This window comes from Brucella intermedia LMG 3301 (assembly GCF_000182645.1).
Lineage (GTDB): Bacteria > Pseudomonadota > Alphaproteobacteria > Rhizobiales > Rhizobiaceae > Brucella > Brucella intermedia.
Map to the genome: position 1 here is coordinate 1 of NZ_ACQA01000001.1, position 57671 is coordinate 57671.

Below are 57671 nucleotides of genomic sequence, written 5' to 3' on the forward strand. Positions count from 1 at the left end.
AAGAGAGGCATTTATGGCCAATACTCCTTCGGCCAAGAAGGCAGTGCGCAAGATCGCTGCCCGCACCGAAATCAACAAGTCCCGCCGTTCGCGCGTTCGCACCTTTGTGCGCAAGCTCGAAGACGCTCTCCTGAGCGGCGACAAGCAGGCTGCAGAACTCGCATTCAAGGCTGCTGAGCCTGAGCTGATGCGCGCAGCTTCCAAGGGCGTGATGCACAAGAACACCGCTTCGCGTAAGGTCTCGCGCCTTGCCCATCGCGTTAAGGCTCTCAACGCCTAATATTCATCCATTCTTATGGATCAGTTTCGAAACCCGGCTCATTGTTAGCCGGGTTTTCTTTTTTGAGCGTTTTTTGGACAACCGGCGTTCTTTCTTTCCATCTCCAATTGAAGAGATATTTCAATGACTAGCTGGAATTTTTGAGAGGGGCGTCAATCCTGTGAGTGTTGATTTGATTAGTATTTTCAAATGGTTGTAGATTCTTATCCACTGTTATCCACAGGTGGGTTTAGGGACTCGGAAGTGGGTTTGAGTCAAGAATTTTTTTTAAATTTATTTTTCGGACGGAACATATCAGGACCACCTAAAAATTGTCCTATGAAAACGCATTGAATCCAAAGGTGTTATTTCGCTGGCATCCGATTCCCCCCTGTTGTGGGGAGGCCCTGCAAGAGCTTTCAGTAAAAAAATGTGGTTTTCTGAGGCTTGCCCTTTGCTGCGAGGCTTCGCTAAAGTCAGGACATAAGAGGGGTGGGCCATCGGCCCGGAGTTAGCATCAAATAACGAGTTTGTCGGCGTGGGTGTCACAGCCCGCGGGTGTTATATTCTGGTCGTAAGGTCCTGATCCTCATGGTTGATTGCTTACCATTCATTAACCGGAATGCCGTTTTAGGCATGTCCCCGACAATTGAATGGTTGTGGCGGATTTCTTTCCGGGCAATCAGCCTCCGATAAAAGTGTTGTGAGTCGTAAAAAGGTCGCCGGGAAGGAGTATCCGGGTGTTGGTCCTGATGGGACCGTTTGAGTTTGTGTTTGGCCCAGAGCTTTCGAGCCGGGCTTTGTGAGTGAGTACCTGCTGGCCAGACGGATGATAATCCGCGGCGCGGACAGGAAAAAATGACAAGCGCCAGAAAACGGCGCGTACGAATGTGAAGGCAGGCGAGACGATGGCAATGATGACCGGCAAATCGACGGCAACGATGGGTGATGCACATGCGAACCGTATCCACGGATCTTCTGCTACCGGAAATGACAAGAGCCTGGTCGAGTTGAGCGGCAACGCTGGTGATGAGGTTTTCGAGCGCCTTACGGCAAAGCTGAAAGCCCGCGTCGGCACCGAGATTTATTCCAGCTGGTTCGGTCGTCTGAAGCTCGACGACATCTCCAAGAGCATTGTCCGCCTGTCGGTTCCGACGGCCTTCCTGCGCTCCTGGATCAACAATCACTATTCCGAACTGCTGACCGAGCTGTGGCAGGAAGAAAACCCGCAGATTCTGAAGGTTGAAGTCGTGGTTCGTGGCGTAAGCCGCGTGGTGCGCAGCGCCGCTCCGGTCGAAGCCTGCGAAGCTTCCGAGAACAAGCCGGTCGTCGCCCCGCGCGAAAAGATGGTGTTCCCGCTCGGCCAGTCCTTTGGTGGCCAGCCGGTGGGCGACAAGCGCGGTTCCGCCGTTGTCGCAGAATCGGCGGCGGCTTCGGGTGCCGTGCTCGGCTCGCCGCTCGATCCCCGTTATACGTTCGACAGCTTTGTCGATGGCGCATCGAATCGCGTGGCGCTCGCCGCAGCCCGCACCATTGCGGAGGCCGGTTCCAGCGCCGTTCGCTTCAATCCGCTTTTCATCCATGCTTCCGTCGGTCTCGGCAAGACTCACCTTCTGCAGGCGATCGCCGCCGCCGCGCTCCAGCGCCAGGAAAAGGCCCGCGTCGTCTATCTGACGGCAGAATATTTCATGTGGCGCTTCGCCACCGCCATCCGCGACAACAATGCGCTGTCCTTCAAGGAACAGCTTCGCGATATCGACCTTCTCGTTATCGACGACATGCAGTTCCTGCAGGGCAAGTCGATCCAGCACGAGTTCTGTCATCTCCTGAACACGCTGCTCGACAGCGCAAAGCAGGTCGTTGTTGCCGCCGACCGTGCGCCTTCCGAACTGGAATCGCTCGATGTGCGTGTCCGTTCGCGACTTCAGGGCGGCGTTGCACTTGAAGTGGCCGCGCCCGACTATGAAATGCGCGTCGAAATGCTGCGCCGCCGTCTGGCCGCAGCGCAGGCGGAAGATCCGAGCCTCACGATTGGCGAAGAGATTCTTTCCCATGTTGCCCGCACCGTCACCGGATCGGGCCGTGAACTGGAAGGCGCTTTCAACCAGCTTCTGTTCCGCCAGTCCTTCGAGCCGAACATCTCCATCGACCGCGTCGATGAACTGCTCGGTCACCTGACCCGCGTCGGTGAACCGAAGCGTATCCGCATCGAGGAAATCCAGCGCATCGTCGCGCGGCATTACAATGTCTCGAAGCAGGACCTGCTGTCGAACCGCCGCACGCGCACCATCGTCAAGCCGCGTCAGGTGGCAATGTATCTTGCCAAGATGATGACGCCGCGTTCCCTGCCGGAAATCGGTCGCCGCTTCGGCGGTCGCGATCACACCACGGTCCTTCACGCCGTGCGCAAGATCGAGGATCTGGTCGGCGCCGATACCAAGCTTGCCCAGGAACTGGAGCTTCTCAAGCGCCTTATCAACGATCAGGCCGCCTGACCGGCCCCGGCATCGGCCCGAGCATCGATCTCGGCATCGGCCCGAAAATCAGAATCGATTTTCGGAATGCTCGATGCGGCGATCCGACCTTCCCCGCTATCAACGGCGGTTATCAACAAAAAGCCCGGGCCCTGTCGCTTTCCGACACGGCGCGGGCTTGCTTTTCTCCTTAAAAATCTGCCACTTTAACGGACCTTCTGGCGCCCTGGGCGCCTTATCGACAGGGGCCGCCTGCCTGCCCGTCAGATGCAGTTGCCCTGTCCCAGCGAGCGAGTGCGTTTGAACATGCGTGTTACCCTAGAGCGATCGAACCTTCTCAAATCTCTCAATCACGTCCACCGCGTCGTGGAACGCCGCAACACGATACCGATTCTGTCGAACGTGCTTTTGCAGGCTGAGGGCGCAAGCCTCGCGCTCAAGGCCACCGATCTTGATCTTGAGGTCAATGAAGCGACGGCCGCCATGGTGGAGCAGGCTGGCGCCACGACGGTTCCGGCGCATCTCCTCTACGACATCGTCCGCAAGCTGCCCGACGGCGCCGAAGTCATGCTCTCGACCAACCCGGATGGCGGCTCCATGTCGGTCATTTCCGGCAAGTCGTCCTTCCGCCTGCAGTGCCTGCCGCAGTCCGATTTCCCGGAACTGACCGCTGGCGCCTTCACCCACTCCTTCCGCATCGAGGCGCAGGCGCTGAAGCGCCTCATCGACCGCACCCAGTTTGCGATTTCGACGGAAGAAACCCGCTATTACCTCAACGGCATTTTCTTCCACGCCATCGAAAGCGATGGCGCGCTGAAGCTGCGCGCTGTCGCGACCGACGGCCACCGGCTGGCGCGCGCCGAACTGGAAGCGCCGTCCGGCACCGAAGGCATGCCGGGCATCATCATTCCGCGCAAGACGGTCGCCGAGCTGCAGAAGCTGGTCGATGTGCCGGAAGTGGTCGTTACGGTTGAACTGTCGGACGCCAAGATCCGCTTCACGGTCGGCTCTGTGGTGCTCACCTCGAAACTGATCGACGGTACCTTCCCGGATTACCAGCGCGTGATTCCGTCCGGCAACGACAAGAAGCTCACCATCGGCCGCCAGGAATTCGCAGCCTCCGTCGACCGCGTCTCGACCATTTCCAGCGAGCGTGGCCGCGCAGTGAAGCTCTCCATCGCCGATGGCCAGTTGACGCTTACCGTCAACAACCCCGATTCCGGCAGCGCAACCGACGAGCTTGCTGCCGATTACGATGCCGATCCGCTCGATATCGGTTTCAACTCGAAATACCTGCTCGATATCACCAGCCAGCTTTCGGGTTCCGATGCGGTCTTCATGCTGGCCGATGCCGGTTCACCGACACTGGTGCGCGATACGGGCGATGAAGATGTGCTGTACGTTCTCATGCCTATGCGTGTTTAAAGAACAGAAAAGTGAATAGGCCCGAGCCTGATCAAAGCCGCCCGGATCGCGTTTCGATCCGGCGGCTTAAGCTTGTCAATTTCCGCAACTATGCGGAACTGTCGTTGCCGCTTGGCCCCGGCCACGTGGTGCTGACCGGCGAAAACGGCTCCGGCAAGACCAATCTGATCGAAGCGGTTTCCTTTCTGTCGCCGGGGCGCGGCCTGCGCCGCGCTGCTTATGACGATGTCGCACGCACCAGTTCGCTCGATGGCTTTGCCATTCATGCCGCGCTTGATTGCATGATCTATGGCGAGGCCGAGATCGGCACCGGCACCGCTGGCGGCGGCGAGGGTGGCCGCAAGGTCCGCATCAACGGTATTGCCGCTTCCGGCGACGATCTGCTCGATTATGCGCGCATTCTCTGGGTGGTGCCGTCGATGGATGGGCTGTTCACGGGAGGCGCTTCCGACCGGCGGCGTTTTCTGGACCGTATGGTGCTCGCCATCGATACCGCGCACGGCAAGCGCGTGCTCGATTATGAACGGGCGATGCGCAGCCGCAACCGGTTGCTGAGCGACGGCAACGGTGACGACCAATGGCTGGATGCGATAGAAAGCCAGATGGCTGAACTGGGCACGGCCATCGCAGCCGCCCGCGCCGAAGCCATGCGCCTGATCGCGGCGATGATCGAACGGCTGCCCGCCGAAGGACCGTTTCCCAAGGCTGACTGCTTTCTGGAAGGAACGTTGGAGCAGAGAATCAGTGTCGAGGCGGCGCTCGATCTTGAAGAGGATTTCCGACGCACCCTGCGCGATGGGCGCGCACGCGACCGGGCGGCGGGCCGCACGCTGGAAGGTCCACATCGCACCGATCTGATCGTCCAGCATCGCCCCAAGGCGATGCCTGCCGCCCTTTGTTCCACCGGCGAGCAGAAGGCCCTGCTGATCGGTCTGGTGCTTGCTCATGCGCGGCTGACGGCGGAGCTTTCCGGCATGGCCCCCATACTCCTGCTCGATGAAATCGCCGCGCATCTCGATACGGGACGCCGCGCCGCACTTTTCGGCATCCTTAATGAGCTTGGCGGGCAGGCCTTCATGACCGGCACCGATCGGGCGCTTTTTGAGGCGCTTGAAGGGGAAGCGCAATTTTTCAATGTGGCCGCTGGCACGCTTACCCCGCTCTGAGGCAAAATATCCGCTGACAGCGGGTCGGCAGAGGCATATGTTTGCCGACCATGAACGCACCATCGAAGCCCTTTTCATCCGAAGAACTCGAACGCTACGCGCGCCATATCGTGCTGCCGGAAATTGGCGGGCCGGGCCAGCAGAAGCTGAAGGCGGCCCGCATATTGATCGTCGGCGCAGGCGGGCTTGGCGCGCCTGTGCTGCAATATCTGGCGGCGGCGGGTGTCGGCACGCTCGGCATCATCGACGATGACACGGTTTCGCTGTCCAACCTGCAGCGGCAGGTCATCCACGATACGCAAAGCGTCGGCCAGCCGAAGGTGGAAAGCGCGCTCGCCGCCATTGCCCGCATCAACCCGCATGTGAGGGTAGAAGGGCATCAGCTCCGCCTCGATGCGGACAATGCCGAAGCCCTGATCGGCAATTACGACGTTGTGGTGGATGGTTCGGACAATTTCACCACGCGTTATATTCTGGCCGATGCCGCTGCCAAAGTCGGTCGCCCGCTGGTGACCGGCGCCATGGGCCGTTTCGACGGTACGGTCACGGTGCTGATGCCCTACGCGACCGGCCCCGACGGCACGCCCAACCCGTCCTATCGTGATCTTTTCCCGGAAGCGCCGCCGCCCGGAACGGTGCCGACCTGTGCGGAAGCCGGAGTGCTGGGCGTCCTGCCGGGTGTGATCGGCAGCCTGCAGGCAATGGAAGTCATCAAGCTCATCACCGGGATCGGCGAGCCGCTGGTCGGTCGGCTGCTGCTCTATAATGCCTTGAATGTCCGCTTCGAAACCATTCGCTACAAGGCGCGCAAACCGAAATGACGGCTCTGCGTGTCGAAGTTATTGGCGGGAATTTCGAGCAGTGGGAAGAATTGGTCGGCATGATCCGCGACAGCTTCGCCTATATGGACGGCGTGATCGATCCGCCCTCATCAGCAGGTTTGCTGACGGCAGAAAATTTGCGGCAGAAGGCCGAGGAAGAAACCGGCTTTGCAGCCTTCCTTGATGGCAGACTTGTCGGCTGTGTCTTCATACGGGAAAAGGCCGAGGGCTTTTATCTCGGCAAGCTTGCCGTCGCATCCGCTTTTGAGGGAAGAGGCATTGGGCGATTGCTGATGCAAAAGGCGGAAGATGTTGCGGTTGCAAAAGGCAAGCCCTCGATTGAGTTGCAGGTGCGTATCGAGCTTGCGCGTAATCGGGCGGTGTTTGAGAAGCTCGGATATCGCAAGATCGCGGAAACCGCGCATCCGGGCTATAGCCGCCCCACATCCATAACCATGCGCAAGGAGATCACGCGTGGCACTGACATTAACCGATGAAGAGCGGTCGATAGCCGCAGGCGATCAGGGGGAAGGCGCTGCGATGGCGATGCGCATCGTGGCCGACACTGCGCGGCTTATGGGTGCGCCGCGTCTTATCCCTGTCGCATCAGCGCATATCGACGGTGCGCTCTATCACGGCGATAGCGGAACGCTTTTTGCTGAGAAGCTTGTAGAGGGCGGCGCGAAGGTCAGGGTGCGCGCCACACTCAATGTCGGTTCCATCGATCTGACCGGCTGTTCGCATAATCTTTTGCCGGCTCACGAGGCGGATATGGCCAGGCGCATGATGCGCGCCTACATCAAGCTCGGCTGCGAGCCGACATGGACCTGCGCGCCTTATCAGGCAGGCCACAGACCGGCACAGGGAACCGATGTCGCATGGGGCGAATCCAATGCGGTCGTGTTCTGCAATTCGGTTCTGGGCGCGCGCACCAATCGCTATGGCGATTTCCTGGATATCGCCTGCGCCATTGCAGGACGCGCGCCCGATTATGGTCTTCATCGCACCGAAAACCGCCGCGCTACGGTGGTGTTCGATATTTCGGCGCTCGATCCTGGCTTCCTGTCGTCGGAGGTGGCCTGGCCCATTCTCGGCAATCTGTTCGGTCGCAGCGTGGGAACGAATATCGGTGTCGTCGCGGGCAGTCCCGTCCACCCCGATGAAGATGATCTCAAGGCCTTCGGTGCGGCCTCGGCATCGGTGGGCGCGGTCGGATTGTTCCATATTGCGGGCGTGACGCCGGAAGCCCCCGATCTTGAAACGGCCTTGCAGCATCAGGAACCGGAAAGCGTCATCCGCGTCACGCGAGACATGGTCGAGGCGACGCGCAAGCGGCTTTCGACTGTCGAGCGGGTGGACCATATCGATGCGGTCGCCATTGGCAGTCCGCATCTCTCGATAACGGAATTCGACCGTCTGGAGCGCGCCATAGCGCAGCGCAAGCTCGCTGTCCCGCTCTATGCCTGTACGGGCCGCCATGCGCTGGCCGAGCTGGAGAAAGACGGGCGCAGGCAAGCACTGGAAAGGGCAGGCGTTGTCATCGTCGCCGATACTTGCGTCGTCGTCACACCTATTTTGCCAGCTAAGGGTGACGCCATCCTGATGACCAATTCCGGCAAATTCGCCCATTATGCCCCCGGCAATACCGGCTATGGCGTGCTTTACGGTTCGCTGGAGGAATGTGTGGAAAGCGCTGTCGCAGGCAGGCCGGTTTTCGGGAGGCAGGCAGCATGAGCATCGGGAAAACTTCTATACTCGTTGCTGGCAAGGCCGCTGATGCCGAGGCGCTGGTTCTCTCCGCGCCGATCAGCTTCTGGGGCGGTGTCGATCCGAAAAGCGGGCGGATTGCCGATGTGCGCCATCCGGAACATGGGCAAAGCATCGCCGGGCGCGTGCTTTGCCTGCCGGGAACCATCGGCTCGTCGTCAGCCGCTGCCGTCCTGCTGGAACTGGTCCATAGCGGCCACGCGCCCGCAGCCATTGTCCTGCACGAGCCTGATGCGATCCTGCTGCTTGGCCTCATCGTTGCCCGTGAAATGGGCCATGACGTGCCCGTCGCCGTTGAACTCGACCGCGAGGCGCAAAAGCAACTCGCCGGCCATCGGGTGACGGTCGGCGAGGATGGAACGATTGGGATTACTGCTTAACTAGATCGGACTTGTGCGTCTTTGTCGCCATTACCATCCTGAGCCGGTCGAAGGGACGGCGGGCGTTGTGCGTTTTCCCTCAGCCCTTCGAGACGCCTCCTTCGACAGGCTCAGGAGGCTCCTCAGGATGAGGGAAAAGAGACTACAAAGGCGGCTCTAGAGCATTTCCAGCAAAAGAAACGTTTATGCGGGGAAATCAGTTCACTGGACTGATTTCTTATCCCGCTTCGATGCGTTGGATAATGCGATAAAACAAATAGTTAGAGCGGTCCCGGCGATTCTGTCAGAACAGGAACCGCTCTAATATTGCGTGTTGCGGTCCACGACGTGCTCCAGTGTCCCGTCGCGCTCGAAGGCTTCGATCTGCCGGATGATCTGCGGCACAAGGGCGGTTGCGGATGAGCTTGCCGCCGCATGCGGGGTGATCGTCACGCGCGGATGGTCCCAGAGCGGGCTGCTGGCCGGCAACGGTTCCTGCGTGAACACGTCGAGGGAAGCTGCCGAAAGAAGTCCGCGATCAAGTGCTGCCAGAATATCCGCCTCGTTCTGCAATCCGCCGCGTCCGGCATTGATCAGCACCGGAGCGCCGAGCGGCCCGTCGCTCTTCAGTTGCGCGAACATCGACATGGAGAGGATGCCCTTCGTGTCGGGCGTCAGCGGCAGCAGGCAGACGAAGATGTCGGCGGTCTTGAGGAATTTCGTAAAGCCGTCCTTGCCATGATAGGTCTGAATGCCGTCGATTTCCTGCGGACGGCGGCTCCAGCCGGTGACATTGAAGCCAAGGGTTTTGAGCTTTTCAGCGGCATCGCGGCCGAGCACGCCAAGACCCATGATTCCGACCGTCACCTCATGCGCGGCTGGCTGGCGGCGATCTTCGTGCCAGACATGATTCTGCTGCTGCTTGCGATAGCGTTGTCCGAGACGATGATGATCCAGCACCTGCCAGACGACATATTCCGTCATGCGCATGGTGAGATCGTCGGAGATGATGCGCACCAGCGGCACATCGGGAATCCGGTCGTCGCGGAAGACGTGATCGACGCCGGCACCCAGCGAGAAGATGACCTTCAGATTGGGCAGGTTGGCAAGCGAGCCGGGCTTCTGCTTCCACACGAGTGCATATTTGATGGAGGGATCGTTTTCCGCGCGATCCGTCACCACCGGACGGTCCGGCGCGTGATCGCGAAACGTCTTCAGCCAGATTTCCGGGTCCCAGTCTGTGATCGCCAGAAGGATATTGCCTTTGGTATCGGTCATTGCCTTACTCCCCCTTCGGTCGCCTCCATATGGAAAGCTGCTGCCATCAGTGTCTTGGTGTACTCGGTCTGCGGATTGGCAAACACATCTTTCGCCGCGCCATATTCCACCGCCTTGCCGTTGCGCATCACCAGCACGTCATTTGCCAGCGCCCGCACCACTTTCAGGTCGTGGCTTATGAAAAGATAGGCGAGATCATGCTTCTTCTGCAATGCGCGCAGCAGATCGACCACCTGCGCCTGCACGCTCATATCGAGCGCCGAGGTCGGTTCGTCCAGCATGACGAATTTCGGGTTCAGCACCATGGCGCGTGCAATGGCGATGCGCTGGCGCTGTCCGCCGGAAAATTCGTGCGGGTAGCGGAAGCGTGTTTCCGGGTCGAGGTTCACCTCGTTGAGCGCGGCAACCACGCGCGCATCGCGGTCGTCCGCTGAAAGCTTCGGCTCGTGCACCAGAAGCCCTTCGGCGATGATGTCGGCGATGGTCATGCGCGGAGACAGCGACCCGAACGGGTCCTGAAACACGATCTGCAATTCGCGGCGCAGCGGGCGCATGTCCTTGAAGCTGAACTTCGCGATGTCGCGACCGTCGAAATTGATCTCGCCTCTGGATGAGATCATGCGAGAAAGCGCGAGGCCAAGCGTCGTCTTGCCGGAACCCGATTCGCCAACGACGCCGAGCGTCTGGCCGGCCCGCAGGTTCACGTCGATGCCGTCCACCGCCTTCACATGGTCGACGGTCTTGCGCAAAAACCCCTTCTTGATCGGGAACCAGACGCGAATATCCTTGCCTTCCATCACCGTTCTGGCAGCAGGATCAGCGGCGGGCGGTTCGCCCTTCGGTTCGGCGGCAAGCAGGTGCCTGGTGTAAGGATGCTGCGGGTTCTCGAAAATATCCCTGGTCGGCCCGGTCTCAACGATCTTGCCTTTGCTCATCACGCAGACCCTGTCGGCGATCTTGCGCACGATGCCGAGATCGTGGGTGATGAAGAGCATCGACATGCCCTGTGCGGCTTTCAGTTCGGCAAGCAGCTTCAATATCTGCGCCTGCACGGTAACATCGAGCGCGGTGGTGGGCTCGTCGGCGATCAGCAGCTTCGGCTTGTTGGCAAGCGCCATTGCGATCATGACGCGCTGGCGTTGCCCGCCGGAAAGCTGGTGCGGGAAAGCGGACAGACGCTTCTCCGGTTCGCGAATGCCGACTTCGTGAAGAAGTTCCAGCGTTCGCGCCCGCGCTGCCTCGAAACCCATGCCCTGATGCATTTTCAGGATTTCGCCGATCTGACGCTCCACGCTGTGCAGCGGATTGAGCGAGGTCATCGGTTCCTGAAAGATCATCGTGATGTCGTTGCCGCGCACACGGCGCAGTTCCGGTTCCGAGGCCTTCATCAGGTCGCGGCCATTGAAGAGAATTTCCCCGGAAGGATGGCTCGCGGACGGATAGGGCAGCAATTTCAGGATCGACAGGGCCGAGACGGACTTGCCCGATCCCGATTCGCCAACAAGCGCTACCGTTTCGCCTTCGGCAATGTCAAAGGATACCCGGTCGACGGAAATGCGTCCCTCGCCATTCTGGCGGAATGCGACGGACAGATCGCGGACGGAAAGCAGCGTTTTATTTCCAGAATCGTTCATTGATCCGCTCATCGGCTCGCTCATTGAAATGCCTTTCGCGGATCGAAGGCGTCGCGTGTTGCTTCACCGATGAAGATCAGGAGCGACAGCATCAGCGAGATGACCACGAAGCCGGTAATGCCGAGCCAGGGGGCCTGGAGATTGTTCTTGCCCTGGGCGAGGAGTTCGCCGAGCGAAGCCGAGCCGGGCGGCAGGCCGAAGCCGAGGAAGTCGAGCGAGGTAAGCGTGGTGATCGAGCCGTTCAGGATGAAAGGCAGGAAGGTCAGTGTCGCCACCATGGCGTTTGGCAGGAGATGCCGCCACATGATCGTGCCGTTCTTCACGCCGAGCGCGCGTGCTGCATTCACATATTCAAAATTTCGCGCCCGCAAAAATTCCGCGCGCACCACGCCGACGAAGGCGACCCATGAGAACAGGAGCATGATGCCGAGCAGCACCCAGAAGCCGGGCGGCAATATCGCCGCGATGATCAGCAACAGGTAGAGAACCGGGATCGACGACCAGATTTCAATGAAGCGCTGGAACAGAAGATCGACCCAGCCGCCGAAATAGCCCTGAACCGCACCTGCCGTCACGCCGATAATGGCGGAGAAGAAGGTAAGGATCAGGCCGAAAAGCACGGAAATGCGGAAGCCGTAGAGCGCGCGCGCAAAGACGTCACGCGCCTGATCGTCGGTGCCGAGGAGGTTGAAATTGCCGAAGCGGCAATTCGGGTCTTCCACGCCCTGCGGGTAACGCTGGCAGCGCTCTTCCGCCGAATAAAGCCAGAACGGCCTTGACGGAGCCGCTTCCGGTATTTCGTTGTTTACGGTGTTGTAGGAATAGCGGATCGGTGGCCAGATGGCCCAGCCATGGGCATTGATCTCGTCCTGTATCACCGGGTCGCGATAATCGGTGACGGCGTAAAAACCGCCGAATCTTTCTTCCGGATAATCGACGAAAACCGGCATCAGCAGCTCGCCCTTGTAGGAAACGAGGATGGGCCGGTCGTTGGCGATGAACTCGGAACAAAGCGCTGCAATGAGCAGGAACAGGAATATCCAAAGTGACCAGTAACCGCGCTTGTTCGCCTTGAAATTCTGCCAGCGGCGCTTGTTGAGCGGCGACAGAAACGGGCGTTTCACGGGAACGGCGGGCGACAAGGGGGTGTCGGTCATCAGACGTCCCTCCGGTCAAAGTCGATGCGCGGATCGATCCACGTATAGGTGAGGTCGGACAGGAGGCCGACCAGAAGGCCGATCAGCGAGAAGATGAAGAGATTGGCGAACACCACCGGATAATCGCGGTTGATGACCGACTGGTAGCCAAGCAGGCCAAGCCCGTCGAGCGAGAAGATCGTTTCGATCAGAAGCGAGCCGGTAAAGAAGGCCGATATGAAGGCGCCCGGAAAACCGGCAATCACGATCAGCATCGCATTGCGGAAGACGTGGCGATAGAGAACCTGATTCTCGGTCAGCCCCTTGGCGCGTGCCGTGGTCACGTACTGCTTGCGGATTTCTTCCAGAAACGAATTCTTGGTCAAAAGCGTGGTGGTGGCGAAGGCGGAAAGCACGAGTGCGGTCACCGGCAGCACCATGTGCCACAGATAGTCGCCGATCTTGCCCCAGAACGACATCTGCGCGAAATCCGGTGAGGTAAGGCCGCGCAGCGGGAACCAGTCGAAGAAAGAGCCGCCCGCAAAAAGCACGATCAGCAGGATGGCGAAAAGGAAGCTCGGGATCGCATAACCGACGATGATGACCGCGCTTGTCCAGGTGTCGAAACGCGAACCGTCCTTGATCGCCTTGCGGATGCCGAGCGGAATCGAAATTATGTAGGACAGAAAGGTCAGCCACAGGCCGAGCGAGATCGAAACCGGCATCTTCTCCTTGATGAGGTCGATCACGCTGATATCGCGGAAATAGCTGCGACCGAAATCGAATCGCAGATAGTTCCATAGCATCTGGCCGAAACGCTCCAGCGGCGGTTTGTCGAAACCGAACTGCTTTTCCAGATCGGCGATGAATTGCGGGTCCAGCCCCTGCGCGCCGCGATATTTGGAATTGACCGAGCCGCTGTCGACAGCGCTTTGCCCGAAATCGCCGCCACCGCCCGAAAGGCGGTCGAGAGCGTCGCCGCCCTGTCCGGAAAGCTGCGCGATCACCCGCTCGACCGGACCGCCGGGGGCGAACTGAACGACGGCGAAGGAAATGGCCATGATGCCGAAAATCGTCGGGATCATCAGAAGCAGACGGCGGAGAATGTAAGCGCCCATCAGCCAGTTTTTCTCCGCAGGTTCGATTCAGTCTTGTGGCTTGCCAACAGCTTCTGCCTTTTTGTCATTCACAATCATTGCTTTATCCACCACAGCGTCTCGACGGGAAAGCCGTAATCGGGCTTCGGCTCCTTGAAACCGAACCGGTCCCAATAGGCCACGAGATGATTCGCTGTCGTCCAATTTGGAATCCAGTCGCGCCGGATACGCAAGTACCGATCGAGCACCCGCATCGTCGCGACGAGTTCTTCACGCGTCGAAACCTTGCCGATATCCGCAATCAGCGCATCGATCAACGGATCTTCCGTGCCGGGAAGATTATAGCTGCCCGGCACCTTGGCCGATTCGGAGCCGAATATGCCGGCAAGCGATTCCTGTGTCGGCGTGGGGCTGAACTGCAGCGCCATGCCCACCATGTCGAACTGGAAGTTCTGCATCCGCGCTTGATACTGGCTTGCATCGACAAGCCGGTTGCTTGCATCGATGCCGATGGCGCGCAATTTCTGCACATAGGGATTGTATACGCGAGAAAACCCCTCCGAATTACTTAGGATTTCGAGCGCGAACTTCGATCCGTCCTTGTCATGGAACTGGCCGTTCCTGCGCTCGAAACCGGCTTCCTCCAGCAACTTGATGGCCTGCGCGAACTGTTTCCGGTCCCGTCCCGTTCCGTCGGAAACCGGCATCAGCATGGCCTCCCCGAAAACCGCGTCCGGCAGTTTGCCGCGATAGCGTTCAAGCACCTTCAGCTCATCGGGCGTCGGCAGGCCGCTCGCCTGAAAATCCGATCCGTTGAAGCAGGATTGCGAGCGGGCATAGACATTGTAGAAAAGATGCTCGTTGGTCCATTCGAAGTCGAAGCAGAGCGCGATTGCTTCACGCACGCGCGGATCGCGGAACCGTTCGCGGCGCTGGTTCAGCGCCCAGGCCTGCATCAGCGGGCGCTTTTCCGGCGGAAAGGTACGCTTGACGACCTTTCCCTGCTGGATGGCCGGGAAATCATAGGCCGTCGCCCAGTTCTTGGAGACGGTTTCCTCGCGATACTCGATGCTGCCTTTCTTGAAGGCTTCGAATTGCGGCTGGCGGTCGCGGAAAAACTCGATGCGAATACGGTCGAAATGGTTGAAGCCCTTCTGCACCGGCAGGTCCTTCGCCCAGTAATCCTCGACGCGCTCATACTCGATGAACTGGCCGGCGGCGAAATTTCCGACCTTGTAGGCACCGGAACCAAGCACCGGCTCCATGGTCGTGGCTTCAAAGTCGCGATCCTTGAACCAGCTTTCCGACAGGATCGGCACGGTCACGGCGTCGAGGATGGCATTGGGTCCGCGCCCTTCGACGAAGCGCATGCGCACTTCCCGATTGCCGGTTGCTTCCACCTTTTCCACGCCGGTCAGAGACTGGCGCAACTTCGGATGGCCCTTCTGCTTGATGATCGTATAGGTGAACAGCACGTCCTTCGCCGTGATCGGCGAGCCATCGTGAAAGCGCGCTTCCTTGCGAAGCTTGAAAGTGCAACTGCGGTGGTCTTTCGAAAGCGTCGCACTTTCCGCGACGAGGCCATAGACAGAATCCGGCTCATCCAGCGCCGAAGCCATCAGCGTATCGAAGGTCAGTTCCATGCGCGGCGGCGCATCGCCCTTGAACGTGAAGGTGTTGAGCGTGTTGAACGTGTCGGTATTCTGGTTCCAGACCCAGTATGACGGCGCGAAATTGAAGGTGCCGCCCTTCGGCGCTTCGGGGCTGGCATAGTCGAAATGGGTGAAATCAGGACCGTATTTCAGGTCGCCGAAAGCCGAAAGTCCGTGCAGGGCCTTTCCCGTCGGTATGTCGGCAAAGGCCCTTGGTGGCAGGAACGCCGCAAAAGCGGCACTTCCCGAAAGCCCCAGAAAATGGCGGCGATTCATGCGAAGGATTGTCATTCTCGTCGGCCCTCATTCACTGCCGGTCTTGAGCTTGGCTTCCTTCGCAGGGTCAATCCACCAGGAGAACGGGTCAATCCCCATATAATCGGGCTGCTTTTCAGGCATTCCGAACTTGTTCCAATAGGCCACGTTGATCTTGTCGGAATACCATTGCGGAATGACGTAATAGTTCCACAGCAAAGCCCGGTCGAGCGCGTGGGTCGAGGCGACGAGTTCGTCACGGTCCTTGGCATAGATGACGCGGTCGATCAGCTTGTCGATCGCCGGATTCTTGATGCCTGCATAATTGCGGCTGCCTTTGAAGTCGGCAGCTTTGGAGCCCCACATGTCGCGCTGTTCATTGCCGGGCGAGGCGGTTTGCGGGATGACGGAGGTGATGACATCATAGTCGAAGTCGTTGACGCGGGCCTGAAATTGCGCCGTATCGACGATGCGCACCGTCGCGTTGATGCCGATCTTGCGCAGGCTTGCGGCGAACGGGTTGTAGATGCGCTCGTCGGTCGGGTCCTTGCCGAGAAATTCGATCGTGAACGGATTGCCCTTGGCATCGACGAGCTTGTTGCCCTGCAATGTCCAGCCCGCTTCCGAAAAGAGTTTCAGGGCGGTGCGCAGGTTATCGCGCGTTGCCTGCGGCGTGTCATAGACCGGCAGCTTGAATTCCTTGGTCAGCGCCTCGGCGGGAAGCGAATCCTTCACCGTTTCCAGTATCGCCTGCTCTGCCGGTGTCGGCGGGCCGCTCAGTTCCAGTTCATTGCCCGCGAAATAGCTGTTGATGCGCTGGTACTGGTTGAAGAACAGCAGGCGGTTCATCGATTCGAAATCGAAGGCATAGGTCAGGGCCTGACGCACCTTCGGGTCCTTGAACTTGTCGCGGCGCATATTGAGGAAATAGCCCTGCATGCGCCCGACGGCATGGTAGGGGAAAGAGGCCTTCACGACATCGCCGCGCTGTACTGCCGGGAAATTATACTGCTCAGCCCAGCGCTGGGCGCGATTCTCGTTGCGATAATCATACTGACCGCCCTTCTTGAAGGCTTCCCAGGTCGCGTCCTCGTTGAAATAATATTCGTAGCGCAGCCGGTCGAAATTGTTGCGCCCGACATTGACGGCCAGATCCTTGCCCCAATAGTCGTCGACGCGCGCCCAGGTGATGGAGCGTCCGGGCGTCATGCTCTCGATCTTGTAGGCGGCGGAGCCGAGCGGGATTTCGAGCGTCGGGCGGGTGATGTCGCGCTGCTTGCCCTGCGCGTCCTTGCCCTCCCACCAGTGCTTGGGCAGAACGGCAAGCTGCCCCATGATCTGCGGCAATTCGCGGTTGCCCTTTTGGCTGAAGGTGAATTTCACCTCATGTTCGCCGGTCTTTTCAGCCTTCTCCACGTCGCCATAATATTTGTTGTACATCGGCGACTGCTTCTTCAGCACATCGAACGACCAGATCACGTCATCGACCGTGATGGGCTGGCCGTCATGCCATTTCGCCTTGGGATTGAGCTTGAACTTCACCCATGAAAAGTCGTCGGGATATTGCAGGGCTTCGGCGATCACGGGATATTGGGTCGAGGCCTGATCGGCCGAATCCGTCATCAGCGTGTCGTAAAGCATCCCGCCGCCGAAGTCCGACAGGCCCGCGGCAGGAACCCCTTGCACCACGAACGGATTGAGACTGTCGAAGGTGCCGACGGCAACCATGTTGAGCGTGCCGCCCTTCGGCGCATCCGGGTTCACATAGTCGTAATGCTTGAAATCGGCTGGATATTTGGGCTCGCCAAGCAGGCTGGAGGAATAGCGCCATTGGGGTTCCGCGTCATTTGCGTGAACCATAGAAACCGTGCTCGCAAGCATGGCTACCGCGAACGCACCCGCCCAAAAAGCTCTCATCCAGCCTCTCCGTTCCTGTTTCGGATATATTAGGAGAAGTCTTATGGGATTTTGCGGAGGAAGAAAGGCATGCGGGCAAGAAATTTAATGCGGGCAAGAAAAAAGCCCGGCGAGCCGGGCTTTGATCATTTTGTCTCGTTGGCTTAATTCGCCGGAGCCGGTTCCGCAGGCTTCTGTTCGCCGCCTGCCGGTGCGCCAGACGGTGCGCTGCCTTCGGCCGGCTTTTCGCCTTCGGCCGGCTTGGCATCGCCGCCAGCGGCAGGTGCGGCATCGGCGGTCGGCAGCGGGGCAGGGTTGTCGGACAGCGTGCGCAGATAAGCGATCAGGTCGGCGCGTTCATTGTCCTTCTTGTCGCCGGCAAAGCCCATGGCCGTGCCCTTGATGAAGCCCTTCGGCGAGGTCAGGAACTTGTTGAGATGTTCAAAGTCCCACTTGTTGCCCGCAGCGCCGAATTCCTTCATCGCAGCCGAATAGCCGAAACCTTCAACGGAGGCAGCCGGACGGTTCACGACATCCCACAGATGCGGACCCACCTTGTTGGCGCCACCCTTTTCACCGGTATGGCATGCAGCGCAACGCTTGAAGACGGTTTCACCGCGCGCCGGATCGGCAGACTGCAGCAAGGTCGCAATCGAAACTTCTTCCTTGGCCGGTGCAGCTCCCCCTTCGCCGGTCGAGGCTTCCGCCGCTTCGATGGCAAAGCCCGGCTTTTCAGGCGCAGGCGAGTGAAACAGCGAATCGGACAGGATGCCCGTCGTCATGACAACGAAAACCGTTGCCAGAAAAGCCATGATAAACTTGTTAGTCCGGGTTGAATTCATCGCCGGTCAGCGCTCCCTCTACCAAAACGCTCTCCCCGAGAACGCTCTCCTAGCCGGCATGCAAACCTTTAATAAAGGTCACAATTCTCTCCCCGGCATCGGGCGGAAACTAGGTCTTTTGCCAGGGCGATGCAACACCTATAAGGGTGACCGGACCCGTGACTTTTTGACACTTTTGATGCATTTCCAGCACCGGCGAAGCGCGTTACAAGGCGTTCGCGACCTTATTATTATCAAGAGGCGATCATGCTGCAGACCTTAAAGACCCTCACGCTGATTCCCGCACGGATGGCCTCCACGCGCCTGCCGAACAAGCCGCTTGCCGATATTTGCGGCAAGCCGATGATCGTCCATGTGGCCGATCGCGCGGCGGCTGCGAAGCTGGGCCGGACGGTGGTTGCTACCGACAGCGAGGAGATTTTTTCGGTCGTGATCGCGCATGGCCACGAAGCGATCATGACGCGCGAGGATCACGAATCCGGTTCCGACCGCATTTATGAAGCGCTTTTGAAAGTCGATCCCGCGGGCGAGGTCGATGCGGTGGTCAATGTTCAGGGCGACCTGCCGACCATCGATCCGGACATCATCCGCCGCGCGCTTCTGCCGCTGGAAGACGGACCTGCCGACATTGCGACGCTTGGCGTCGAAATCGAGGAAGAATCAGAAAAGACCAATCCGAGCGTGGTGAAGATCGTGGGCTCGCCGCTGGCAGGCAACAGCCGCCTGCGCGCGCTCTATTTCACTCGCGCAACCGCGCCCTATGGCGAAGGTCCGCTCTATCATCATATCGGCCTTTACGCCTATCGCCGCCCGGCGCTCGAACGCTTTGTGAAGCTTGGGCCGTCGCCTTTGGAAAAGCGGGAAAAACTGGAACAATTGCGGGCTCTCGAAGCCGGAATGCGCATCGATGTCGAACTGGTGAAGACCGTGCCGCTCGGCGTGGACACGCAGGCTGATCTTGACCGAGCGCGCCTTCTTGTCGCAAAGGGTATCTGACGACCGCCGTCGAGCGGCAATTGAGAAAGCATGGACACGATGAAGACCAACAGGATTTCCTTCCAGGGTGAAGCGGGCGCAAATTCCGATACGGCGTGCCGCAACATGTTTCCCGACATGGAGCCTTTGCCGTGCCCGACTTTCGAGGATGCCTTCAACGCGGTTGAAACCGGCGCCGCCGACCTTGCGATGATCCCCATCGAGAACACGCTGGCCGGTCGCGTCGCGGATATTCATTATCTGCTGCCGCTTGCCGACATGCACATCATTGGCGAATATTTCCTGCCGATCCATTTCCAGCTCATGGTGCTTCCGGGCGTCAAGCGCGAGGAAATCAAGACCGTTCACAGCCACGTCCATGCGCTCGGCCAATGCCGCAACGTCATCCGCCAGAATGGCTGGAAAGGCGTCATCGCGGGCGATACGGCAGGGGCTGCGCGTCTCGTCGCCGACATGAAGGACCGTTCGATGGCGGCGCTTGCGCCAAGCCTTGCTGCCGATCTCTACGGCCTCGATATTCTGGAAGAAAATGTCGAGGATTCGGAAGACAACGTGACCCGCTTCGTGGTCCTGTCCAAGAACAAGCAATGGGCGCCGCGTCCGGAAAACGGCGAGCGCATCGTGACGACTTTTGTCTTCCGCGTGCGCAACGTCCCGGCTGCGCTCTACAAGGCGCTGGGCGGCTTTGCCACCAATGGCATCAACATGACCAAACTCGAAAGCTACCAGATCGGCGGGCGTTTCATCGCCACGCAGTTCTATGCCGATGTCGAGGGACACCCGGAAGACCCCAATCTCCAGCTCGCGCTGGAGGAACTGCGCTTCTTCACCAAGGAAGTACGCATTCTCGGCGTCTATCAAGGCAGCGATATTCGCGGCACGCAGTTGCTCGCCGCCGAGTAATTCAGAGAATATCGGGCGGGATCAGTTTTCCGCCCAGGCTTTTATCAGATGGGTTGCGATGGCGCCGGACGGCGGCACCCGCAACCCGTTTTCATGTGTACCCGCCAGCATGGTGCGCACTTCGGCCCTGGAGAACCAGCGGCCGTCTTCCAGCTCCGAGCGGTCGATGGTGAAATCGTCGCTCAAGACCTCGGCATGACAGCCGATCATCAGCGAATAGGGAAACGGCCAGGGCTGGCTCGCGTGATAGGCGACGCGGCCGATGGAGAGCCCCATTTCCTCCACACTTTCACGGCGCACGGCGGCCTCGATCGTTTCGCCATGCTCGATAAAGCCTGCAAGACAGGAATAGGAGCCGGGCGCGAAATGCGGCCCACGCGCCAGAATGCATTTCTCGCCGCGCACCGGCAGCATGATGGCTACCGGATCGGTGCGTGGAAAATGTTCGGCGCCACAGTTCGGGCATTGCCGCTTGGCCCCGCCGGCACGCATGTCGGTTTTTGTGCCGCAGCGCCCGCAGTATCGATGATTGGTGTGCCACGCGGTGAGCGCCGCCGCCTGCGCCAGCGCGCCGAGCAGGTCGGCTGAAACCAGCCCTTCCGTATAGATGCTGCGATAATCCTGCAGCCGGAACGGCGCTTCCATCGTTTCCGGATCAAGCGGGGTCGTCAGCGCCACGATAGGCACGCCGTCCTGAAGGCCGAGCAGGATGGGCTCATGAAGCTCCGCCGCAAATTCCTTCGCCTCGCCGAGGCGGAACAGCGCGCGCGGCGCTTTCTCATCGGCATAGTCGAGAAGCAGCCTGTTGCCGCCCAGCAGCATGATTCGCGTTTCGGGAAGTTCCAGCGCCGTGAAGGCAGAATCATCCTGCCGCTTTTCGGACTGGCGGTCGATCCGGTTGCCGGAAAACCCCGACAGATCGACTCGGTTCTATTTCCGGCAGGTCGTAGAGACGGAAAGCCATGGTGTTCTCGAATATTGTTCAGGGGGATCAGAAGCCTGTCCCGAAGCTGTGAATGGTTTTCGGGAAGTGGCGTGTTCAACCGGATCTACAGCGCCGCGAGAATATCGGCGATCAGCCGGTGGGCGTCCTTTTCGTCATAGGTCTCGCGGGTGCCGAAGCCCCAGACGGGGCCGGGCCAGCCCGCATCGCCCTCGCTGCGGGCGATCACATGCAGATGCAGCTGGCGCACGATATTGCCGAGCGCGCCGGTATTGATCTTGTGGCACGCCGTCACGGACTTGAGCGCCTGCGCCACGATGCCGGTCTCGAACGTCAGCATGGTCTGGTCCAGCGGCGTCATGTCGTGAATTTCAGTGAGGTCAGGGCGGCGCGGCACCAGGATCAGCCACGGCCAGCGCCGGTCGTTCATCAGCCGAAGCTCGCACAGGCCGAGCTTGGCGACAAAAAACGTGTCGGCATTGAGCCGTTTATCGAGTTCGAATTGTTCCATAAGCGGTTTCTATCAGTTTTTTTCGCCCGGCGCTTGCTTTTTGCACGGTGCCCTTCTTGCATTTTGCTTCACAATTGACGATATGCAAGCCGGGAGGTTGGTGGTGGACGAGCCACTCGCCAACCGGGTCAGGTCCGGAAGGAAGCAGCCCTAACGAGCCACGGCACGGGTCATCGTGCCAGCCTCCCACCCTTTCTCACGACGCCGACGACTGTTGATGGGTAGCCTCTTTGGTTGACGTCGCTCATGCGTCCGGTCCAAACTGGCGACTGGGAAAAAAGCGGAACAGGAAGAACGGAAGGGCAGCTCATGGACACAAAATCCGCCGGCTTTGCTGCCGATGGGGCCTATCGCGTTCTCGCCCGCAAATATCGCCCCCAGAATTTCAACGATCTCATCGGCCAGGAGCCGATGGTCCGCACGCTCAAGAACGCGTTCGAGACAGGCCGCATCGCGCAGGCCTGGATGCTCACCGGCGTTCGCGGGGTCGGTAAGACCACGACGGCGCGCATTCTGGCGCGCGCGCTCAACTACAAGACCGATACGGTTGACCAGCCGACCATCGACCTTTCCGTGCCGGGCGAAAACTGCCAGGCGATCATGGAAGGCCGCCATGTCGACGTGATCGAGATGGACGCCGCCTCGCATACCGGCATCGACGACATTCGCGAGATCATCGAGCAGGTGCGTTACCGCCCGGTCTCCGCGCGCTACAAGGTCTATATCATCGACGAAGTGCACATGCTTTCCACTGCCGCCTTCAACGGCTTGTTGAAGACGCTAGAAGAGCCGCCCCCGCACGTCAAGTTCATCTTCGCCACCACGGAAATCCGAAAAGTGCCGATCACGGTCCTGTCGCGCTGCCAGCGCTTCGACCTGCGCCGCATCGAATCGGGCACGCTAGCCGCACATCTGCGCCGCATCGCGGAAGCGGAAGAGATCGCGGTGGACGACGCGTCGCTCGCCATGATCGCCCGCGCAGGCGAAGGCTCGGCCCGCGATTCGCTGTCGATCTTCGATCAGGCCATTGCGCATGGCGCTGGCGCCGTCACGGCGGAAGCCGTGCGCTCCATGCTGGGCCTTGCCGACCGCGCCCGTATCATCGACCTGTTCGAGATGCTGATGCGCGGCGATGTCGCTGGCGCGCTGACCGAGTTTCGCGCGCAATATGATGTGGGCGCCGATCCGTCGGTCGTGCTGACCGATCTTGCCGATTTCAACCATCTGGTGACGCGCCTGCGCTTTACGCCGGATGTGGCGGAAGACGTGTCGCTGTCGGAAGACGAGCGTGTGCGCGGCCGCGAATTCGCGCAGAAGCTTTCCGTCCGCGTGCTGTCGCGCACCTGGCAGATGCTGCTCAAGGGCATTGCGGAAGTCGACACGGCGACGAGGCCGGTACAGGCTGCCGAAATGCTTTTGATCCGGCTTGCCCATGCAGCCGATCTGCCGACGCTGGACGAAGCGATCCGCGGTCTCGACAATGGTTCGGTTGCAGCGCCGCGCCCGCAGCCGGGCAGCCCGCGCCCGAATGGCGGCGGCGGTCAGCCTGAAGCGCGCTTTGCCGCCGATGCGGTTGGCTCGTCTTCGATGGCTCCCGCCTCCGGCGGTCCGGCCACGGCCATGCGTATCGTGGAAACGCCGCCGCAGCCGGTTGAGCCATCGGTCGCGCCGCAGCAATTCGTGGAGCCGACGCCACAACCTTCAGTTCCGATCAACAGCCTGCACGATGTCGTCGCGCTTGCCGACAAGCACCGCGACATGCAGTTCAAGATTCTGGTCAAGAGCTGTGTGCGCCTTGCATCCATTGCACCCGGCCGGCTCGAAATCGGCCTGACCGACGACGCGCCAAAATCGCTGCCGAGCGACATCTCACAGCGCCTCCTGAACTGGACCGGCATTCGCTGGATCGTTACCGTCGCCCGCGACGTGGCGGGGCAGACCATTTCGGAGGCGGAGACCGAGCGCCGCGACAATCTGGTGACCGACGCCCGCGCCGATCCCGATGTTGCCGCCATTCTCGCGGCCTTTCCGGGCGCGAAGATCACCGACGTGCGCATCGCCGTGCCGGAACAGAATGACGACGAGGACATTGACCTCGATGCAATACCGGAAACACCCGGTGCGCTGTCTGAAGACGACTGAATTACGGAATGATGGAGTAAACCCATGCGTGACATGATGGGCATGATGAAGCAGGCGAAGGAATTGCAGGCCAAGATGAAGGCCATGCAGGACGAGATCGCCAATCTGGAGGCCTCGGCCTCTTCCGGCGGCGGGCTGGTGACGATCACGCTGTCCGGCAAGGGCACCCTGTCGGCTTTGAAGATCGACCCGACTTTGATGAAGGAAGAAGAGGTGGAAATCCTCGAAGACCTGATCATCGCGGCGCATAACGACGCCAAGGCCAAGCTGGAAGCGGCCATGGCCGAAAAGACGCAGTCGCTCACCGCCGGCCTGCCGATCCCTCCGGGGTTTAAGCTGCCGTTTTAAGGCAGTAGGGGAATAAGGGAGTAGGGGAGTATGTTTTGGTGGGCTGACTGCCGCCATACCGCATATTCCCTTGATCCCGTTCCCTACTCCCTTATTCCCCTATTCCCTTACTCCCTTAAGCCAATGTCCAAACGAATAGCCGGTCCAGAAATCGAACGTCTCATCCAACTCCTGGCCCGTGTGCCGGGGCTTGGACCGCGTTCGGCCCGTCGCGCGGCGCTGCATCTCATCAAGAAGAAGGAAGCGCTTCTGGTGCCGCTTGGCGGCGCCATGCAGGAGGCCGCCGAAAAGGTGCGCATCTGTTCGTGCTGCGGCAATGTCGACACAAGCGATCCGTGCACGATCTGCACCGATGAGCGCCGCGACCCCGCCACCCTCATCGTGGTGGAGGATGTTTCCGATCTCTGGGCATTAGAGCGCGCCGGTACGATGAATGTGCGCTATCATGTTCTGGGCGGTCGCCTGTCGCCGCTCGATGGCATCGGCCCGGACGATCTCAACATCAAGGGACTGGTGGAGCGCGTCGCCGCCGGTGAAATCAGGGAAGTGATTCTGGCAGTCAACGCCACCGTCGAAGGCCAGACCACCGCGCATTACATCACCGACCAGCTTTCGAGCTTCGACGTGCGCGTGACACGGCTGGCCCACGGCGTTCCGGTCGGGGGCGAACTCGATTATCTGGATGAAGGCACGCTTGCTGCCGCCTTGCGGGCAAGAACCACCCTTTAGAACTAATGGAGAAGGCATGGCAGCGGGAAATTGGAAGCATAGCCTGAAGATTGGTCTTGCACTGGTTGCCAGCCTTGCCATTTCTCCCGCCATCGCCGCGCCGTCCAAAGCGCAGGTTGAAAACCAGTATCGCAGCTGGCTGGAAAAGGACCTCTGGCCGGAAGCGAAGGCGGCAGGCGTATCCCGCGCCGTCTTCGATCAGGCCTTCACCGGTGTCTCGATCAACTGGAAACTGCCCGATCTCGTCATTCCCGGCGAAAAGCCCTCGACGCCGAAAGAGCAGAAACAGGCTGAATTCGGTGCGCCCGGCAAATATTTCAATGCCAGGACGATGAGCGCCGTCACAAGCGGCGGACAGGCGCGCTATGGCCAATATGCCAGCCTCCTCAAGCGCATCGAACAGAAATACGGCGTTCCGGGGCCGATCCTGCTTGCCGTCTGGGGCCGTGAATCCGGCTTCGGCACGGTCAAGATTCCCTACAATGCCTACGAGGTTCTCGGCACCAAGGCGTTTATGGCGACCAGGAAGGACATGTTCCGCAAGGAACTGATTGCCGCTCTCGAAATCGCTTCCAGGGGCTATATTGATGAAAGCGCCATGAAAAGCTCATGGGCGGGCGCGCTCGGCCAGCCGCAATTCATGCCGACTTCCTATCTGAAGCACGCCGTCGATTTCGACGGTGACGGCAAGCGCGACATCTGGAATTCGGTCCCCGATACGCTCGCCTCCATCGCCAATTATCTGAAACTGCATGGCTGGCAGAAGGGGCGCGACTGGGGCTTTGAGGTCAGCGTTCCGCAGAACGTGTCCTGTTCGCTGGAAGGACCTGATCAGGGCAAGACGATTGCCGAATGGGCAAAGCTCGGCATTACGCGGGTGAATGGCAAACCATTTCCGGCCAATGAAATGAAGGGCGAGGGCTTCCTGCTCATGCCCGCCGGTCGCTATGGCCCGGCCTTCGTGGTGAGCCCGAACTTCTACGTGCTCAAGGACTATAATATGAGCGATCTTTATGCGCTCTTCATCGGCCATGTCGGTGATCGCATCGCCTATGGCGCGGGCGATTTCAGTCGCGCATGGGGCGATGTCGGCTCCATGTATCGCTCCGATATCGGCGCGATGCAGAAGCGCATGCAGGCGCTGGGCTATGATGTCGGCAAGCCGGATGGCCTCCCCGGCTTCAAGACCCGCCGCTCCATTGGCCTGTGGCAGGCGAAGAACGGCATGGCCTCCACCTGCTTCCCGCAGCCGGAATTGTTGCGTCAGATCCGCTGATCTCCGCCGCTTAGCAAATTGGCGAAAGACTGAAGCGCTTTCGTCCTGTAGCGGTCATTGTGCTGCAGCATGAGAAACTGGCGTTGCGGCAGGGCAAAGTCTGCCTTCACCAGCGTTCCGGCTTTCAGATGCGGGGCGGCGACAAGTTCCGATATGGCGGTTACATAATCGCCGGAGCGCACCGCCGAACAGATGGCCTCGTTCGAGGGCAGTTCCAGCGCCACATGCAGCCGCGCCGGATTGTAGCCGGAAGCGCGCATGGCATCCTCGAAAACGCTGCGCGTTCCCGATCCCTGCTCTCGCAATATCCATTTCCCCTCGAAAAGCCGGTCCCAGGTCAGTTTCCCACCCGCGGCCCAGTCATGGTCGGGACGCGCCACCAGAATAAGCTGGTCGCTTGCAACCTTGGTGATCGACAGCGACGGAGCCTGCACCGCGCCTTCCACAAGGCCGATATCGGCAACGCCTTCCTCCGTCGCCTGGGTCACACTTTCCGTATTTCCGAGTGTCAGCCGCACATCGATCAGCGGAAACTCGCTGTGAAACCGTGCCAGAAAAGACGGCAGCCAATAGCTGGCAATGGTCTGGCTGGCATGGATGGCAAGAATGCCGCGCTTGCCGCCGCCAAGTTCGGAAAGCATCCGCTCGGCGGAACGGGCGCGGGCGAGCGTCGCGCGCGCCTCGTCCAGAAACAGGCGTCCGTCGCCGGTCAGTTCGATCCGCCGGCCGATGCGGTTGAAAAGCGTTGCGCCGTAGCGATCCTCCATGGTCCGGATGGCCGAACTGACCGCCGATGGGGTCAGATGCAGGGCTTCCGAGGCCCGCGTCAGGTGTTCGCGTTCGGCAACTTCAATGAAAATTCGCAGCTGTTCCAGTGTCATAGCAATGATCATTCGATTTTTCTGAATGAAATATGACATATAATGAAATGGATTGAACAGGTAAAATCGGGCATCTGATCGGAAAATATTTCTTTTCAGTGCAGTATTCACAAAATGACCTACTCAAAGATCCAGAACATCCTCCCGGGACTTGGCCTGAGCGTCGCCGTTGCAATCGCGGCGATCGGAATTGAGAGGGTCGAGGAACATTATGCGGGTCGCGCCTGGCTCGAAGCGCTGGTGATCGCCATTCTCCTCGGCACGCTCGTGCGGACGTTCCTGCGTCCGGGTCCGCAGTTCAACAAGGGTATCGGCTTCTCGGCCAAGCTGCTTCTGGAGATCGCCGTGGTGCTGCTCGGCGCGTCCATCAGCGCGAGCGCTGTCGTGGCTGCGGGTTCGGGGCTCATTTTCGGCATTGCCGGCGTTGTGGTGCTGGCCATTACGCTCAGCTACGGGATCGGGCGTCTGCTGAAACTTCCGCACCGCATGGCCGTGCTGGTCGCCTGCGGCAATTCCATTTGCGGTAATTCCGCCATCGCCGCAACCGCACCGGTCATCGGTGCGGAAAGCGAGGACGTGGCGGCTTCCATCGCCTTCACTGCAATTCTGGGCGTGGCCGTCGTGCTGCTTCTGCCGCTGCTGGTGCCGCTTCTGGGGCTGTCGCACACGCAATATGGCGTGCTGGCTGGCCTGACCGTCTATGCCGTGCCGCAGGTTCTGGCCGCCACCGCCCCGGTCGCCACGATCAGCGTGCAGCTTGGCACGCTGGTGAAGCTCGTGCGCGTGCTGATGCTGGGACCGGTCATCCTGGCTCTGGCGCTACTTGCCGGAAACAAGGACGCGAATGCCAAGCCTGGCTTCTTCCAGCTTGTTCCTTGGTTCATCCTCGGCTTCCTCGGCATGATGGCGCTGCATTCGCTGCATCTGATACCGGAATCGATCCTGCCCGGTATCCAGTCTGCTTCGACGATCCTCACCATCGTTTCCATGGCGGCCCTTGGCCTCGGCGTGGATATCCGTTCGGTGGCTTCCGCCGGTGGCCGCGTCACGCTGACGGCAGTGCTTTCGCTGGTGGCTCTCGGCGCCATCAGCCTTGGCCTGATCCATATGCTCAGTGTTGCCTAGCTCGATCGGACAATAAAAAGGCTTTAGTGAAATGTGTGAAAGGCCGGGATGGTGATATCCCGGCCGTTCTTCTGCGAGCATTGCGCTTCGATTTGCATTGGCAGCGTTCTCTATGACGTGGTGCTGCAAGATCGTTTACCCGCCAATGTGCGTGTCCCCATTCAATAAAAAAAAGCCCGCCATAAGGCGGGCTTTTCCATGTTCGGTCGAAGAGGGAAAGATTAGTTCTTTTCCTGCTTCTTCAGAGCGGCACCGAGGATGTCGCCGAGCGAAGCGCCGGAGTCGGACGAACCGTACTGAGCGACAGCTTCCTTTTCTTCGGCGATTTCGAGCGCCTTGATCGAGACCTGCAGCTTGCGGGTCTTCTTGTCGAAGGCGATGACGCGGGCGTCAACCTTCTGACCGACCGTGAAGCGTTCCGGACGCTGTTCGTCGCGGTCACGCGACAGATCCGAACGCTTGATGAAGCTTTCCAGATCGTGGTCGACGAGACGGACTTCGAGGCCACCGTCGGTAACGGCGGTCACTTCGCAGGTCACAACGGCGTTCTTGCGCAGTTCGCCCGAAGCTGCTGCTTCGCCGACCTTGTCGCCGGAAAGCTGCTTGATGCCGAGCGAGATGCGTTCCTTCTCGACGTCAACGTCGAGAACGACAGCCTTGACGACTTCACCCTTGTTGTACTCTTCGATGACCTGTTCGCCCGGACGGTTCCAGTCGAGGTCGGAGAGGTGAACCATGCCGTCAACGTCGCCGTCGAGGCCGATGAACAGGCCGAATTCGGTCTTGTTCTTGACTTCGCCTTCAACAACGGTGCCGACAGGGTACTTCTGGGCAAAGGTCGTCCACGGATTGTCGAGGGTCTGCTTGAGGCCGAGCGAGATACGGCGCTTGACCGGATCAACTTCGAGCACAACGACTTCGACTTCCTGCGTGGTGGAAAGAATCTTGCCCGGATGGACATTCTTCTTGGTCCACGACATTTCGGAAACGTGGATGAGGCCTTCGATGCCCGGCTCGATTTCGACGAACGCACCGTAGTCGGTGATGTTCGTGACGGTGCCGGTGATCTTCTTGCCGATCGGGTACTTCGCGCCGATGCCATCCCAAGGATCGTTCTCGAGCTGCTTCATGCCGAGCGAGATACGATGGGTTTCCTGGTTGATGCGGATGATCTGCACCTTGACCGTCTGGCCGATGGTGAGGATTTCCGACGGATGGTTGACGCGGCGCCATGCCATGTCGGTCACGTGCAGCAGACCGTCGATGCCGCCGAGGTCGACGAACGCACCGTAATCGGTGATGTTCTTGACGACGCCTTCAACGACCTGACCTTCTTCAAGGTTCTGGACGATTTCCGAACGCTGTTCCGCACGGCTTTCTTCAAGAACGGTACGGCGCGAGACAACGATGTTGCCGCGACGCTTGTCCATCTTGAGGATTTCGAACGGTTGCGGGACGTGCATGAGCGGGGTGACGTCGCGGATCGGACGGATGTCGACCTGCGAACGCGGCAGGAAGGCAACAGCGCCGTCGAGGTCGACGGTGAAACCACCCTTGACCTGATTGAAGATCACGCCATCGACGCGCTCGCCATTGGCGAACTTCTGCTCGAGCTTGACCCAGCTTTCTTCACGGCGTGCTTTTTCGCGCGACAGGACTGCTTCGCCCAGAGCGTTTTCGATGCGCTCGACGTAGACTTCCACTTCGTCGCCCGGCTTCAGCGAGCCGTCTTTGCCCTTTGCGCCGAATTCCTTCAGCGGCACGCGGCCTTCGACCTTCAGACCGGCGTCGATGATCGCCATGTCCTTTTCAATGGCCACGATGCGGCCCTTGACGACATAACCTTCAGCAAGGTCGTTCGTGGCAAAGGATTCCGCCAGCAGCGACTCGAAGTCTGCGAGGGATGGATTGAATTCTGACATGAATACTCCTGGTGCATCCGGAAAATTCATCGGATGCAGCGCCGGGGGTTAGTGTTGCGTTATGCCCGACCTCGGCCCCGTCTTTGCAGACAACCGGCGCGTGGAACGCGAAGTCAGGCTTTTCAGTATGAGTGCAGCCTATATAGGTCCGAACTCAGGATAATCCAGCGTTTCGAGGCACAATGATATCCGAAAGGCCTTAAAACCTGCCGGATTTCATCCCCGATGCTGCGCCAAAGCGTGATCGATCAGCTTTTTTGCGGCCAGAAATGCCGCTTCTATACTCATTTCGCTCGTATCAAGCAAGTGCGCGTCTTCCGCGGGCTTCAAGGGAGAATCGATCCGGTTCGTGTCACGCTCGTCGCGCTTCCTGAGATCGGCAAGGATTTCCGCAAGATCGGCCTTCTCGCCGCGCGCCACGATCTCCTCATGGCGGCGCTCCGCACGCACTTCGGGCGACGCCGTGACGAAGAGCTTTATCGCCGCATCGGGACAGACGACGGTGCCGATGTCGCGCCCGTCAAGCACGCTCGAGGGCAGGGCATTGGCAAAATTGCGCTGCGCTTCGACGAGCGCCCGCCTGACCTTCGGCATGACCGCGACCTTGGAGGCCGCCTCCCCGATGGTGTGGGCGGAAAGGACGGCCTTGTCCATCTCGCGCAGGTCGAGATTGCGTGCTGCCTCAGCCGCCACCGCCTCGTCATCGAGCGGCAGGCCCTTGTCGAGAAGCGCCTTGGCGACGGCGCGATAGGTCAGCCCCGTATCCAGATGCGGCATGCCGTAGTGAATGGCGATGCGCCGGGCAAGGGTTCCCTTGCCCGAAGCGGCCGGTCCGTCGATGGCGACGATAAACGGCGTCATTGCGCGTTGCTCAACTCGATCTTCGCGCCCAGTCCCGGCATCATGTCCATGAATTCGGGGAAGGACGTGGCGATCATGTTGCTGTCGTCAACCGTCACCGGCTTTTCCGCCGCAAGGCCCATCACGAGGAAGCTCATTGCGATACGATGATCGAGATGGGTTGCAACCGTGCCGCCGCCCAGTCCCTTGCCGTCGGGACGACCGCGAACCGTCAGCGACATCTCGCCTTCGGTGCAATCGACGCCATTGGCTTCAAGGCCGCGGGCAACCGCTGCCAGACGATCCGATTCCTTGACGCGCAGTTCGTCGAGCCCGTCCATCACGGTTTCGCCTTCCGCGAAGGAGGCGGCAATCGCCAGGACCGGATATTCGTCGATCATCGACGGCGCACGTTCCGGCGGAACGACGACGCCCTTGAGCTTCGAAGCCCTGACGCGCAGATCGGCGACGTCTTCGCCGCCTGCAAGACGGGCATTGAGCACTTCGATATCGGCGCCCATTTCCTGCAAGGTGAGGATGAGGCCGGTACGGGTCGGGTTCATCAGCACGTTGCGGATGGTGACGTCGGAACCTTCCACCAGAAGGGCGGCAACGAGCGGGAAGGCGGTCGACGACGGATCGCCCGGCACGTCGATGGTCTGGCCGACAAGCTTGCCCTGGCCGGTGATGCGGATATGACGCACGCCATCCTTGTCGGTCTCGACCGTGAGGTCGGCGCCAAAGCCCTGCAGCATCTTTTCGGTGTGGTCGCGGGTCATGACCGGCTCGATGACCGTGGTGACGCCCGGCGTATTGAGACCGGCGAGCAGCACCGCGGATTTTACCTGCGCGGAGGCCATCGGCACGCGATAGGTGATCGGATTGGCCGTCTTCGGGCCGATCAGCGTCAGCGGCATGCGGTCGCCATCGGCTGCTTCCACCTGAACGCCCATTTCGCGCAACGGGTTCAGCACGCGGCCCATCGGGCGCTTCGACAGCGAGGCGTCGCCGATAAAGGAGGTCTTCATGTCATAGGTGCCGACAAGGCCCATGGTGAGGCGCGCGCCGGTTCCGGCATTGCCGAAATCGAGCGCTGCTTCGGGCTGCAACAGGCAGCCATTGCCGACGCCGTTGATGATCCAGACATCGCCCTCTTTACGGATTTTCGCGCCCATGGCCTGCATGGCGCGGCCTGTATTGATGACGTCCTCGCCTTCCAGAAGGCCGGTGATGCGGGTTTCGCCCGATGCGAGACCGCCAAACATGAAGGAGCGATGCGAGATGGACTTGTCGCCCGGAATGCGGATTTCGCCCGTGAGTGCCTCCGAGCGGCGGGCGGTTGCTGGTTTCGGGGATGCAGAATGGGACATGGATTTTTCACAGTCACATTTTTGGCGCGATCACGCGCCGGGATTGAGAGATAAGCGGGGCTTCCCTAGCATAGTAATATTGTGTGGTCATCCGCGAATACGCGGCGCAGGCGACACGGAGGCGGAAGAGTCTGCATATGCGCGTGCGTTTGGCTTTGACAAACGCGCCAAATTGCGTTTATGCACCGGACAACACTGTAAACGCGCTTGAGACTTGCCCCTTGCCATATGGTTCAGTGAGCAGCATGGTGATGGGCTGTATGCTTCGAGGCAGGCATCCCGGCGCGATAATATGAATTTGTGTCCCCGTGCAAATTAACGAGGCTAGACGTGGCAAAAGCTGAACTTGGTACCAAGCGTATCGACCCGGAAACGGGCAAGAAATTTTACGATCTCAATCGTGATCCGATCGTTTCGCCTTACACCGGCATTTCCTATCCGCGGTCCTATTTCGACTCCACGCTTGAAAGCCGTGTCGTTGAAGAGGAAACCGAAGAGGAAGAACTGGATACGGCACTGGAAAAGCCGGATTTCGTCTCGCTCGAGGATGCCGACGACGAAACCAAGGGCGGCGGCGACGATCTGCCGGATATCGACGACGACGATGTCGATCTGGGCGACGACGATGACGACACCTTCCTCGAAGAAGAGGAAGACGAGGACGACGACATGTCGGGCATTCTCGGTGGCGGCGTCGGCGGCGACGACGAAGAAGGCTGATCCATTCAGCCGGTCCGGACATGATGCTTTTGCGAGGCGGCCTTCGGGTCGCCTCGTTTCGTTTTGGGCGCCTCTTGCATGGAAGACCGCCGCGATCTGTGAATTATTTTTGGCAGATGTGAAAAGAGTTGCGATTTAGCTCTTGATCTTCTCGCGAACGCCATTTAATAAGCCGCCACACCGGGCAGCAAGTCCTGCCTGGCCCACCTCGAATGAGGTCTGATGGGGCCATAGCTCAGCTGGGAGAGCGCCTGCATGGCATGCAGGAGGTCAGCGGTTCGATCCCGCTTGGCTCCACCAAATTTTCCTTCCCGACAAGCCAGTCACAGACCAGTTCGATCATCGCGACAGCTGTCATCGAACCAGCAATGTTTCGCGCCGGAAAACCGCGCGACATTCGACCGGCTTTCCCGGACGGCCATGCTCGACAACTCCCAAAAAATTGGTAAGTAGAGTTTCGTAAAAGTAATTTTCATGGCTTTTGTGAATGAGCAGGCTTCCTGATTTCGATGGATTGCGGTTTCTATTGTGTATAGGGATCGCCGTCTTTCATTTTTCCTTCCGAATTCCGGTGAAGAATGAAACATTGAATGAATTTATATTAGCCTTTTCTTATTTTACAGATGTCTTCTTTATCGTTTCCGGGCTCTTTCTGGCGCGGCGGCGGAATTATCTTTGGAGCTGGCCCCGTTATGTGGCTTTCGTCGGCAAGCGGCTGGCGCGGATTTATCCGCTGCACGTGGTTGCCTTTTCCTGTTTCGCGCTGCTATCCGCCCTCGCGGCGGCGGGAATCCTGCATCCTCTGGGCGAGCACAGTACAAGCTGGCGCGACGGGCTGGCCCAGTTGCTGCTGGTTCACAATTGGGGATTGGGCCACACCTCCTCCTACAATTATGTCAGCTGGTCGCTGAGCGCGCTTCTGGCCATGTATCTGGCTTTCCCGCTGTTCGACATGGTGTGCCGCCGTTTCGGGAGCTGGGTCCTCGTGGGCGTCATTGTTGCGACTGTGGCAGGCGAATATCTTGCGCAAAAGCTCGGCGTCCTGTCGCTTACCCGCATTCAGCTGTCCAATGTGGGCGTCTTCCGGGCCTTGCCTTCCTTTCTCTTCGGGATGTGGCTTGCCCGCAGGGAACATCCGGCCATGCCGGGGGCGGTCGTCAAAAGCCTGCTTGCCGCCTGCCTCGCCGTCTTTCTGTTCTGCCACCCGGAAAACGGCCCGGGCGAACCCCACACGCTGGAAGGTCCCTTGCGGCTGGCATTCATTTATACGGGCGTCTATGTGCTCTATCTCGCATCCAGTCAGGGCATTTATACGCCGCTGCAATGGCGCGGGCTGGCAAGCCTCTCCCGTTACAGCTTTGGCATCTTCATCCTGCATCCGCTGGTCGGGATGATGTTTTTCCGAATGGCGCCGGAGCGATGGAACGAGACGACGGCGGGCGCGGTTCTGGTCATCTGTGGGGCTGCTGTCGCCAGCGTGTTGACGGCGGCTGCTGCCTATCACCTGTTCGAGAATCCGCTCCACCGCTGGCTGGTGAAAAGGCTCGATGTTTGGGTCGGCGGATATGGGCGCGGCTCTGCCGAAGCCACGCAAGGCTGCCTGCCTGTCGTCCGATAGGCAGGCGTGCCACCCGATCGGTCAGGCCGTGCGCGTCGTGCCGCTGTCCTGCCGCATCAGATAGAGCGATGCGCCGACGATCAGCGCGGCCCCCGGCCAGAAGTTGATGCCGGGCGCGGCGGCAAAAACGATCCAGCCAAAAATCACATTGATCGGCAGTCTCAGATCGTCGAACGGCTGCAGATAAACCGCATCCGCGATCGAATAGGCTGCAATCTGGAAATATTGCGCCAGGGCAGTGAAAGCCCCGATGACGATTAATATCGACCAGATCTCGACGCTCGGCGCGGCGATTGCCGTCATGCTGAGGCCGGATGCCAGCCAGAGCGCTGCATTGATGGGGGTGAGCAGCACCAGCATATAGGCCGAAATGCTGGCGGGCCTTTCAAAACGGGTCAGATATTTGGTCATCACCGAATAGCCCGCCCACAGTGCGGCGGCGAGGACCGGCAGCAGCGAATAGACCGTATAGGAATCCGACCAGGGCGCGATGATGACCAGGGCGCCGACAAACCCGGCGAATGTGGTGAGCAGCCGCGCCGGCGTGACCTTTTCCCGCAGAAACAGCCGCGCGCAAAGGATGACGAAGAACGGCGAGGTCATGGACAGGGCGACCACCTGCCAGATCGGCACATGGGTCAGCGCGTAGATCCAGACCTGCACGCCGGCTGCGGCCAGCGCGACGCGCATGACATGCAGACCGAAGCGGCTGGTGCGCAGGGCTCCCGCGCCATCGCGAATGAGCATGGGCAGTGTCAGCACCAGCGCGATCACATATTGCCAGAAGGCGATGATGACGGATGGAATGCCGGTACGCGTTCCCGCCCATTGGGTGGCGACGTTGACTGCGGCATAGGCCGAACAGGCCGCGACCATCAGCGCTGCGCCGCGCACGGTCGGTTTCAAAGTTGGGGCAGAGGCAAGTTGGCTCAACGGTTTCTTCCTTCGGAGCATTTTGCAGCCAGATGAAAACATCTGGCGACGCAAAGATGCGGCAAAACGATAGGGCGCGTTCCGCTTTCGCCGGAACTTGCCCTGGCAAGCCTGTCACCTCAGGGTACGGGAAGAAAAACAACACAATGAAGACGGCAAGCCGTCCGGCACGCGCATGCTTCCAACCTCGTTCTCTTTCATCCGGACTATGACCGTCGGCTTCGGAATTGCACCGAATCTGCTGACCCTGACACATTTGCCGTGACAGGCGCTCGCGGGCTTCGGGTCTTGACCCGTTACCGCCGGTGGGGAGTTTCACCCCGCCCTGAGAACTGGATATCTTTCTTGCGCCGAAGGCAGGAACTGCACTCCGGTGCTGGCTTTAAATAGGCCACGCTTTTTTGCATGGCAAGACAGTCGCTGCTCATGCGGCAATGATGCGTTGCTGATGCCTCTTCTTGCGCCCTTGACCGCCAGCCCATGGGAAAAGCATGGACGGATCGGAAACTCTCTTCTAGAAATCCGTGACGGAGTTGATCGGGAGAGGATCTGCTCCGCATGGTTCTGGGAGGAATGATGAGCACCAACGCAGTCCCCACGCAGCTTTCGCATGACCGCCCCCTGTGGCAGCCGGATGCGGGGCGCATCGCCGCCAGCAATCTGGAGCAGTTCCGCATTCGCGCCGAACAGCGCACGGGCCTGAGCCTGCCGGATTATGCCGCGCTGCATCGCTGGTCTGTCGAGGATCGCGCCGGTTTCTGGCAGCTTGTGTGGGATTTCTGCGAGGTCGTCGGCGAGCGCGGCAATACGGCCCTTGTCGATAATGGCCATATGCGCGACGCAAAATTTTTCCCCGATGCAAAGCTCAACTTTGCGGAAAATCTCCTGCGTAAGACAGGAAGCGAAGAGGCGATCGTTTTTCGCGGCGAGGACAAGGTCGAGCGCCGTCTGACCTGGGACGATCTTCACGCGCTGGTGTCGAGATTGCAGCAGTTCATGCTGGCGGAAGGCGTTGAACCCGGCGATCGTGTAGCGGGCATGATGCCCAACATGCCGGAGGCGGTTGCTCTCATGCTGGCCGCTTCGTCCATCGGCGCGGTCTGGTCTTCCTGTTCGCCAGATTTCGGCGTGCAGGGTGTGCTCGATCGTTTCGGCCAGATCGAGCCGAAGCTTTTCTTCGCCTGCGACGGCTACTGGTATAACGGAAAGCGCATCGACGTGGCCGGCAAGGTTGCCGAAGTGACGACAAAACTGCCGGGGCTGAAGCGGGCTGTCATCGTCACCTATCTGGGCGAAGCGGAAGCCGTGGCCGACAAGGCGGAAAAGGGCATTGCGCTCGATGCGGCGCTGGAGCCATTTCACGCGAAAGAGGTCGGGTTCACGCGGCTGCCCTTCGATCATCCGCTTTATATCCTCTTTTCTTCCGGCACGACGGGCATTCCCAAATGCATCGTGCATCGGGCGGGCGGCGTGCTGTTGCAGCATCTGAAGGAACACCGCCTCCACGCGGATTTGCGCGAGGATGACCGCTTCTTCTACTTCACCACCTGCGGCTGGATGATGTGGAACTGGCTGGCTTCGGGCATCGCCTCCGGCGCAACGCTGCTGCTCTATGACGGTTCGCCCTTCTATCCCGACGGCAATGTTCTGTTCGACTATGCCGCCGCCGAGCGCATGACCTATTTCGGCACGTCGGCGAAATTCATCGATGCCGTGCTGAAAGCCGGGCTGAAGCCCGGTGAGACGCATGATCTGTCGGCGCTGCGCACCATTTCGTCCACCGGTTCGCCGCTGTCGCCAGAAGGCTTTGCCTTCGTCTATGAGGCGATCAAGAGCGACGTGCATCTTGCCTCCATTTCCGGCGGCACGGATATCGTGTCCTGCTTCGTGCTCGGCGTCCCGACGGAACCGGTGTGGCTCGGCGAAATCCAGGGGCCGGGCCTTGGCATGGCGGTCGATGTCTGGAACGACGATGGCAAGCCGGTGCGGGGCGAGAAGGGCGAACTGGTTTGCACCAGGGCTTTCCCCTGCATGCCGCTGGAATTCTGGAACGATCCGGAGGGCGCGAAATATCAGGCCGCCTATTTCGAGCGTTTCGACAATATCTGGTGCCACGGCGATTTTGCCGAATGGACCGGGCATGACGGCATCGTCATCCATGGCCGTTCGGATGCGACGCTCAATCCCGGCGGCGTGCGCATCGGTACGGCGGAAATCTACAATCAGGTCGAGCAGATGCCGGAAGTCGCGGAGGCGCTCTGCATCGGGCAGGACTGGGACAAGGATGTGCGGGTGGTGCTGTTCGTGCGGCTTGCCGAGGGTGTCGCGCTGGACGACGATCTCAAGGCCCGCATCAAGGCGAAAATCCGTACCGGCGCCACGCCGCGCCATGTCCCGGCGAAAATCGTCGCCGTCCGCGATATTCCGCGCACCAAGTCGGGAAAGATCGTGGAACTGGCCGTGCGCGACATCGTGCATGGACGCGAGGTGAAGAACCGCGAGGCGCTGGCCAATCCGGAAGCCCTCGAGCTCTATCGCGACATTGCCGAGCTTCATGAGGACTGATTTGACCATCCTGCAACTGTTTGGAATGGCCGGGTAGCGAGCGCAACAAAATTTCGTTATCCGGCAATAAATAGCCACAGAACGCCACGCAAGGCCATTGCCTATTTGACCGCCACGGGACACTCTGCCTTCAACATAAGCCATCCTGCAGAGGATGGCCGCCGGGCAGAACTTGTGGAGGACGAGTATGTTTGCATCGGGCCAAAATTGGGGGGGCATGAATTTCGGTCTTGGCGAGGAGATCGAAGCCCTTCGCGATACGGTGCGCCGTTTTGCGGAAAGCCGCATTGCGCCGCTGGCCGCTGAAACCGACCGCAACAATCAATTTCCCATGCATCTGTGGCGTGAACTGGGTGAGCTTGGCGTGCTTGGCATCACCGCGCCTGAAGACTATGGCGGCGCCGGCATGGGCTATGTTGCCCATTGCATCGCGATGGAAGAAATCAGCCGCGCTTCCGCCTCCATCGGCCTCAGCTACGGTGCGCATTCCAATCTCTGCGTCAACCAGATCACCCGCAACGGCTCGCCCGGACAGCGTGAGAAATATCTGCCGAAACTCATTTCCGGCGAGCATGTCGGCGCGCTGGCCATGTCCGAGCCGGGGGCCGGTTCCGACGTCGTTTCGATGAAGCTTCACGCCGAAAAGCGCGGCGAGCGCTATATTCTCAACGGCAACAAGATGTGGATCACCAACGGCCCCGATGCCGATGTGCTGGTGGTCTATGCCAAGACCGATCCGTCGGCAGGCCCGCGCGGGATCAGCGCCTTCATCGTCGAAAAAACCTTCAAGGGCTTTTCGACCGCGCAAAAGCTCGACAAGCTCGGCATGCGCGGCTCCAACACCTGCGAACTGGTGTTCGAGGATTGCGAAGTGCCTGCCGAAAACCTGCTCGGGACCGAAGGCAAGGGCGTCAATGTGCTGATGTCGGGCCTTGATTATGAGCGCGTGGTGCTGGCGGGCGGACCGCTCGGCATCATGGCGGCGTGTCTTGATGTCGTGGTGCCCTATGTGCATGAGCGCAAGCAGTTCGACCAGCCAATCGGCGAATTCCAGCTCATGCAGGGCAAGCTTGCCGACATGTATGTGACCTTCAACGCCTCGCGCGCCTATACCTATGCGGTGGCGGCTGCCTGCGACCGGGGCGAGACCTCGCGCAAGGATGCGGCGGGCTGCATCCTCTATACGGCTGAAAACGCCACGCAGATGGCCTTGCAGGCGATCCAGGCGCTGGGCGGCAATGGCTATATCAACGATTATCCGACCGGACGCCTGCTGCGCGATGCCAAGCTTTATGAAATCGGCGCAGGCACATCGGAAATCCGGCGCATGCTGATCGGGCGGGAACTGTTTCAGGAGACCCGTTGATGGCGGTTCTCAAATCTGAAATTTCCACCCGAAGCGCCAGCTTCGAGGCCAACCGCAAGGCGATGCTGGCGGCAATCGACGTGGTGGCGGAAGCCTCGCGCATTGCGATCGATGGCGGCGGCGAGAAAGCCCGCGAACGTCATGTTTCGCGCGGAAAACTGCTGCCGCGTGAGCGCGTGGCGCAATTGCTCGATCCGGGCTCTCCCTTTCTCGAAGTGGGGCTGACGGCGGCGCATGGCATGTATGAGGGGGCGGCTCCTTCGGCTGGCATCATCACCGGCATCGGGCGTGTCTCCGGCCGCGACTGCATGATCGTCTGCAACGATGCGACGGTGAAGGGCGGCACCTATTATCCGGTGACGGTGAAGAAGCACCTGCGTGCGCAGGAAATCGCGGGCGAAAACCGTCTGCCCTGCATTTATCTGGTCGATTCCGGCGGGGCCAACCTGCCCAATCAGGACGAAGTTTTCCCTGATCGCGACCATTTCGGGCGCATCTTCTATAATCAGGCGCATATGTCGGCGGCGGGCATTCCGCAGGTCGCCGTGGTCATGGGGTCATGCACGGCAGGCGGTGCCTACGTGCCCGCCATGAGCGACGAAACGGTGATCGTGCGCGGTCAGGGCACGATCTTTCTGGCGGGTCCGCCATTGGTCAAGGCTGCAACCGGCGAGGTGGTGAGCGCGGAAGATCTTGGCGGCGGCGATGTGCACACGCGGCTTTCCGGCGTCGCCGATCATCTGGCCAATGATGACGCCCATGCCTTGCAGATCGCGCGCGCCATTGCCGCCAATCTCAACAGCGAGAAGCGCGGCTTCATTTCGCGTGGCGATGGCGCTGCCCCGCTTTACGACCCGGAGGAGCTTCTGGGCGTCGTTTCCGCCGATACGCGCATTCCCTATGATGTGCGCGAGGTGATCGCACGGCTGGTCGACGGTTCGGATTTCGATGAGTTCAAGGCGCGTTACGGCACCACTTTGGTGTGCGGTTTTGCCAGCGTCTATGGCATGCCGGTCGGCATCATTGCCAATAATGGCGTGCTGTTTTCGGAAGCAGCGCTGAAGGGCGCGCATTTCATCGAGCTTTGCTGCCAGCGCAATATTCCGCTGGTGTTCTTGCAGAACATTACTGGCTTCATGGTCGGGCGCAAATACGAAGCCGAAGGCATCGCGAAGAACGGCGCCAAGCTGGTGACGGCGGTGGCAACCGCCAATGTGCCGAAGATCACCATGCTGATCGGCGCATCCTATGGCGCGGGCAATTACGGCATGGCGGGGCGGGCCTATTCGCCGCGCTTCCTGTGGACATGGCCGAACAGCCGTATCGCGGTGATGGGCGGCGAACAGGCGGCAGGCGTGCTTGCAACCGTCAGGCGCGAGGGGATCGAACGCACGGGCGGCACATGGTCGGCGGAGGAGGAAGCGGAATTCAGGCGCCCGACGCTGGAAATGTTCGAGCGCCAGAGCCATCCGCTCTATGCCTCGGCGCGGCTTTGGGATGACGGCATCGTCGATCCGCGCAAGAGCCGCGAAGTGCTGGGCCTGTCGCTTTCCGCCACGCTGAACGCGCCGGTCGAGCCGACGCGCTTCGGCCTGTTTAGAATGTGAGGCAATCAGATGTTTAGCAAAATACTGATTGCCAATCGCGGAGAAATTGCCTGCCGGGTCATCCGCACGGCGCGCAAACTGGGCATTGCAACGGTTGCGATCTATTCCGATGCGGATGCCGGTGCACTGCATGTCGAGATGGCCGACGAGGCGGTGCGGGTCGGCCCTGCCATTTCCGCGCAGAGCTATCTGAATGTCGAGGCGATCATCAAGGCCGCAAGGCAAACCGGCGCTGAGGCCATCCATCCGGGCTATGGTTTCCTGTCCGAAAATGCCGGCTTCGTGGATGCGGTCGAGGCGGCGGGCCTCACTTTCATCGGCCCTTCGGCCAGGGCCATTCGCGCCATGGGGCTGAAGGATGCCGCCAAGGCGCTGATGGAAAAGGCAGGTGTGCCTGTCGTTCCGGGCTATCACGGCGACAATCAGGATGGCGCCTTCCTCAAAAGCGAGGCCGACCGCATCACCTATCCGGTGCTCATCAAGGCGCGCGCAGGCGGCGGCGGCAAGGGCATGCGCCGTGTCGATCAGCCAGACGATTTCGCGGCAGCACTCGACAGTGCGCGGCGCGAGGCGGAAGCCTCTTTTGGCGACGGCGCCGTGCTGGTCGAAAAATACTTGGCGAAGCCGCGCCATATCGAGGTGCAGGTCTTTGGCGACAGCCACGGCAATGCCGTGCATCTGTTCGAGCGCGATTGCTCGCTGCAACGCCGCCATCAAAAGGTGATCGAGGAAGCGCCTGCCCCCGGCATGATGCCGGAAATGCGCGCCGCCATGGGCGAGGCGGCGGTGAAGGCCGCGCTCGCCATCGGTTATTGCGGCGCGGGCACGGTGGAGTTCATCGCCGATGTGTCGGAAGGGCTGCGACCGGACCGCTTCTTCTTCATGGAAATGAACACGCGCCTGCAAGTGGAGCATCCGGTGACGGAAGCCATCACCGGGCTTGATCTGGTCGAATGGCAATTGCGTGTGGCTTCCGGCGAGGCGCTGCCGAAACGTCAGGACGAAGTTTCCATAAACGGCTGGGCCTTCGAGGTGCGGCTTTATGCGGAAGACCCGGCGCGTGATTTTCTGCCTGCCACCGGCAAGCTCGCTCTGTTCGCGCAGCCTGAAAATGCCCGTGTCGATTCGGGTGTGCGAACCGGCGATACGATCACGCCGTTCTATGATCCGATGATCGCAAAGATCATCGCCCATGGCGCAACGCGCGATGAGGCACTGAACCGGCTTGATGCGGCACTAAACAAGACCCGGATTGCGGGCCTCGTCACCAATCGCCAGTTCCTGTCGTCGCTTTGCAATCTTGAAGCTTTCCGCACGGGCGATGTCGATACGGGCCTGATCGGGCGCGAGGCGGCGGCGCTTTTCACCGCTGAGCCACCTTCGGATATTGCCTTTGCGCTGGCCGCGCTTGGTGCGCTCGACCTTCTGGATGCGCCGCAAGAAGGTGATCCCCCACGTGATCCATGGACGAACTTGCGCGGGTTCCGGCTGTGGGGCGAGGCATCGCGCTCGATTCTGCTCGATCATCACGGCGAGCGCCGCGTGGTCAGCTTTACGGCCAGAGGCGGCCGGCATTTCGGCTTCGCCTTCGGCGAACTGGAAATCCGTGCCCATGAAAACGGGCTGGTTCGTTTTGCTGTCGATGGCCGCATGAGGGAGGCATCGGTCTCGCGCATCAGGCATGATGTGACGGTGCAATTCGAGGGCCGGGACACCATATTTCATCATGTGCAGTCGCTGGGCGCGGAAGAGGATGCTTCGAGCGAAAGCCGCATCCTGTCGCCGATGCCGGGGCGGGTAGCGCTGGTTTCCGTCGTGGAAGGTGCAAGCGTCGCCAAGGGCGATCCGCTGGTGACGATCGAGGCGATGAAGATGGAACTGTCACTGACCGCGCCGCGAGACGGCAAGATTGCATCCGTAACCGTTGTGGCGGGCGATCAGGTCAGTGAAGGTGCATTGCTGGTCGAGTTGGAGGAGCAACATGGCTGAACACGTGGAAATCGTTGAAATGGCTGCGCGTGATGGCCTGCAGAATGAGAAGCGGTTTGTGCCGACAGCCGACAAGATCGCGCTGATCGACCGCCTGTCCGATTGCGGCTATTCTCGCATCGAGGCGACAAGCTTCGTCAGCCCCAAATGGGTGCCGCAACTGGCCGACAGCACGGAAGTGATGGCCGGGATCAGGCGCGCCGACAGCGTGCGTTATTCGGCGCTGGTGCCCAACATGAAGGGCTATGAGGGTGCTGCTGCCGCCAATGTCGATGAGATTGCGGTTTTCATTTCCGCCTCGGAAGGTTTTTCAAAGGCCAATATCAACTGCTCAATCGCGGAAAGCATCGAGCGCCTGTCTCCGGTCATCGGCGCGGCCATCAATGACGGCCTGGCCATTCGCGGCTATGTGAGCTGCGTGGTCGAATGCCCGTATGATGGGCCGGTGGCCCCGCAGGCGGTTGCCGATGTGACCGAGCAGCTCTTTTCGCTCGGCTGTCACGAGGTGAGCCTTGGCGACACCATCGGGCGCGGCACGCGGGACAAGGTTGCCGCCATGCTCGATGCCGTGCTGTCCATCGCACCGGCGCACAGCCTTGCCGGTCATTATCACGACACTGGCGGGCGGGCGCTCGACAATATCCGCGTCAGCCTGGAAAAAGGCCTGCGCGTGTTCGATGCATCGGTTGGCGGTCTTGGCGGCTGCCCTTTTGCGCCGGGCGCGAGGGGCAATGTCGATACGGTTGCCGTTGTCGAAATGCTGCATGGATCAGGGTTTGAAACCGGCCTTGATCTGGACAAGCTGAAGCAGGCTTCCCTGTTCGCGCAAAGCCTGCGTCAGGATAAAGCCGCATGAAGGATTTCGAGACGCTTCAAATCGCTGTCGATCAGCGCGGCGTCGCGACGCTGACGCTCAACCGGCCCGACCAGCATAATGCCCTGTCCGGCCTGATGATCGATGAGTTGACGACGGCAGCGCTGCAACTGGCGGATAATGAAGCCGTCCGCATCGTGATCCTGACCGGCGCGGGCGCGAGCTTTTGCGCGGGCGGCGACCTTGGCTGGATGCAGGAACAGGTCAAGGCGACGCGCACGCAGCGCATCGAGGAGGCGCGCAAGCTTGCCCTCATGCTGAAAGCGCTGCGCGACCTGCCGAAGCCCTTGATCGGTCGCATCAACGGGCAGGCCTATGGCGGTGGCGTTGGCCTCATCAGCGTGTGCGATGCGGCAATCAGTATTTCCGGCGCGCGCTTCGGGCTGACGGAAACGAAGCTTGCCCTGATACCGGCCACCATCAGCCCCTATGTGGTGGCGCGTATCGGCCAGGCCAACGCGCTGCGCACATTCACCTCGGCGCGGCTGTTCGATGCCGAGGAGGGGCGGCGCATCGGCCTGTTGCACGATGTGGTCGAGGCGGAGCGTCTTGATGCGGCGGTGGAGGCGGAGATCAAACCCTATTTCGCCACCGCGCCCGCAGCCGTTGCAGCATCCAAGCGGCTGGTCCATGCGCTGGGCGCGCCGATCGACGAGGCGGTGATCGACATGACGCTTACCCGCCTTGCCGACACATGGGAGACACCGGAGGCCGCGGAAGGGATCGCGGCCTTTTTTGCGAAGAGATCACCATCATGGAAGAAGGAGGGAGGAGCCAGTTAGGAGGAGGCGGTTTTTCGTTGTATTTGCGGGTACTTGGCCCCTTGCAATCGGAAGCCGGAAATGCATTCTTATTACATCATGAAAGCTCGCTCCCGTTCCGGAGCATGATTCCGAAAGGGCGAATGCTATTTCGGATAATATTATGGCTCCGGCCTCTTCGAGGCGGCGGTGTCGCGTGCTTTGAAGCGCATCCCGAAAAGTGTGAAACGGTTTTCGGGCAAGATGCGCGTTGATGCATATGATTTGGAGCGTCTGGCGCTCTGAATCACCCCTTTGAGATCATGCGATGAACAAAAGGGAGGGCCCGGCAATTCGGCAGCGCGGATGCGCTGAGATTTGACCGGCATGGGTTGTCTCGGGGCCGTCGGAGGACGCTGCCCCACCAAAGGAGAAAAAGAATGAACCTGAAACTTCTGTCCAGCGTGGCTTTCGCAGCTACACTCGGCTTTGCTAGCGCCGCCTATGCAGACATCACCATCGGCGTCGTTGCACCGCTGACCGGTCCTGTCGCCGCTTTCGGTGACCAGGTGAAGAAGGGCGCGGAAACCGCCGTCGAAGTCATCAACAAGGCTGGCGGCATCAAGGGCGAGAAAGTCGTTCTGAAGTTTGCCGACGATGCCGGTGAACCGAAGCAGGGCGTTTCCGCCGCCAACCAGATCGTCGGCGACGGCATCAAGTTCGTTGTCGGCCCGGTCACGACCGGCGTCGCCATTCCGGTTTCCGACGTTTTCGCGGAAAACAACGTCCTGATGGTCACCCCGACCGCCACCGGCCCGGACCTGACCGCGCGCAATCTGGAAAACGTGTTCCGCACCTGCGGCCGCGACGACCAGCAGGCCGAAGTCATGGCCGATTACGTCCTGAAGAACATGAAGGACAAGAAGGTCGCCGTGATCCACGACAAGGGTGCCTATGGCAAGGGTCTGGCCGACGCTTTCAAGGCGGCGATCAACAAGGGTGGCGTCACGGAAGTGCATTATGATTCCGTCACGCCGGGCGACAAGGATTTCTCCGCGCTCGTCACCAAGCTTAAGTCTGCCGGTGCCGAAGTGGTCTATTTCGGCGGCTACCATGCCGAAGGCGGTCTCCTGTCGCGCCAGCTGCACGATGCCGGTCTCCAGGCCCTGGTTCTCGGCGGCGAAGGCCTGTCCAACACCGAATATTGGGCAATCGGCGGCACCAACGCGCAGGGCACGCTCTTCACCAACGCCAAGGACGCCACCAAGAACCCGGCCTCCAAGGATGCCATCGAGGCACTGAAGGCCAAGAACATCCCGGCTGAAGCCTTCACCATGAACGCCTATGCCGCCGTGGAAGTCATCAAGGCTGGCATCGAACGCGCCGGCTCCGCCGATGACTCGGCTGCCGTCGCCAAGGCTCTGCATGACGGCAAGCCGATCGAAACGGCCATCGGCACGCTGACCTACGGCGCCAGCGGCGACCTCAGCTCGCCGAGCTTCGACATCTTCAAGTGGGATGGCGGCAAGATCGTCGGCCTCGAATAAGGTCATTGCCTGAAAGAGAGCGCATCCCGAAAACTGTGAAACGGTTTTCGGATAGGATGCGCAGCCCAAGTAAACAGAAAACGCCGGGGTTTCGCCCCGGCGTTTTGCGTTTGTGGAGCGGCAGGGTCAGGAGCCGGTATAACCCGAGTTCGGCTTCGATAGCCTCGAATGTCTTTTCCATCGCATAGGTTGGGCTCAGCGGAAAACCGAAATGCCCGTAGGCGATGGACAATTGTCGTTCGGCCTTGCTCTCGCTGCCCTTGGCGATTGCCGCCACATAGAGCGCGGCAGCAAGCCCCGTGCGGTCGGAGCCTGATTTGCAATGGATGAGCACCGGCTTTTCCGCATTCTGCATCAGCGCGATCAACTGTCTGGTCTGTGCAGGATTGAGTTGCTTGCTGGATGACATTGCGAAATCGGTGTGGCTGATGCCGAGCGTCTTCGCGGCGGCGATCTCCTCATCGTACCATTTCGATCCGGGTTCGGCGCCGCGCAGATTGATGATCGTCTTTATGCCGTAAAGCTTCTGCATTGACGCGATGCGCGCGGGATCGGGCTGGTTGGAGCGATAGGCCTGCCCGACGACGATGGCGTGGATATTGCCCTTATATTGCAGCGTATAGAGATAGCCGCCCATGACGCTTCCGCCGATGAGCAGCCCAAGCCCGGCCAGCCGGACGTAAGTAAAGGACCAATCGATATATCTGCGAAAGAACGACATAATGGCCTCATCCGAATGAAAGAATATAATAAAATAAACCGCGCAGAAATTTTCTTCTTGGTTTTCGCGGAAAATATACTAAGAATTTGACCTAATCTTGTCCTTGGAGGCAAGAGTTTGATGTTTATGTTTAAGTTATTTTTTAATTAGGGTCCCGCAGTTACGTGCGGGAAATTTGTTGGAACAGGCGTCTGTCCGGTGTGGGGTGTCGGTTGAACGGGCGGTTTTTCGTGGCTTAAGCTTCGGTTAACCATGTCTGTTTAATCTGTGACCGTGGATGGGGCAGTTAGCGGAGCAGGTTTATGCAGCGCTACAGATTTGACGATAAAAGAATTCTGATCGAGGCAATTGTTGAGTTACTCAACCGGGGCGTTGAGCCCGACGAACTCGATCTCGTATTGAGCCGGATCGGTCCGGTCGATCTCGATTTGATGCGGCAATGCCTGATCGAGGTATGGAACTACAATCATCCCGAACTGGCTGAAGCGCCGATGGCGGCCTGACGGCAAGTTCTGCGGGACAGGCATCGAACCGCGAAGCGGGGTGAATGCCGACGGAATTGAGCGCGATGCGGCGCTCGCACGGGAATACGGCAGTTGCCGGCACGGTTTGGGGCCGAAACTGTCGGGGCAGGGCCGGGTTGGACCGGTTTTGGAGCAATCTGGCCACTGCCCGCAATGTCATATTCCTGAAACGCAGACGGGTTATATCCATATGCGTATCGGGAATTCACTTGGGATCGTGATCACGGATGTACTGGCGCAACTCAGGTGAAAGCGGAAGGTCGGGTTCAGCCCGGCCTTTTTCGCGTCGAGCGCATGTCTCCCGAAAGCGGGAGCTGCCTTCGAATTTTTGCTGAAAATGCTTTATGAAAGACATTGCCTGCCGCCATTTCCGGAGGCGGCGCGATCTTCTTCTGTCAGGAAAGCGGTTCATGATACGCCATATCGTCCTCATCAAATTCAGGCCCGAACTCGAAGCCGCGCAGATCGAAGAGAGGTTGCAGTCGGTCGTCGCGCTCAAGGACAAGATCGGCGGCATCCTGTCGGTCACGGCAGGCGAAAACAACAGTCCTGAAAATCTTGAAAAGGGATTTCGCCACGGCTTCGTCGTGGATTTCGCGGATGGCGCGGCGCGTGACGCCTATCTTCCGCATCCCGAACACGCAAAGGTCGGCAAAAGCCTGGTCGAAGCAGCCGAGGGCGGCATCGAGGGCATATTGGTGTTCGACTACGCGATCTGAGTTTTGCCGAGCCACGCGGCGTGGCTCGGACGGCGCCCAGCATTTCCAGCAAAAGTGGGAAACGGTTTTGCGCTCGGTAAAGCCAATAGCGAAAACGGTTCTGAAGATTCTGTCAGAACAAGAACAAGGCTAAAGCACCAGCCCGCCCACGCCCATGCGGGACAGGTCGTCGGCGGTAAGCGCAATCCCCGCCATCAGGCGATCCAGTACCCGGTCGAGACTGTTTTCGCGGGCGCTGCGCGCCGATCCGGGCGCGGCGACAATATATTTGCCGTCGTGCTGGCCCAGAACCAGCAGATTGCCGGGATCGACCGGCATGCCGATGCGCAGGATTTCGCCGCCCGAAATGCGGATCGATTGCGGCACGATATCCGCCTCGTCGGCAACCGCCGAAGCGCTGAAAATCACGATGATGTCGCAGGCCCTGCCCACGTCCGCGATGGCCGAAGCCAGCGCCGCCTGATCGTGCGCGACGCGCTTTTCGCAAACAAGCGTCCCGCCATTGCGGACCGCACGCTTTTCCATCAGCTCGCGGGTCTTCTCCAGAACCGTCTCGCGTATGGAAGGAAGGCGCGACTGGATCAGGCCGATCCGCGCGCCATTGAAGGCGCAGACATGCAGCGCGGGCCGAGCATCGAGGCTTATCTCATGCAGGAGCGTCTCCGGCACGGCAAAAGGAATGATCTTGACGGTGGCGATCATCTGACCGGCTTCCACCCGCACATGGTTGCGCAGCGTCGCGATGGAAATGCGCGCATCATGTGCGTTGATGGCATCAATACGGTCTGCATCTGCCAAAAACATGCCGTTCTTCCGGGCGTGCAGGTTGACGCGCCCGGTCGTGGCGTTGCCGGTTTCCACATCGGCGGAAGCAATTATGCGCGCGATGGCAAGTGCCGCCTCGTCCTCGCCAATGTCGCCCTGTTCCATACGCGCGGCCAGCACCGAGCCTACGCCGGCCTCCCGCAGCACGGCGAGGTTGAGCGCATCGAGAACCGTGCCTTTACGCAAGGTGAGCGCACCCGCGGTCGTCGCATAGCCGAGGATCGCGCCTTCGGCTTCCTCGAGCCGCATTTCGGCAAATATCATCTCTACCCCCAATTCCCCCCAACTTCCGCGTGAAATTCCAATAGAACATAATCCAACCCGAGTGAAACCCGAAGGATCGGGATTATGCATTGGGAGGCCCCGTTAGAGCGCGTTTTGACCTGATTGGATCAGAAAGGCGCTCTAAATTATTCTGTTTCGAGCATAATCTTATCGATCCTCGTTTCACTCCGGTCGGATTATGCTCTAAACCCGCGTGGCTGTTGGGCATTTTCGTGAATCCAGTGAGAAACACGTGACCGTCGGTTCACGGCGGATCCGGTAAAATCCCATCACGATCCCGTTCATTCGTGCGAAAAACGGTGGTTTTCATCTTGCAAACCCCGCTCTTTGGGCCTATTCGCTGCGCATCCTGATGGCTGGCGGCCCCTCGCCGCTCCAAGACAGCGCCGCATCGGCACCGGGCCGGATTGTTCCCGCAGAAGGTCCGCTTTTGGGCGCGACATTACGATCCAGCACAATTTTCGTCAGACACGTGACAAACGCGACTATTCGTTATAACGGTACTTTTGGAAATTTCAGAATTTACCGAAAACTAGGAAATGACGCATGCGCCGGAGGTGACACTCTGCGCGCAGGATGGAAAGACAAATGAAACACGGCACCCCCCGGACGATCGTTTCGTTCGCCGTCATGGCCCTCACGGCGTTTCTCGCCGGCTGCGAGAACCAGGTCCTTCTGTCCCCGAAAGGGGAAGTCGGCATGGCAGAACGCGATCTCATCTTCTTTGCGACCGGCATCATGCTGCTTGTCGTGCTTCCCGTCATCTTCATGACGCTCTACTTCGCCTGGAAGTACCGCGCCTCGAACGAGAAGGCGGATTACCAGCCCGACTGGCACCACTCGACAAAGATCGAGCTTGCCGTCTGGCTCATCCCGATGGCGATCATTGTGGTTCTGGGTACGGTCACCTGGATCAGCACCCACAAGCTCGACCCGTATCGTCCGCTGGAATCGAACGCGAAGCCGATCAATGTGGAAGTCGTCGCGCTCGACTGGAAATGGCTTTTCATCTATCCCGACCAGGGCATCGCCACCGTCAATGAAATGGCAATGCCGGTCGATGTGCCGGTCAATTTCAAGCTGACCTCCAGCAACATCATGAACTCCTTCTTCATTCCGCAGCTCGGCAGCCAGGTCTACACCATGCCAAGCATGCAGACGAAGCTGCATCTGGTTGCCAATCATGCAGGCGAGTTCGACGGTATCTCCGCCAACTATAGCGGTCAGGGTTTCGCCCAGATGCGCTTCAAGGCGCATGCCTACAACCAGGCCGACTTCGACAAGTGGGTGGCCGATGTAAAGGCCAAGGCGAATGGCGAAGAGCTGAGCCGCGACCGTTACGCTTCGCTGGTCCAGCCGAGCGAGAAGGTTCCGCCGCAGTTCTTCACCTATAGTGACCAGGCGCTGTTCCACAACATCGTGAACCGCTGCTGGGACGGCAAGTCCGTCTGCCTCGACGATGAAATGCATCGTCAACAGATGATCCGCGAAGCGCGCGCCAACCTGCGCAAGTCTTCGCCCGTCGATTTCAGCCAGTGGGCGAGCGACATCATCTGCGCAGTCCAGCCGCAGCGCCTCTCGCAGCTCGAAAACTGATGTGCCGATAGGCCCGTGACCTCGCAAGAGGTCGCGGCCATCCGCATTCAATCCCTTGTTTCACGCGGTTCCGGAACGATGGCCTTCATGCGCCGTCCCGGAATTGCTCCAATCGAAGCGTGATAAAAATGTTCGGAAAACTTACGCTCGAAGCGATACCCTTTCACGAGCCAATCATCATGGTCACTTTGGCCGCGGTGGCTGGCGGGGCGCTCGCTATTCTGGCAGCCATAACCTACTACCGCAAATGGGCGCCGCTCTGGAACGACTGGCTGACGTCGGTCGACCACAAGCGCATTGGCGTGATGTATATCATCCTCGCACTCGTGATGCTGTTCCGCGGCTTCTCGGATGCCGTGATGATGCGCGCCCAGCAGGCGCTCGCTTCCGGGGCCAATGAAGGCTTCCTGCCGCCGCACCACTACGATCAGGTCTTTACCGCCCATGGCGTGATCATGATCTTCTTCGTGGCGATGCCCTTCATCGTCGGCCTGATGAACTTCGCCGTGCCGCTTCAGATCGGCGCGCGCGACGTGGCTTTCCCCTACCTCAACTCGCTCAGCTTCTGGCTGACGGTTGCCGGTGCGATCCTCGTCAACATCTCGCTCGGCGTCGGCGAATTCGCCAAGACCGGCTGGCTGGCCTATCCGCCACTTTCCGGCAAGGAGTTCAGTCCGGATGTCGGGGTGGATTATTATATCTGGGCCTTGCAGATTTCCGGCATGGGCACGCTGCTTTCGGGCGTCAACCTCATCACCACCATCATCAAGATGCGTGCGCCCGGCATGGGCATGATGCAGGTTCCGGTCTTCACCTGGACCGCGCTCTGCTCCAACGTGCTGATCGTCGCGGCCTTCCCGATCCTCACCGTCACGCTGGCGCTCCTGTCGCTCGACCGCTATCTGGATTTCCACTTCTTCACCAATGATGCCGGTGGCAATCCGATGATGTATGTGAACCTCATCTGGATCTGGGGTCACCCGGAAGTCTACATTCTGGTCCTGCCGTGCTTCGGCATCTTCTCGGAAATCGTGGCCACCTTCTCCGGCAAGCGCCTGTTCGGCTACAAGTCGATGGTTTACGCCACCGTCGCCATCACCATCCTGTCGTTCCTCGTCTGGGTCCACCACTTCTTCACCATGGGTGGCGGCGCCAACGTCAACGCCTTCTTCGGCGTGGCGACCATGATCATCTCCATCCCGACAGGGGCGAAGGTCTTCAACTGGCTCTTCACCATGTACAAGGGCCGCGTGCGCATGGAAACGCCGATCATGTGGACCATCGGCTTCATGTGCACCTTCGTCGTCGGCGGCATGACGGGCGTTCTGCTCGCGGTTCCACCGGCGGACTTCGTGCTGCACAACTCGGTGTTCCTGATCGCCCACTTCCACAATGTGATCATTTCGGGCGTTCTGTTCGGCTGCTTTGCCGGCCTCGTCTACTGGTGGCCGAAGGCTTTCGGCTTCAAGCTGAACGAACGTCTGGGCAAGAACGCCTTCTGGTGCTGGCTCGTCGGCTTTATCCTCGCCTTCATGCCGCTCTACGTGCTCGGCCTGATGGGCATGACCCGTCGTTTGAACCATACCGAAAACCCGGCATGGCACATCTATCTCATCGTTGCCGCCATCGGCGTTGCGATCATCCTTTGCGGCATCGTGTTCCAGGTTCTGCAGATCGCTGTTTCGATCCGCGACCGCGAAAAGCTGCGCGACAACAATGGCGACAGCTGGGGTACGGGCCGCACGCTCGAATGGTCGCTGGCTTCGCCGCCTGCCTTCTACAACTTCGCCGAAGTTCCGCATGTGCGCGATCATGACGGCTGGTGGGACATGAAGCAGAACGGCTATGTGCGCCGCACCGAAAAGTTCGCGCGCATCCACATGCCGAAGAACACCGGCACCGGCTTCATCATCGGCATGCTGAACATCCCGCTCGGCTTTGCCCTGGTATGGCACATCTGGTGGCTGGTGATCGCCTCCGCCCTCGCTGTGCTGGCCGTCGCCATCGCTCACTCCTTCAATAATGACAGAGACTTCTACGTCTCGGCCGATGAGGTGCAGGAAGTCGAAGACCTCCGTACCCGGCAACTGACTGCTCAGGAGGCCTGATTCCGATGAGCGCAAGCATTTCAACCGCCGCTCCGTTCCTGGGCGGAAACGAGCACCCCGCCCATGAGGATCACCATGATGCAGGGTCGACCACGCTGGTCGGCTTCTGGATCTACCTGATGAGCGACTGCGTCCTCTTCTCGGGGCTCTTTGCAACCTACGCCGTTCTGGCGCACCAGTTCGCGGGCGGTCCGACCGGCCGTGAACTGTTCGACCTGAACTTCGTCCTGATCGAAACCATGCTCCTGCTGGTGTCGTCGCTGACCTATGGTCTGGCAACGCTTTCGATGTTCAAGAAGAACCGTGCCGGCCTTCTGTTCTGGCTGGGCATCACCTTCCTGCTGGGCGCAGCCTTCCTCGCGATGGAAGTCTATGAGTTCAATCACCTGATCCATGAAGGTGCAGGTCCGGGCCGCAGCGCCTTCCTGTCCGCCTTCTTCGCGCTGGTGGGAACCCACGGTCTTCACATCACCTCCGGCCTGATCTGGATTCTGGTGCTTTCCGCCCAGCTCCTGCGTGACGGCCTGACCGAAAAGAACCAGACGCGCGTGATGTGCCTCAGCCTCTTCTGGCACTTCCTGGACATCATCTGGATCGGCGTCTTTACCCTTGTCTACCTGCTGGGTGTACTGTGATGAGCTCTGCACACGAAACACATGACCACGCCGCTCACGGCAGCCTGAAGTCCTATCTGATCGGCTTCGTGCTGGCGGTCGTCCTCACCGTCGTTCCCTTCATGCTGGCCATGAACGGCTACTTCACGCCCGCGACCACCGCCGCCATCGTGCTCGGTCTCGCCGTCGTGCAGATCCTGGTGCATCTGGTTTATTTCCTGCACCTCGATCCGAAGTCGGAAGGCGGCTGGAACATTCTGGCGCTCATCTTCACGGTCATCATTCTGGCCATCGTGCTTGCTGGCTCCATCTGGGTCATGCACCACCTCGATACCAATATGATGCCGATGTACATGTCGCCGGAAGACGTGCGCAACCTGCCATAAGCTTCGCCAAGGGCATTCCCTGCACCGCAATACTTGCGGGGAATGCTTCTGCGAACCTCGCGAAACAACTGGCCTGACGGCCCGTGATCGCGGCTTTATCCTCCCTCTCTCCCCCCAAAGCCGCGTGGCGCCCCGGTTCATTCCGGGGCGCCTTTCTTTTGCGCGATCGACAGCCAAGGCCGCATGGTTAAAACTAAAGTAAAATTTATGTAAAATTGTTTATATAGTCGGTAAATCAAAGTCTATGGCTGAATTATCCAAGTGTAGAAAAGTATAATATACGGCATTGATTTACCATTATTGAGTCGGATATTTGCATCCGTGCCAATATTGGCCTAGTATCGATTTTGTTTGATACTTTATTGCGTCTCTGCGTACTCGCAAATCTGGAGTATATGCGATGTCATTATTTAAGAGAGTGCTTAATAAAAATCATGTTATCGGCGCCGCCGTTGCGGCTGTTGTTCTGATCACACCCGCCGTTGCTTTCGCGGCGACGGCCTATGTTTCGGCGGCGGTCAATATACGCTCCGGGCCGGGCGCCAATTATGCCCGGCTGGCGGCGCTTCCCGCGGGTGCCGCCGTCAATGCCGGTTCCTGCCGCAACGGCTGGTGCCAGGTTTATAACGGTAACGGCACCGGCTGGGTTTCGGCGCGTTATATCCGCTTCGGTTCCTATGGAGGCCAGGCCTATGCCGCGCCGTCCACGACGACCGTGGTCGTCGATAATGGCTATTATGACAGCTGGGCGCCGGGCTTCGGCGCTGGCCTCGGTGTCGGCTGGGCCACCGGCGGCTATTGGGGCCCCGGCTATTGGGGACGAGGCTGGCGCGGCGGCCCGAACTACTACAATGGCTGCATCGGCCGTAACTGCCAGTCCTGGCGCGGCAGGCATAATCGCTGGGATCCGCGCTGGGGCGTCGGCCCCGCATGGCGGACCCGGCAGGCTGGCCATTACTGGGGCCCGGGTCCGGTAAGGCCGCGCTTCAACGCCGGCGGCTTCAACAGGCCCGCATTCAATCACGGCTTCGGCGGATTCGGCGGCGGTCATTTCGGCAATGTGCGCCCGATGCATGCTGGGCGCTGATCGCAACCCCTAATCGAATCGGCTCTGTCAGGTCATCCTCCTCCCTCCTCCCGTGACCTGATGGGCGGCCCGCCGACACCCCGCCGGCGGGCCGCGCTTTTTGGGAATTTTCGATAATCACCGGCGAATGCGCGGCGCTGTCCGCTCAACCTGCGCGAGCGGTTGCAGGAGTGTGGTAACGTTAATACTCCGTTGACTGAAATGGTCCATATCTAGCGTTGTCGCTTGGAGTTCTGTTCTCCCCATGGTAATCCCTGAAACGTCCTGGGCTGGGGGTGTGAACGGGACGCTGCCAGGCGACCGCATAGACAGGAACCGGACAGTAACGCGTATGACTTGGAGTAACAGGACGATACAGGGAAAGAGCATCGCCATGCTTTTGCTGGCGGCGCATTTTTCCTCGCTCACGGTGTCGCCTGCGCTGGCATTCGAGCTGTTCGGAATTCGCCTGTGGGGCGAGGACAAGAAGGAAGACCCGGATATCATCGACCCGAAGACCTATACGGTCGAGGTCACGACCACGGGCGACCGCAAGAATGCGGACGGCACTGAAGCCGATCTGAAATCCATCATCGAAGGCGCGTCGGGCCTCGTCGCGGATGCGGAGCGACCCGCTTCGGGTTCCGCCGGACTGCTCGCCAAGGCGCGCGGCGACTATCGCCGCATCCTGGCCGCGCTCTATGGCGAGGGCCGCTATGGCGGCACCATTTCCATCCTTGTCGATGGCCGCGAGGCGAACGAAATTCCGCCCGATGCGGACATTCCAAACGATCCGAAGATCGCGATCACCGTCGATCCCGGCCCGCAATTCCTGTTCGCGCGCACCGCGATCTCCAACATAGCGCCGCCGCCGGTCGACAAGCGCGATCATGTACAATCGCCCGAAGAGGCCGGTTTTGCACCGGGACAGGTAGCGCGTTCGGGCACGGTCATCCGGGCCGAGCGTCTCGCTGTCGAGGCATGGCGCCAGCAGGGCTACGCCAAGGCGCGCGTTACCGATCAGGATATCGTGGCCGATCATGCCGACAATCGGGTTTCCGCCGATATTTCGCTCGATCCGGGCCAGAAGGCGCATTACGGGCCGGTCAGCGTGGTCGGAACGGCGCGCATGGACCCGCAATTCGTCGCATGGATGACGGGGCTGAAAGAAGGCCAGGAATACGATCCCGACGATATCGAGAAAGCCAAAAAGCGTCTCGGCCGCATGGAAGTCTTCCGCGCCATGAGCTTCGAGGAAGCCGAAAAGATCGAGCCGGACGGCAGCCTGCCAATGACGCTCAACGTGCAGGAGCGCAAGCCGCGCCGCTTCGGCTTCGGTGCCGAATATTCGACCATCGACGGCTTCGGCCTCACCGGATACTGGATGCACCGCAACCTGTTCGGGCGCGGCGAGCGCCTGCGCTTCGACGCCAAGGTCAGCGGCATTGGCGGCACGCAGGACAATTCCTTCGACCCGAAGAACTTCACCTATCTTCTGGGGACAACTTTTACCAAACCGGGCGTCTATACGCCGGACACGGATTTCGTCGCATCGCTCGACGCCAAGCGCGAAGTGCTGGACGCCTATACCGAAACCTCGGTCAATGCGAAGACCGGTTTCACGCAGATATTCAGCGACGAACTGTCGGGCGCGCTCTATGCCAAGGCGAGCCATGGCCGCTTCAACGACGATGTGTATGGCGACCGCACCTTCACGACGGCGGGTCTGGAGGGCAATCTCCTCTATGACAGCCGCAACAACAAACCGGACCCGAGTTCGGGCTTCTATCTGGAAGGCAATATCCAGCCTTTCTATGAATTCCAGTATGGCAATTTCGCCACCCGTTTCACCGCCGAAGGCCGCACCTATTACGGTTTCGGCGCGAAGGACCGGGTGATTCTGGCGGGTCGCCTGAAGGTCGGTTCCATTGTCGGCGCATCCGCTGCGGACCTGCCGCCAAGCCAACTCTTCCTGGCAGGCGGCGGCGGCTCGGTGCGCGGTTACGGCTATCGCAATATCGGCGTCAGCGCAGGCAATGGCGAGATCGTCGGTGGGCGTTCGCTCGTCGAGGCCAATGGCGAAGTGCGCGCCCGCATCACCGATTCGATCGGGGCGGTGGCGTTCGTCGATGCCGGCTATGTCGGCGAAAAGTCGTTCCCCGATTTCTCGGAACAGATGCGTGTCGGCGTCGGTGGCGGTCTGCGCTACCTGACCGGCCTTGGGCCGATCCGCCTTGATGTCGCCGTTCCGCTCAACCGCCGCTCGGGCGATCCGAGCTATGGCTTGTACGTAGGTATAGGACAGGCGTTTTGACCAGATTTCTCGCAATCATCGCCTTCGTCGCCTTCGCCGTCACGGCAGTCATCTTCGGCTGGCCGGAACAGCAGAAGCAGTTGCAGGCTCAAGCGCAGGTTCCCGCTCAGGCTCAAGATCAGGCTTCTGGACAGGAACAGGCAGAAGCACCAGCAGAAGAAGAGAAATCCTATTTCCTGTCCTTTGTGGAAAGCCAGCTTTCCGCGCCCAACCGCCGCATCTCCATTTCCGGCATCAGCGGCGTTCTGTCTTCGGAAGCAACCGTCGGCTCGATCACCATTGCCGACCGCGAAGGCGTGTGGCTGCGCATCGAGAATGCCAAGCTGAACTGGAGCCGCACCGCGCTTCTGGTCGGGCGTCTCAGCATCCAGTCGCTCGCCGCCGAACGCATCGACGTCATCCGCAAGCCATTGCCGGACAACAGCCTGCCGTCGCCGGAATCCTCCAGCTTCAGCCTGCCGGAACTGCCGATCTCGATCAATCTCGACCAGCTCGCCATTGCGCGCC

The 57671-nt window shown here is 59.9% G+C and carries 48 protein-coding genes, 1 tRNA gene, 1 other RNA gene, 1 pseudogene and 1 riboswitch (1 of these 52 running past the window's edge); of the genes and pseudogenes, 35 read left to right on the top strand and 16 right to left on the bottom strand.

Features of this window, described 5'->3' with window-relative positions:
* The first annotated feature begins 13 nt into the window (after window positions 1-13).
* The 8 genes from rpsT (at window position 14) to OINT_RS00050 (ending at window position 8292) form a co-directional block, all read left to right on the top strand.
* A complete protein-coding gene (gene rpsT, locus OINT_RS00015; RefSeq protein WP_006465717.1) occupies window positions 14-280 on the top strand; it encodes a 30S ribosomal protein S20 in 267 nt (88 codons plus the stop codon).
* Window positions 281-1173: 893 nt separating this feature from the next.
* The gene (dnaA, locus tag OINT_RS00020) at window positions 1174-2754 is read left to right on the top strand and encodes a chromosomal replication initiator protein DnaA (RefSeq protein WP_050791004.1); all 1581 of its coding nucleotides are present in this window, start codon (window positions 1174-1176) and stop codon (window positions 2752-2754) included.
* Between the two features lie 285 nt (window positions 2755-3039).
* Window positions 3040-4158: a DNA polymerase III subunit beta gene (gene dnaN / locus OINT_RS00025; RefSeq protein WP_006473075.1), complete on the top strand. Its 1119-nt coding sequence runs from the start codon at window positions 3040-3042 to the stop codon at window positions 4156-4158.
* 11 nt (window positions 4159-4169) lie between these two features.
* Window positions 4170-5324 carry a DNA replication/repair protein RecF gene (gene recF / locus OINT_RS00030; RefSeq protein WP_006465721.1) on the top strand — a complete coding sequence of 385 codons (1155 nt, stop codon included), beginning with the start codon at window positions 4170-4172 and terminating at the stop codon, window positions 5322-5324.
* Between the two features lie 50 nt (window positions 5325-5374).
* Complete coding sequence (locus OINT_RS00035) at window positions 5375-6145, top strand: molybdopterin-synthase adenylyltransferase MoeB (protein ID WP_006473074.1); 771 nt, start codon at window positions 5375-5377, stop codon at window positions 6143-6145.
* Window positions 6142-6642, top strand: coding sequence for a GNAT family N-acetyltransferase (locus OINT_RS00040; RefSeq protein ID WP_006465723.1), 501 nt, complete (start codon window positions 6142-6144; stop codon window positions 6640-6642). Before OINT_RS00035 ends, OINT_RS00040 begins: the two co-directional genes overlap by 4 nt.
* On the top strand, window positions 6620-7879 hold the full coding sequence (locus OINT_RS00045; RefSeq protein ID WP_006465724.1) for an aconitase X: 1260 nt from the start codon (window positions 6620-6622) through the stop codon (window positions 7877-7879). Before OINT_RS00040 ends, OINT_RS00045 begins: the two co-directional genes overlap by 23 nt.
* Complete coding sequence (locus OINT_RS00050) at window positions 7876-8292, top strand: aconitase X swivel domain-containing protein (protein ID WP_006465725.1); 417 nt, start codon at window positions 7876-7878, stop codon at window positions 8290-8292. Before OINT_RS00045 ends, OINT_RS00050 begins: the two co-directional genes overlap by 4 nt.
* A gap of 300 nt (window positions 8293-8592) precedes the next feature.
* Here OINT_RS00050 and OINT_RS00055 read toward each other — a convergent pair whose 3' ends face one another.
* From OINT_RS00055 to OINT_RS00085, 7 genes are all read right to left on the bottom strand, one after another.
* Window positions 8593-9549, bottom strand: a complete 957-nt coding sequence (locus OINT_RS00055; RefSeq protein ID WP_006465726.1) for a 2-hydroxyacid dehydrogenase — start codon at window positions 9547-9549, stop codon at window positions 8593-8595.
* Window positions 9546-11195: an ABC transporter ATP-binding protein gene (locus OINT_RS00060; RefSeq protein ID WP_050791005.1), complete on the bottom strand. Its 1650-nt coding sequence runs from the start codon at window positions 11193-11195 to the stop codon at window positions 9546-9548. Before OINT_RS00060 ends, OINT_RS00055 begins: the two co-directional genes overlap by 4 nt.
* Before the next feature lie 8 nt (window positions 11196-11203).
* Entirely contained in the window at window positions 11204-12340 is a 1137-nt protein-coding gene (locus OINT_RS00065) for an ABC transporter permease (protein ID WP_006465728.1), read from the bottom strand.
* Complete coding sequence (locus OINT_RS00070) at window positions 12340-13437, bottom strand: microcin C ABC transporter permease YejB (protein WP_006465729.1); 1098 nt, start codon at window positions 13435-13437, stop codon at window positions 12340-12342. The genes OINT_RS00065 and OINT_RS00070 overlap by 1 nt, the downstream gene beginning before the upstream one ends.
* Window positions 13438-13511: 74 nt before the next feature.
* The gene (locus tag OINT_RS00075) at window positions 13512-15359 is read right to left on the bottom strand and encodes an extracellular solute-binding protein (protein ID WP_006465730.1); all 1848 of its coding nucleotides are present in this window, start codon (window positions 15357-15359) and stop codon (window positions 13512-13514) included.
* A 12-nt stretch (window positions 15360-15371) separates the two neighbouring features.
* On the bottom strand, window positions 15372-17240 hold the full coding sequence (locus OINT_RS00080; protein WP_006465731.1) for an extracellular solute-binding protein: 1869 nt from the start codon (window positions 17238-17240) through the stop codon (window positions 15372-15374).
* Between the two features lie 143 nt (window positions 17241-17383).
* On the bottom strand, window positions 17384-18061 hold the full coding sequence (locus OINT_RS00085) for a c-type cytochrome (RefSeq protein WP_006465732.1): 678 nt from the start codon (window positions 18059-18061) through the stop codon (window positions 17384-17386).
* A gap of 246 nt (window positions 18062-18307) precedes the next feature.
* Here OINT_RS00085 and OINT_RS00090 point away from each other — a divergent pair, with 246 nt between their 5' ends.
* Both OINT_RS00090 and OINT_RS00095 read left to right on the top strand, forming a co-directional pair.
* Window positions 18308-19057 carry a 3-deoxy-manno-octulosonate cytidylyltransferase gene (locus OINT_RS00090; RefSeq protein ID WP_006465733.1) on the top strand — a complete coding sequence of 250 codons (750 nt, stop codon included), beginning with the start codon at window positions 18308-18310 and terminating at the stop codon, window positions 19055-19057.
* A 39-nt stretch (window positions 19058-19096) separates the two neighbouring features.
* Window positions 19097-19960, top strand: coding sequence for a prephenate dehydratase (locus OINT_RS00095; RefSeq protein ID WP_006473073.1), 864 nt, complete (start codon window positions 19097-19099; stop codon window positions 19958-19960).
* A gap of 21 nt (window positions 19961-19981) precedes the next feature.
* Here the strand turns inward: OINT_RS00095 and nudC are convergent.
* Window positions 19982-20924, bottom strand: a pseudogene (gene nudC, locus OINT_RS00100) (NAD(+) diphosphatase).
* An 85-nt stretch (window positions 20925-21009) separates the two neighbouring features.
* Window positions 21010-21414 carry an HIT domain-containing protein gene (locus tag OINT_RS00105; protein WP_006465736.1) on the bottom strand — a complete coding sequence of 135 codons (405 nt, stop codon included), beginning with the start codon at window positions 21412-21414 and terminating at the stop codon, window positions 21010-21012.
* A gap of 92 nt (window positions 21415-21506) precedes the next feature.
* Between OINT_RS00105 and ffs the strand changes: the two genes are divergently transcribed.
* The 5 genes from ffs to OINT_RS00125 all read left to right on the top strand — a co-directional run bounded on the left by ffs (window position 21507) and on the right by OINT_RS00125 (window position 25909).
* An RNA gene (ffs, locus tag OINT_RS22510) (signal recognition particle sRNA small type) lies at window positions 21507-21604 on the top strand.
* A 119-nt stretch (window positions 21605-21723) separates the two neighbouring features.
* Window positions 21724-23556 carry a DNA polymerase III subunit gamma/tau gene (locus OINT_RS00110; protein ID WP_006473071.1) on the top strand — a complete coding sequence of 611 codons (1833 nt, stop codon included), beginning with the start codon at window positions 21724-21726 and terminating at the stop codon, window positions 23554-23556.
* Window positions 23557-23580: 24 nt separating this feature from the next.
* A complete protein-coding gene (locus OINT_RS00115) occupies window positions 23581-23904 on the top strand; it encodes a YbaB/EbfC family nucleoid-associated protein (RefSeq protein WP_006465738.1) in 324 nt (107 codons plus the stop codon).
* A 123-nt stretch (window positions 23905-24027) separates the two neighbouring features.
* Complete coding sequence (recR, locus tag OINT_RS00120; protein WP_021587673.1) at window positions 24028-24633, top strand: recombination mediator RecR; 606 nt, start codon at window positions 24028-24030, stop codon at window positions 24631-24633.
* Window positions 24634-24649: 16 nt separating this feature from the next.
* A complete protein-coding gene (locus OINT_RS00125; RefSeq protein ID WP_006471227.1) occupies window positions 24650-25909 on the top strand; it encodes a lytic murein transglycosylase in 1260 nt (419 codons plus the stop codon).
* Here OINT_RS00125 and OINT_RS00130 read toward each other — a convergent pair.
* A complete protein-coding gene (locus OINT_RS00130) occupies window positions 25897-26790 on the bottom strand; it encodes a LysR family transcriptional regulator (protein WP_036564938.1) in 894 nt (297 codons plus the stop codon). The genes OINT_RS00125 and OINT_RS00130 overlap by 13 nt on opposite strands.
* 114 nt (window positions 26791-26904) lie before the next feature.
* On the opposite strand from OINT_RS00130, the gene OINT_RS00135 reads away from it, so the two are divergent.
* Window positions 26905-27915, top strand: a complete 1011-nt coding sequence (locus tag OINT_RS00135) for a YeiH family protein (RefSeq protein WP_006465742.1) — start codon at window positions 26905-26907, stop codon at window positions 27913-27915.
* A gap of 221 nt (window positions 27916-28136) precedes the next feature.
* Here the strand turns inward: OINT_RS00135 and rpsA are convergent, their stop codons facing one another.
* The 3 genes from rpsA to aroA form a co-directional block, all read right to left on the bottom strand.
* The gene (gene rpsA, locus OINT_RS00140; RefSeq protein WP_006471225.1) at window positions 28137-29837 is read right to left on the bottom strand and encodes a 30S ribosomal protein S1; all 1701 of its coding nucleotides are present in this window, start codon (window positions 29835-29837) and stop codon (window positions 28137-28139) included.
* Window positions 29838-30053: 216 nt separating this feature from the next.
* Window positions 30054-30698 (bottom strand): (d)CMP kinase, encoded by a 645-nt coding sequence (gene cmk / locus OINT_RS00145; protein WP_006465744.1) that lies wholly within the window; start codon window positions 30696-30698, stop codon window positions 30054-30056.
* A complete protein-coding gene (gene aroA / locus OINT_RS00150) occupies window positions 30695-32047 on the bottom strand; it encodes a 3-phosphoshikimate 1-carboxyvinyltransferase (protein ID WP_006465745.1) in 1353 nt (450 codons plus the stop codon). The genes cmk and aroA overlap by 4 nt, the downstream gene beginning before the upstream one ends.
* Window positions 32048-32377: 330 nt before the next feature.
* Here aroA and OINT_RS00155 point away from each other — a divergent pair, with 330 nt between their 5' ends.
* From OINT_RS00155 to OINT_RS00165, 3 genes are all read left to right on the top strand, one after another.
* Window positions 32378-32767 (top strand): TIGR02300 family protein, encoded by a 390-nt coding sequence (locus OINT_RS00155; RefSeq protein ID WP_006471224.1) that lies wholly within the window; start codon window positions 32378-32380, stop codon window positions 32765-32767.
* A 224-nt stretch (window positions 32768-32991) separates the two neighbouring features.
* Window positions 32992-33067 (top strand) — tRNA-Ala (locus tag OINT_RS00160).
* 187 nt (window positions 33068-33254) lie between these two features.
* Entirely contained in the window at window positions 33255-34385 is a 1131-nt protein-coding gene (locus tag OINT_RS00165) for an acyltransferase family protein (RefSeq protein ID WP_006465747.1), read from the top strand.
* Between the two features lie 21 nt (window positions 34386-34406).
* On the opposite strand, the gene OINT_RS00170 is transcribed toward OINT_RS00165, so the two are convergent.
* Window positions 34407-35318 carry a DMT family transporter gene (locus tag OINT_RS00170; RefSeq protein ID WP_006471222.1) on the bottom strand — a complete coding sequence of 304 codons (912 nt, stop codon included), beginning with the start codon at window positions 35316-35318 and terminating at the stop codon, window positions 34407-34409.
* A gap of 185 nt (window positions 35319-35503) precedes the next feature.
* Window positions 35504-35655, bottom strand: a riboswitch (FMN riboswitch).
* Window positions 35656-35894: 239 nt separating this feature from the next.
* Between OINT_RS00170 and OINT_RS00175 the strand changes: the two genes are divergently transcribed.
* The 7 genes from OINT_RS00175 to OINT_RS00210 all read left to right on the top strand — a co-directional run bounded on the left by OINT_RS00175 (window position 35895) and on the right by OINT_RS00210 (window position 46006).
* Window positions 35895-37883: an acetoacetate--CoA ligase gene (locus OINT_RS00175; RefSeq protein WP_006471221.1), complete on the top strand. Its 1989-nt coding sequence runs from the start codon at window positions 35895-35897 to the stop codon at window positions 37881-37883.
* Window positions 37884-38070: 187 nt separating this feature from the next.
* Window positions 38071-39249, top strand: coding sequence for an isovaleryl-CoA dehydrogenase (locus OINT_RS00180; RefSeq protein WP_006471220.1), 1179 nt, complete (start codon window positions 38071-38073; stop codon window positions 39247-39249).
* Window positions 39249-40856 carry a carboxyl transferase domain-containing protein gene (locus tag OINT_RS00185; protein ID WP_006471219.1) on the top strand — a complete coding sequence of 536 codons (1608 nt, stop codon included), beginning with the start codon at window positions 39249-39251 and terminating at the stop codon, window positions 40854-40856. The genes OINT_RS00180 and OINT_RS00185 overlap by 1 nt, the downstream gene beginning before the upstream one ends.
* Before the next feature lie 9 nt (window positions 40857-40865).
* On the top strand, window positions 40866-42845 hold the full coding sequence (locus OINT_RS00190; RefSeq protein ID WP_006465752.1) for an acetyl/propionyl/methylcrotonyl-CoA carboxylase subunit alpha: 1980 nt from the start codon (window positions 40866-40868) through the stop codon (window positions 42843-42845).
* Window positions 42838-43701, top strand: coding sequence for a hydroxymethylglutaryl-CoA lyase (locus tag OINT_RS00195; protein ID WP_006471218.1), 864 nt, complete (start codon window positions 42838-42840; stop codon window positions 43699-43701). The genes OINT_RS00190 and OINT_RS00195 overlap by 8 nt, the downstream gene beginning before the upstream one ends.
* Window positions 43698-44501: a crotonase/enoyl-CoA hydratase family protein gene (locus OINT_RS00200; RefSeq protein ID WP_006465756.1), complete on the top strand. Its 804-nt coding sequence runs from the start codon at window positions 43698-43700 to the stop codon at window positions 44499-44501. Before OINT_RS00195 ends, OINT_RS00200 begins: the two co-directional genes overlap by 4 nt.
* Window positions 44502-44899: 398 nt before the next feature.
* Complete coding sequence (locus tag OINT_RS00210; RefSeq protein WP_006471216.1) at window positions 44900-46006, top strand: branched-chain amino acid ABC transporter substrate-binding protein; 1107 nt, start codon at window positions 44900-44902, stop codon at window positions 46004-46006.
* On the opposite strand, the gene OINT_RS00215 is transcribed toward OINT_RS00210, so the two are convergent.
* The gene (locus tag OINT_RS00215) at window positions 45969-46727 is read right to left on the bottom strand and encodes a tyrosine-protein phosphatase (RefSeq protein WP_080556926.1); all 759 of its coding nucleotides are present in this window, start codon (window positions 46725-46727) and stop codon (window positions 45969-45971) included. The genes OINT_RS00210 and OINT_RS00215 overlap by 38 nt on opposite strands.
* Window positions 46728-47029: 302 nt before the next feature.
* On the opposite strand from OINT_RS00215, the gene OINT_RS00220 reads away from it, so the two are divergent.
* Together OINT_RS00220 and OINT_RS00225 are read left to right on the top strand one after the other, a co-directional pair.
* Complete coding sequence (locus OINT_RS00220; RefSeq protein WP_006465760.1) at window positions 47030-47230, top strand: hypothetical protein; 201 nt, start codon at window positions 47030-47032, stop codon at window positions 47228-47230.
* A 431-nt stretch (window positions 47231-47661) separates the two neighbouring features.
* Window positions 47662-47970 (top strand): Dabb family protein, encoded by a 309-nt coding sequence (locus tag OINT_RS00225; protein ID WP_025090690.1) that lies wholly within the window; start codon window positions 47662-47664, stop codon window positions 47968-47970.
* A 129-nt stretch (window positions 47971-48099) separates the two neighbouring features.
* Here the strand turns inward: OINT_RS00225 and OINT_RS00230 are convergent, their stop codons facing one another.
* On the bottom strand, window positions 48100-49059 hold the full coding sequence (locus OINT_RS00230) for a molybdopterin-binding protein (protein WP_006471214.1): 960 nt from the start codon (window positions 49057-49059) through the stop codon (window positions 48100-48102).
* A gap of 609 nt (window positions 49060-49668) precedes the next feature.
* Between OINT_RS00230 and cyoA the strand changes: the two genes are divergently transcribed.
* The 7 genes from cyoA to OINT_RS00270 all read left to right on the top strand — a co-directional run.
* Window positions 49669-50676 (top strand): ubiquinol oxidase subunit II, encoded by a 1008-nt coding sequence (gene cyoA, locus OINT_RS00235; protein ID WP_006471213.1) that lies wholly within the window; start codon window positions 49669-49671, stop codon window positions 50674-50676.
* A gap of 128 nt (window positions 50677-50804) precedes the next feature.
* The gene (gene cyoB / locus OINT_RS00240; protein ID WP_006471212.1) at window positions 50805-52784 is read left to right on the top strand and encodes a cytochrome o ubiquinol oxidase subunit I; all 1980 of its coding nucleotides are present in this window, start codon (window positions 50805-50807) and stop codon (window positions 52782-52784) included.
* A gap of 5 nt (window positions 52785-52789) precedes the next feature.
* Window positions 52790-53419, top strand: a complete 630-nt coding sequence (cyoC, locus tag OINT_RS00245; RefSeq protein WP_006465767.1) for a cytochrome o ubiquinol oxidase subunit III — start codon at window positions 52790-52792, stop codon at window positions 53417-53419.
* Window positions 53419-53784, top strand: a complete 366-nt coding sequence (gene cyoD, locus OINT_RS00250; RefSeq protein ID WP_006471211.1) for a cytochrome o ubiquinol oxidase subunit IV — start codon at window positions 53419-53421, stop codon at window positions 53782-53784. Before cyoC ends, cyoD begins: the two co-directional genes overlap by 1 nt.
* A gap of 400 nt (window positions 53785-54184) precedes the next feature.
* A complete protein-coding gene (locus tag OINT_RS00255; protein WP_006471210.1) occupies window positions 54185-54871 on the top strand; it encodes an SH3 domain-containing protein in 687 nt (228 codons plus the stop codon).
* Window positions 54872-55202: 331 nt separating this feature from the next.
* Window positions 55203-57164, top strand: coding sequence for an autotransporter assembly complex protein TamA (locus OINT_RS00265; RefSeq protein ID WP_425393938.1), 1962 nt, complete (start codon window positions 55203-55205; stop codon window positions 57162-57164).
* On the top strand, window positions 57161-57671 hold the beginning of the coding sequence (locus OINT_RS00270) for a translocation/assembly module TamB domain-containing protein (protein ID WP_006465770.1). Its footprint extends 4226 nt past the window's final position; the window shows 511 of its 4737 coding nt (coding positions 1-511); the start codon lies at window positions 57161-57163; its stop codon lies beyond the right edge, outside the window. The genes OINT_RS00265 and OINT_RS00270 overlap by 4 nt, the downstream gene beginning before the upstream one ends.

Excerpts from the sequence above, each read along its gene's own strand:
- rpsT (WP_006465717.1), top strand. The coding sequence starts at position 14 with ATGGCCAATACTCCTTCGGCCAAGAAGGCAGTGCGCAAGATCGCTGCC.
- dnaA (WP_050791004.1), top strand. The coding sequence starts at position 1,174 with ATGATGACCGGCAAATCGACGGCAACGATGGGTGATGCACATGCGAAC.
- dnaN (WP_006473075.1), top strand. The coding sequence starts at position 3,040 with ATGCGTGTTACCCTAGAGCGATCGAACCTTCTCAAATCTCTCAATCAC.
- OINT_RS00035 (WP_006473074.1), top strand. The coding sequence starts at position 5,375 with ATGAACGCACCATCGAAGCCCTTTTCATCCGAAGAACTCGAACGCTAC.
- OINT_RS00040 (WP_006465723.1), top strand. The coding sequence starts at position 6,142 with ATGACGGCTCTGCGTGTCGAAGTTATTGGCGGGAATTTCGAGCAGTGG.
- OINT_RS00050 (WP_006465725.1), top strand. The coding sequence starts at position 7,876 with ATGAGCATCGGGAAAACTTCTATACTCGTTGCTGGCAAGGCCGCTGAT.
- OINT_RS00055 (WP_006465726.1), bottom strand. The coding sequence starts at position 9,549 with ATGACCGATACCAAAGGCAATATCCTTCTGGCGATCACAGACTGGGAC.
- OINT_RS00060 (WP_050791005.1), bottom strand. The coding sequence starts at position 11,195 with ATGAGCGGATCAATGAACGATTCTGGAAATAAAACGCTGCTTTCCGTC.
- OINT_RS00065 (WP_006465728.1), bottom strand. The coding sequence starts at position 12,340 with ATGACCGACACCCCCTTGTCGCCCGCCGTTCCCGTGAAACGCCCGTTT.
- OINT_RS00070 (WP_006465729.1), bottom strand. The coding sequence starts at position 13,437 with ATGGGCGCTTACATTCTCCGCCGTCTGCTTCTGATGATCCCGACGATT.
- OINT_RS00075 (WP_006465730.1), bottom strand. The coding sequence starts at position 15,359 with ATGACAATCCTTCGCATGAATCGCCGCCATTTTCTGGGGCTTTCGGGA.
- OINT_RS00080 (WP_006465731.1), bottom strand. The coding sequence starts at position 17,240 with ATGAGAGCTTTTTGGGCGGGTGCGTTCGCGGTAGCCATGCTTGCGAGC.
- OINT_RS00085 (WP_006465732.1), bottom strand. The coding sequence starts at position 18,061 with ATGAATTCAACCCGGACTAACAAGTTTATCATGGCTTTTCTGGCAACG.
- OINT_RS00090 (WP_006465733.1), top strand. The coding sequence starts at position 18,308 with ATGCTGCAGACCTTAAAGACCCTCACGCTGATTCCCGCACGGATGGCC.
- OINT_RS00095 (WP_006473073.1), top strand. The coding sequence starts at position 19,097 with ATGAAGACCAACAGGATTTCCTTCCAGGGTGAAGCGGGCGCAAATTCC.
- OINT_RS00105 (WP_006465736.1), bottom strand. The coding sequence starts at position 21,414 with ATGGAACAATTCGAACTCGATAAACGGCTCAATGCCGACACGTTTTTT.
- OINT_RS00110 (WP_006473071.1), top strand. The coding sequence starts at position 21,724 with ATGGACACAAAATCCGCCGGCTTTGCTGCCGATGGGGCCTATCGCGTT.
- OINT_RS00115 (WP_006465738.1), top strand. The coding sequence starts at position 23,581 with ATGCGTGACATGATGGGCATGATGAAGCAGGCGAAGGAATTGCAGGCC.
- recR (WP_021587673.1), top strand. The coding sequence starts at position 24,028 with ATGTCCAAACGAATAGCCGGTCCAGAAATCGAACGTCTCATCCAACTC.
- OINT_RS00125 (WP_006471227.1), top strand. The coding sequence starts at position 24,650 with ATGGCAGCGGGAAATTGGAAGCATAGCCTGAAGATTGGTCTTGCACTG.
- OINT_RS00130 (WP_036564938.1), bottom strand. The coding sequence starts at position 26,790 with ATGACACTGGAACAGCTGCGAATTTTCATTGAAGTTGCCGAACGCGAA.
- OINT_RS00135 (WP_006465742.1), top strand. The coding sequence starts at position 26,905 with ATGACCTACTCAAAGATCCAGAACATCCTCCCGGGACTTGGCCTGAGC.
- rpsA (WP_006471225.1), bottom strand. The coding sequence starts at position 29,837 with ATGTCAGAATTCAATCCATCCCTCGCAGACTTCGAGTCGCTGCTGGCG.
- cmk (WP_006465744.1), bottom strand. The coding sequence starts at position 30,698 with ATGACGCCGTTTATCGTCGCCATCGACGGACCGGCCGCTTCGGGCAAG.
- aroA (WP_006465745.1), bottom strand. The coding sequence starts at position 32,047 with ATGTCCCATTCTGCATCCCCGAAACCAGCAACCGCCCGCCGCTCGGAG.
- OINT_RS00165 (WP_006465747.1), top strand. The coding sequence starts at position 33,255 with ATGAGCAGGCTTCCTGATTTCGATGGATTGCGGTTTCTATTGTGTATA.
- OINT_RS00175 (WP_006471221.1), top strand. The coding sequence starts at position 35,895 with ATGAGCACCAACGCAGTCCCCACGCAGCTTTCGCATGACCGCCCCCTG.
- OINT_RS00180 (WP_006471220.1), top strand. The coding sequence starts at position 38,071 with ATGTTTGCATCGGGCCAAAATTGGGGGGGCATGAATTTCGGTCTTGGC.
- OINT_RS00185 (WP_006471219.1), top strand. The coding sequence starts at position 39,249 with ATGGCGGTTCTCAAATCTGAAATTTCCACCCGAAGCGCCAGCTTCGAG.
- OINT_RS00190 (WP_006465752.1), top strand. The coding sequence starts at position 40,866 with ATGTTTAGCAAAATACTGATTGCCAATCGCGGAGAAATTGCCTGCCGG.
- OINT_RS00195 (WP_006471218.1), top strand. The coding sequence starts at position 42,838 with ATGGCTGAACACGTGGAAATCGTTGAAATGGCTGCGCGTGATGGCCTG.
- OINT_RS00200 (WP_006465756.1), top strand. The coding sequence starts at position 43,698 with ATGAAGGATTTCGAGACGCTTCAAATCGCTGTCGATCAGCGCGGCGTC.
- OINT_RS00210 (WP_006471216.1), top strand. The coding sequence starts at position 44,900 with ATGAACCTGAAACTTCTGTCCAGCGTGGCTTTCGCAGCTACACTCGGC.
- OINT_RS00215 (WP_080556926.1), bottom strand. The coding sequence starts at position 46,727 with ATGTCGTTCTTTCGCAGATATATCGATTGGTCCTTTACTTACGTCCGG.
- OINT_RS00220 (WP_006465760.1), top strand. The coding sequence starts at position 47,030 with ATGCAGCGCTACAGATTTGACGATAAAAGAATTCTGATCGAGGCAATT.
- OINT_RS00225 (WP_025090690.1), top strand. The coding sequence starts at position 47,662 with ATGATACGCCATATCGTCCTCATCAAATTCAGGCCCGAACTCGAAGCC.
- OINT_RS00230 (WP_006471214.1), bottom strand. The coding sequence starts at position 49,059 with ATGATATTTGCCGAAATGCGGCTCGAGGAAGCCGAAGGCGCGATCCTC.
- cyoA (WP_006471213.1), top strand. The coding sequence starts at position 49,669 with ATGAAACACGGCACCCCCCGGACGATCGTTTCGTTCGCCGTCATGGCC.
- cyoB (WP_006471212.1), top strand. The coding sequence starts at position 50,805 with ATGTTCGGAAAACTTACGCTCGAAGCGATACCCTTTCACGAGCCAATC.
- cyoC (WP_006465767.1), top strand. The coding sequence starts at position 52,790 with ATGAGCGCAAGCATTTCAACCGCCGCTCCGTTCCTGGGCGGAAACGAG.
- cyoD (WP_006471211.1), top strand. The coding sequence starts at position 53,419 with ATGAGCTCTGCACACGAAACACATGACCACGCCGCTCACGGCAGCCTG.
- OINT_RS00255 (WP_006471210.1), top strand. The coding sequence starts at position 54,185 with ATGTCATTATTTAAGAGAGTGCTTAATAAAAATCATGTTATCGGCGCC.
- OINT_RS00265 (WP_425393938.1), top strand. The coding sequence starts at position 55,203 with ATGACTTGGAGTAACAGGACGATACAGGGAAAGAGCATCGCCATGCTT.